This window comes from Pseudomonas sp. SMN5, assembly GCF_052041925.1.
Lineage (GTDB): Bacteria > Pseudomonadota > Gammaproteobacteria > Pseudomonadales > Pseudomonadaceae > Aquipseudomonas.
Genome location: NZ_JBKGGX010000026.1, coordinates 1 through 56,459, shown reverse-complemented (window position 1 = coordinate 56,459; position 56,459 = coordinate 1). Strand labels below are relative to the sequence as shown.

Sequence of the window (56,459 nt, the reverse complement as noted above, 5' to 3'; positions counted from 1 at the left end):
GTGTTGGTGTTCTGCTGTTCACTGGCCTGGGCAATGAGCTGGGCCAGCTCCTTGTCCAGGTCGGCGGACGGGCCGAACGTGGCTTGCTGCAGTTTGTATTGCTCCTGCAGCTTGCTGTCGAATTGCCGGGCCTGTTCCTGCAGCCGGGTGTCCAACTGTTTGACCTGCAATTTCAACGCTTCACTGTCACTCATGACATTGGACTGCCCGGCCACTACCTTGCCGGAAATGTCCTGCAAGCGCCCCGCCGCGTCTTCACTGATCCGGGCGAAGCTTTCCTGGGTTGCCACCAGTTGCTGCTCCATCAACGAAATCTGCTGGAAGCTCCACCAGGCCAGGAAGCCGAACGCGCACAGCAGGGCGCCAACCAATGCCCACAGTGGCCCAGTGCTAGGGCCCTTGACCCGCGCCGCCGCAATGGGCGCAGGGCGCGCCTGTACGTGGGGCGCACGGTTGGGCAGGAAATCATCGTCATCGGGAATGTCGGCGCGCATCCGCAGGCTCGGTACATCGTCGAAGTCGTCGTTGGCATCGTTACGCGTGGGCATGGGGTTCAACCTTTGGGAAACCGGTGTTGGCTTGATGCGGCGAGTATAACCCCCTCGTCCGCCGCACCGATTGACCTCGAACCCGGGGGTCGGTTCATGACGGGCCGATCAGTGGCCGTCCTGGGCTTTCCACCAGGCACAAAACTCATCGAGGGCGGTCCACAGACTGACCTGCGGATCGTAATCGAGATGATGCCGGGCGCGGCTGATGTCCAGGGTGAAGTTCTTGTTCATGACCTGCATGCCCAGGCGCGACAGCGTCGGTTCGGGGCGGCCCGGCCATAGCTTGCACAAGCCTTCGTTCAAGGCGGCGACGCTGTAAGCCAGGCCGTAGGACCGATAACGCCTGACCTGTGGGACGTCCATCTGGCGCATCACATAATTGACCACGTCCCACAGCGGAACCGGCGCGCCATTGCTGATGTTGTAGGCCTTGCCCAAGGCCGAATCGGTGGCCAGCAGGCTGCAGAGCAGCGCTTCGTTGAGGTTCTGCACGCTGGTGAAATCCACCTTGTTCAAGCCATTGCCGACTATCGACAAACGGCCCTTGCGCTGCATTTTCAGTAACCGGGGGAAGATGCTCATGTCACCGGCACCAATGACGAAACGCGGGCGCAGGGCCAACACTTCGAGACCGAACTCCTGGGCGCCGAAGACTTTCTGCTCGGCCAGGTACTTGGTCGCGGCGTAAGGGTGCTTGAAGCGCTTGGGCACTTGTTCTTCCTTCAGCCCGAGGTGGTCGCGACCATCGAAGTAGATCGACGGCGACGACAGGTGCACCAGGCGCCGGACCTTCTGCTTCAGGCAAGCCTCGACGACGTTTTCCGTAACCTGGACATTGCCCTGGTGAAAATCCTGATAGCGCCCCCAGAGCCCGACGGCTCCAGCGCAATGCACCACCGCTTCGACATCCAGGCACAGATCGCGGGCCAGCAACGGATCGTTCAGGTCCCCCTGGACAAATTGCGCACCGCGCCGCACCAGGTGCTCAACGCTCTCGGCCCGGCGACCGGTGACCCGTACGTCCAGGCCTTGCTCCAGGGCGAAACGCGCGAAGCGCCCGCCAATGAAGCCGCTCGCGCCGGTGACCAGAATTTTCATGCATGCTCCTGAGTGACTACCTGCCAATTGTTTCGTGTGCCGCTTTGACTTGCAGCTTGACGTCTATTGCGGCGTCCAAGGCACCAACCACTGCCGGGACGAACGGATCAATTGCTCGGTCAATAAACCCAGCAACTGGCCGCCATTGCGCCAATGATGCCAGTACAGCGGTACATCGATCGGTTTATCTGCCAGCAATTCCACCAATGCGCCTCGCTCCAGGTGCTCGCGCACTTGCAGCTCCGGCACCAATCCCCAGCCAAGCCCGACTTCGGTGAGGCGGATGAAGCCTTCGGACGAGGGGCACAGGTGGTGCTCGAATCCGCCTTCGACGCCCAGGGAAGCAAGGTAACGGTGTTGCAGGAAATCATCCGGGCCGAACACCAGCGCCGGCGTACGCGCCAGTTGTTCGGCATGTACACCATCGGGAAAGTGCCGGGCAATGAAGGCCGGACTGGCCAGCGCACGGTAACGCATGGCCCCCAGCAACACACTGCGGGCACCGGCCACCGGACGTTCGTTGGCGCAGACGCAGGCCGCCACCTCGCCGGCGCGCATGCGCTTGAGGCCGACGGTCTGGTCCTCCACCACCAGATCGAGCAGCAAATGGTGCTCGGCGCAGAAATCCCCCACCGCAACGGCCCACCACGTCGCCAGGCTGTCGGCATTCAACGCGATGCGCAGGCGCTCGGGCAGGCCCTCCTCATCAAGCGCCGGCACCAGGTTTTGCAGATCACGTTCGAGCAGCCGGACCTGTTGCACGTGGTTGAGCAGTCGACGGCCGATTTCAGTGGGTCCGGGTGGCATCGCCCGTATCAGCACGGGCTGACCCACCCGCGCCTCCAGCAGCTTGATGCGTTGGGAAATGGCCGATTGCGACAGACCCAGCACCTGCGCGGCACGTTCGAATCCGGCCTGCTCGACCACCGCCGCCAGCGCGGAGAGTAGTTTGTAATCGAACATCAATTTTCCTAATGGGCAATCAGTAGTATTGGTTTTTCTTATACAGCCTTCCGATTGAGAATAGCCAGCATTCAGACACTGATCGGAAGACAACTTATGTGGCAAAGCTATGTGAACGGGCTACTGGTGGCCCTCGGGCTGATCATGGCCATCGGCGCCCAGAACGCCTTCGTACTGGCCCAGAGCCTGCGCCGCGAGCACCACTTGCCAGTGGCGGCGCTTTGCGTCACAGCGGATGCGCTGCTGGTGGCCGCCGGCGTTTTCGGCCTGGCGACACTGCTGGCGCAAAGTCCGTTGTTGCTGTCGATTGCTCGCTGGGGCGGCGCGGCGTTCCTGCTCTGGTATGGCAGCCTGGCGTTGCGCCGGGCCTTTTCCAGGCAGAGCCTGCAACAAGGTGAGCATCAGGCCGTGCGATCGTTGCGCGCCGTGTTGCTCAGCGCCTTGGCGGTGACGCTGCTCAACCCCCACGTCTATCTCGATACCGTCCTGCTGATCGGCTCCCTCGGTGCCCAACAGAGCGTGCCCGGTGCCTATGTCGTGGGCGCGGCGAGCGCCTCGCTGCTGTGGTTCTTCACCCTGGCGTTCGGCGCTGCGTGGCTGGCGCCCTGGCTCGCCCGCCCGAGTACCTGGCGGATTCTCGACCTGTTAGTGGCGACAATGATGTTCGCCGTGGCGATGCAATTGATTGTCAGCGGCTGATTATTGCCAACCGCTCTGGAACCTCTATTCCACACAGTTGTTGCGTGGTTATGCCGCACCCCCGGTGCTATGATCCGAGTCTTGCGCCGCAAGGAGTACAAACTCCCGGCGCTAGTCTGGCCGCCCGTGATCGGCCTTGCGCTCACCGCAACTGACCTGATTAGGAGAATCACCATGGCTTTCGAATTGCCGCCGCTGCCTTACCCACACGATGCACTGCAGCCGCACATCTCCAAAGAGACTCTGGAATACCACCACGACAAACACCACAACACCTATGTCGTGAACCTGAACAACCTGGTGCCTGGCACCGAGTTCGAAGGCAAGACCCTGGAAGAAATCGTCAAGACTTCCTCGGGCGGTATCTTCAACAACGCCGCTCAGGTCTGGAACCACACCTTCTACTGGAACTGCCTGGCGCCAAACGCTGGCGGTCAACCAACCGGCGCACTGGCCGAAGCCATCAACAAGGCCTTCGGTTCGTTCGACAAGTTCAAGGAAGAGTTCAGCAAAACCTCCATCGGCACCTTCGGTTCCGGCTGGGGCTGGCTGGTCAAGAAAGCTGACGGCTCCCTGGCCCTGGCCAGCACCATCGGCGCCGGCAACCCACTGACCAGTGGCGATACCCCACTGCTGACCTGCGACGTGTGGGAGCACGCCTACTACATCGACTACCGCAACCTTCGTCCGAAATACGTCGAAGCGTTCTGGAACCTGGTCAACTGGAAATTCGTGGCCGAGCAGTTCGAAGGCAAGCCTTTCACTGCCTGAGCCGGATGGCCAGACGAAAAACCCGGCGCCTTGCCGGGTTTTTTTTGCGCGCCAGAAGTAACCGGTCATCGACTCGAGGGCGCATTACCACACGTCCTGGATCCAAGAAAAAAACACCGAGGCCCTCAAGTTGCGGCGCCTCTCAACCGACACAATGGTCGTAGAGCAATCACTCTGAAAGAACCCTATATCCGCCATGCTCCAGGCCAAATCCCTTGTGTTGGATTGTCCCTTTGACTGACATCACAGGATTGCCAATACTCATGGCAACTTGACGCTACCCGCACGGAACAAGGAACCACTCTTTGAAGCTGGAACTCAAGAACAGCTTGTCTGTGAAGTTGCTCCGGGTCGTGCTCCTCTCGGCATTGGTCGTTGGCGTGCTGTTGAGCTGCGCCCAGATCGTGTTCGATGCCTACAAGACCAACCAGGCTGTGGCCAGCGACGCCCAGCGCATCCTCGACATGTTCCGAGATCCGTCGACCCAGGCCGTCTATAGCCTGGATAAGGAAATGGGCATGCAGGTGATCGAAGGCCTGTTCCAGGACCGCGCCGTCCGCATGGCCTCCATCGGCCACCCTCACGAAACCATGCTCGCCGAAAAAAGCCGGCCCTTGCAGCAATCCGAAAGCCGCTGGCTGACCGACCTGATCCTGGGCAAGGAACGGACTTTCACCACCCAACTGGTAGGTCGCGGACCCTACAGTGAATATTACGGCGACCTGAGCATCACCCTCGACACCGCGACCTATGGCGAGGGTTTCATTGTCAGCTCGGTGATCATTTTCATCTCCGGCATGCTGCGCGCCCTGGCCATGGGCCTGGTGCTGTACCTGGTCTATCACTGGCTGCTGACCAAACCGCTGTCGCGCATCATCGAGCACCTGACCGAGATCAACCCCGACCGCCCCAGCGCCCACAAGATCCCGCAATTGCCGGGGCACGAGCAAAACGAGCTGGGCCTGTGGATCAATACCGCCAACCAACTGCTCGAATCCATTGAACGCAATACCCATCTTCGCCACGAAGCGGAAAACAGCCTGCTACGCATGGCCCAGTACGATTTTCTAACCGGCCTGCCCAATCGCCAGCAGTTGCAGGAGCAACTGGACAAGATCCTGGTGGACGCCGGGCGTCTGCAACGTAGGGTCGCGGTGCTGTGCGTGGGGCTGGACGACTTCAAGGGCATCAACGAACAGTTCAGCTACCAGACCGGCGACCAATTGCTGCTGGCCCTGGCGGACCGCTTGCGCGCCCACAGTGGTCGTCTTGGCGCCCTGGCGCGGCTGGGAGGCGACCAGTTCGCCCTGGTCCAGGCCGACATCGAGCAGCCGTATGAAGCGGCCGAACTGGCCCAGAGCATCCTCGATGACCTGGAGGCGCCGTTCGGCATCGAGGACCAGCAGATCCGCCTGCGCGCGACCATCGGTATCACGCTCTTCCCGGAGGACGGGGACAGCACCGAGAAGCTGCTGCAGAAAGCCGAGCAGACCATGACCTTGGCCAAGAGCCGCTCGCGCAACCGCTACCAGTTCTACATTGCCAGCGTCGACAGTGAAATGCGCCGCCGCCGCGAACTGGAAAAAGACCTGCGCGAAGCCCTGATCCGCGAACAGTTCACCCTGGTGTACCAGCCGCAGATCAGCTACCGCGACCTCCGGGTTGTGGGCACCGAAGCCCTGATCCGCTGGCATCACCCTGAGCATGGCCTGGTGCCGCCGGACCTGTTCATCCCCCTGGCCGAGCAGAACGGCACCATCATCGCCATCGGCGAATGGGTGCTGGACCAGGCCTGTCGGCAATTGCGCGAATGGCACGATCAGGGTTTCGTCGACATGCGCATGGCCGTCAACCTGTCGACCGTGCAACTGCACCACGCGGAGTTGCCACGGGTGGTGAACAACTTCCTGCAGATGTACCGACTGCCTCCTCGCAGCCTGGAGCTGGAAGTCACCGAAACCGGCCTGATGGAAGACATCACCACCGCCGCCCAGCACCTGCTGAGCCTGCGCCGCTCCGGCGCGTTGATTGCCATTGATGACTTCGGGACTGGCTATTCGTCCCTGAGTTATCTCAAGAGCCTGCCGCTGGACAAGATCAAGATCGACAAGAGCTTCGTCCAGGACCTACTCGACGATGAAGACGACGCCACCATCGTCCGGGCCATCATCCAACTGGGCAAGAGCCTGGGGATGCAGGTCATCGCCGAGGGCGTCGAGACGGTCGAACAGGAAGCCTACATCATCGCCGAGGGCTGCCACGAGGGTCAGGGGTACTACTACAGCAAGCCCTTGCCGGCGCGGGAATTGAGCACCTATCTGAAACAGGCTGAGCGCAGCAAGGCCTTCATCCTCTGATTGCCTGGCAGATCGTAACCCTGGGCGGCATCGCCGAGAGGGTGCCAAAGGTCACGATCGGCAATCATTAAACAAGAAATATTTCCAACCGCGACCCTTTACACATAATGCAAATCTTTCGCATTATGTCGCAGTTTTTGCGCACACTCGCGCCTGTCCCATTCATTTCCGAAGCAGGATGTTCGCCATGATTCGTATGCCTCTGGCTACCGCCAGTCTGCTGGCCATCGCTATTTCCCTCGCCGGTTGCGGCGAAGGCAAAGACAAGGCCGCCGCGCCGCAAGCGCCTACGCCTGCTGCCAGCACCGCGGCACCGGTCGCCCCTGCTGCTGCCGGCAAGGTCGACGAAGCCGCTGCCAAGGCTGTTGTCGCGCACTACGCCGACATCGTCTTCGCTGTCTACAGCGATGCCGAATCCACCGCGAAAGCCCTGCAAACCGCCGTCGACGCGTTCCTGGCCAAGCCGAACGCCGAAACCCTGAAAGCCGCCCGCCAAGCCTGGATCGCCGCCCGTGTGCCATACCTGCAGAGCGAAGTGTTCCGCTTCGGCAACACCATCATTGACGACTGGGAAGGCCAGGTGAACGCCTGGCCCCTGGACGAAGGCCTGATCGACTACGTCGACAAGTCCTACGAGCACGCCCTGGGCAACCCGGGCGCCACCGCCAACATCATCGCCAACACTGAAGTCCAGGTCGGCGAAGACAAGGTCGACGTGAAGGACATCACCCCGGAAAAACTCGCCAGCCTCAATGAACTGGGCGGTTCCGAGGCCAACGTCGCCACCGGCTACCACGCCATCGAATTCCTGCTGTGGGGCCAGGACCTCAACGGCACCGGCCCAGGCGCGGGCAACCGCCCGGCTTCCGACTATCTGCAAGGCGCTGGCGCCACTGGCGGCCACAACGACCGTCGTCGTGCTTACCTCAAGTCGGTGACCCAGTTGCTGGTCAGCGACCTGGAAGAAATGGTCGGCAACTGGAAGCCGAACGTGGCCGACAACTACCGCGCCACCCTGGAAGCGGAACCGGCTGAAAGCGGCCTGCGCAAGATGCTGTTCGGCATGGGCAGCCTGTCCCTGGGCGAACTGGCGGGCGAGCGCATGAAAGTGTCCCTGGAGGCCAACTCGCCAGAAGACGAGCAGGACTGCTTCAGCGACAACACCCACAACTCGCACTTCTACGACGCCAAGGGCGTGCGTAACGTGTACCTGGGCGAATACACCCGTGTCGACGGTACCAAGATGACCGGCGCCAGCCTGTCGTCCCTGGTCGCCAAGGCCGACCCGGCGGCGGACACCGCTCTCAAGGCGGACCTGGCCGACACCGAAGCCAAGATCCAGGTCATGGTCGACCACGCCAACAAAGGCGAGCACTACGACCAGCTGATCGCCGCCGGCAACACCGCCGGCAACCAGATCGTGCGCGACGCCATCGCCGCACTGGTCAAGCAGACCGGTTCGATCGAACAGGCCGCTGGCAAACTGGGCATCAGCGACCTGAATCCGGACAACGCTGATCACGAGTTCTGATCAACGCCCGGCAGACTGAAAAAAGGCGACCTTCGGGTCGCCTTTTTTTGCCTGAAGGAACCGCAACAACTGTTGTGGGAGCGGGCGTGCCCGCGATGGCGGCGGTACATCCAACCTCTCTGCAAGCTGATCCACCGCTATCGCGAGCAGGCTCGCTCCCACTGGGGATCTGTGCCGAACATCAAATCCGGGCACACCTGGGATTACTGTGGGAGTTGGCCTGCCCGCGATGGCGGCGGTACATCCAGCCTCTCTGCAAGCTGATGCACCGCTATCGCGAGCAGGCTCGCTCCCACAGGGGATCTGTGTCACGGGTATTTCGTCACTGCAGCCCGGCCAGTCGCCCTTCGATAAACCGCCGCTCCGGCAATTGTTGCGTCAGCTCCAGCGCACGGAGATACGCGGCCTTGGCTTCGTCGTTTCGTCCCAATTGGCGACAGAACTCCGCCCGCGCCGAGTGGGCGAGGTGGTAGTCCAGCAGCTCGCCACGATCCAGGATCCCATCGATCAAGCGCAATCCCGCCAGCGGCCCGTCGCGATTGGCCAGGGCGGCGGCTCGGTTGAGTTCGATCACCGGCGATGGCACGGCGCGCAGCAATATGTCATACAGACCGACGATCTGCGGCCAGTCGGTATCCCGGGCCGTCGGCGCTTCGGCGTGCACCGCTGCAATCGCGGCTTGCAGGCAATACGGCCCGAACCGACGGGTACTCAGCGCCGCCCCCACCAAGGCGCAACCTTCGGCGATCAGCCCGGCGTCCCATAAGGATCGGTCCTGCTCGTCCAGCAGGACCAACTCACCGGAGGCAGACGTTCGCGCCGGGCGTCGGGATTCGTGCAGGAGCATCAACGCCAGCAATCCCATGACCTCGGCTTCGGGTAGCAGCTCCAGGAGCAGGCGACCCAGGCGAATCGCTTCGCGAGTCAGGTCTTCACGGGTCAGCTCGGCGCCCATCGAGGCCGAATAGCCTTCGTTGAACACCAGGTAGATCACGCGCAGGACACTGTCCAGGCGTTCGGGCAGTTCCGATCGGGAGGGCACCTGATACGGAATTTTCGCATCGCGGATTTTTGCCTTGGCCCGCACGATACGCTGGGCGATGGCCGCCGGAGCGGCAAGGAACGCCCGGGCGATTTCCTCGGTGGTCAGGTCACAGACTTCCCGCAGCGTCAGCGGCACTTGGGCGTCCGCCGCCAGGGCTGGGTGGCAACAGGTGAAAATCAGTCGCAAGCGATCATCTTCCACGTCTTCGTCACTCCAGTCGGCCTGCTCCAGCTCTTCGAGCTGGGCAATCAGCATCGGCTGGGACGCGGCAAAGCGGGCGCGCCGGCGCAACACATCAATGGCCTTGAAGCGCCCGGTCGAGACCAGCCAGGCGCGCGGATTGTCCGGCACACCATCGCGGTGCCAACGTTCGACCGCAATGAAGAAGGCCTCGTGCAAGGCCTCTTCGGCAAGGTCGAAATCCCCCAACAGACGGATCAGCGTCGCCAGGATCCGTCTCGAATCTTGCCGGTAGACCTGCTCGACCCGCGCCTTGACCGTTTCAACCGACATCAGTCCGGCATACCTTGGGTGACGAGGGTTTCCAATCGCTCCAGGCTCTGGCCCCAGCCGTCATGAAACCCCATGGCTTCGTGAGCCTGGCGGTCCTCTTCGCTCCAGTGCAGTGCCCGAGCGGTGTAGCGGGTCTTTTCGCCGAGCTCTTCAAGCAGCACTTCTGCGGTCATGAACGCTTTGCCCGACGGTATCCAGCCGGGCAAAAACGCATCGGTGAACACCAGCCGCTGCGGGGCGATGATTTCCAGGAACACGCCCATGGTCGGGTACTCGCTGCCATCCGGCGCACGCATCAGGGTGCGGAACCGGCCCCCGACCCACAAGTCCATTTCGCACTCCGGCGTGGTCATACCGTGGGGCCCCCACCACTGAACGAGCAAGGTCGGCTCGGTCCAGGCGCGGAAGATCTTCTGGCGCGGGGCGTCGATGATGCGGCTGATGGAAAGCGTGTGGGCAGCAGGCGTGGGGTTCATGGGCGAAATCCTGTTTGTGGTTGTTGTTCAGGGGTTCAGTTGGCGGACCGGTCGCACTTCGACACAGCCGACCCGGGCCGCCGGAATATGGCCGGCGACCTGGATGGCTTCGTTCAGGTCCTTGGCGTCGATCAGGTAGAAGCCGGCCAGTTGCTCCTTGGTTTCAGCGAACGGCCCATCGGTGATCGACAGCTTGCCAGCGCGCATGCGCACCGTGGTGGCGGTCTGTACTGATTCCAGGGCCTCGGCGGCGAGCATTCGCCCGCTGCCCTGGACCGATTCGGCATAGGCCATGCACTCGGCGTCCTCCGGGCTGTCGGGGGAGTCGTGCAGCACCTGTTCGTTGCTATACACCAGGCATAAGTACTTCATGGAAAACTCCGTGATCGAACTGATCAACTATGGACGGTCGAGGGGCAACGGGCGAAAAAACCGACGATCAGGGTTGCAGGTCGAAAATCGTCGTTCCGGTCATTGGATCGAACGGAGCCGACCAATGTTCGTGGACGATCTTCCACTGCCCCGCCACCCGCCGGTAGCAGGCCGTGACGCGCATCCAGCAGGCTTGCTCCTCGCCCTTGTCGTTGGTGCCGCCGCAATAGGCCAGCCAGTGGGCGAAGGCGATGTTCTCGGCGGGAGTGATGGTGACTTGATGGAAATCGAACTTGTGCGGACCGGGGCACATTTCCATGCAGGCCTGCCAATGGGCCCGGTAGGCGGCCTTGCCTTTGAATTGCAGGGCCTGGATGGCATCGAACGAGACGATGGCCTCGTCGTACAGCGCCATGACCTTCTCGACGTCCTTGCTCATCACGGCCTGACGATAAGTGTCGATCAGCGCCTGGATTTCACGTTCGGTGGCTTGGGCATTCATGATGATTCTCCGCAGGTTTTTTGTTGTAGACACCCTTTGTCGTCTGGAGAAACGGCGAATCGACAGCTCGAACAAAAATAACCCGAATAAAGAAATTCGCTAGAATCCAGGCCCATCTGCCCGCAGACAACGGACGTTTTTGTGACTGCCCGACTCATCGCCTACCAAGCCCTGACCCCGCTCCAGCGGGAACAGCTGCAAGCCATCGAAATCCACCCGGAACAGGTGAAATTCTCCGGAGATATCCACGGTGCGCTGCATACCCTGCTCTCCCGGCCCGGACCGGGGGTCAAGGGCTTCGCTCTGCTGGCCGATGATGTACCGGTGGCCTTCCTGCTGCTTAAACGCCCACCGGTACTGCCGGACTGGGCCAATGAACACAGCGCGACCCTGCACGCCTTGCAGGTCGACCGCCGGGCCCAGGGCAAGGGCTACGGCAAAGCCTGCCTGCAAGCGTTACCGGCCGTGGCTCGGGAGGCCTGGCCGGAGATCAGAGGACTGGAGCTCTCGGTGGACGCCGATAACGCCTCGGCCATTGGCCTTTACACCCGATTGGGTTGGGTGGACAGTGGCGAGGCTTATAAGGGCCGGATCGGTTATGAGCGACGGATGGGGTTGGTGTTCAGCAGCGACTGATGATGAGCACCCCTCCATTACTGTGGCGAGGGGAATGACCGTCCTTGATCAACTGGGCTTCAACGGCACCCAGATCTCCAGGCTACCTTCCCCTGTCCGCGGATTGAAATCTTCGCTATAGCGCTCGAATTCCGGTTCATCCGCCGCTTCGTGGCCGGATTGCGGCAGCCATTGCTTCCAGATGTACTGGAAGGTCTGCGGGAGGGTCTTCAATGGTCCCCTGTGCTCGAACACCGCATAGCGCGCAGGCTGCAATTCGATCCAGCGGTACTGCTGCGGCAACTCATCGAGCCGGCTGATTTCCACCCCGGCGATGTACTCGAACCCGCCCTTCCCGTCCGGGTTGCAACACACGCCATAGGTCACGTCGTCTTTCTGCCCTGGCACATCACCGAGCCAGGGCAAAAACTTTTCCCAGAGCAAGGGGATGTCCTGGGCCGTGTCCGGGGTAAAACGCGCGCCAAAGCCGGCAATCAGCAGAAAACGTCCCTGCTCGAAGCGAGGTTCGGCTGTGTAATCGCGCTTGTGCTTTTCCATGCGTCAACACTCCGCAAACGTGAAGTCGGGCTTTGCAGTATAGAAGCCAAACCATGATTGCCAGGGCCGTTTCGTTTCTCAGAAGCCGGGCGCGCCACCCTGAACGGTTTTCAAGACGAACTCGTTATACCCTGAAACGATCACGTAGACCGCGAAATAGCAGAAGATCGCCGCCGATGCCCAATACGAATAACGCAACAATTTATCCCCCAGCAACTTGCCGCCCTGGGTCGCCGCCAGGCACAGCGCCGCAGACCACAGCAACCCGGCACTGAGAAACCCACTGAGGAACAGCGCCGAACTGAGCAGTGTCCCACCGCCTGACCGGGCGATCAGCGTGCCGCCTACCGCCGCGAACCAGAGAATCGCGCTAGGCGAAGACATCGCCAGAAATATCCCGCGGAAAAACTCCTGGCGCGAAGAACCACCCCGCCCTTCATCCGCCTGCGCCAGTACCGCGCTGTGATAAATCGCCGAATGAATCATCTTTGCGGCGAAATACAACAGCAGCATCGAACCGCCGATCCACAGCACCCAGCGCACCGCTTCGTATTGCAGCAACACGGTCATGCCGGCCAGGGCCAGGATGGCGTAGACCAGGTCGCCGACGCAGGTGCCCAGCCCCAGGGCGAAGCCTCGAAAATAGCCTCGCTGCATCGCCAGGGTGATCATCGCGATATTGGCCACGCCGATGTCCAGGCACAGCGAAAGGCTCAGCAGGAAGCCGCTGGAAAATTCCATCATTCAATCCATTCGATCAGGTTTGACACACGGGGGCCGGGCCCTACGGTCTTTGTCGACCGAGGGAGGAGCCCGACAGTGTCGTCGAAAATAGTTCCTGGCCGCTACTGGACAACTGCCTGTCGGCGCCTTTATCTTGCGCCCAGGCTACCGCAGTGGCCAACGTCGCTCGGACGGTTCCGGGCGCTCACGTATCTCGAGGCAACAATGGCCGAACAAGGTTCGCCGCGCCGCTTTGCGCGCATCGATCGACTCCCCCCCTATGTTTTCAATATCACTGCCGAGCTGAAGATGGCTGCGCGTCGGCGCGGCGAAGACATCATCGACTTGAGCATGGGTAACCCCGACGGCGCCACGCCCCCGCACATCGTGGAGAAACTGGTCACCGTCGCCCAGCGTGAAGACACCCACGGCTACTCCACGTCCAAAGGCATTCCGCGCCTGCGCCGCGCCATTTCGCGTTGGTACAAGGACCGCTATGAAGTGGACATCGATCCGGAAAGCGAGGCCATCGTCACCATCGGTTCCAAGGAAGGCCTGGCGCACCTGATGCTGGCAACCCTGGACCAGGGCGACACGGTACTGGTGCCCAACCCCAGCTATCCGATCCACATCTATGGCGCAGTGATCGCCGGTGCCCAGGTACGCTCGGTGCCGCTGGTGCCGGGTGTGGATTTCTTCGACGAACTGGAGCGGGCCATCCGCGGCTCGATTCCCAAGCCGAAGATGATGATCCTGGGCTTTCCGTCCAACCCCACCGCGCAGTGCGTGGAGCTGGATTTCTTCGAACGGGTCATCGCCCTGGCCAAACAGTACGACGTTCTGGTGATTCACGACCTGGCCTACGCCGACATCGTCTACGACGGCTGGAAAGCCCCGTCGATCATGCAGGTGCCGGGCGCGAAGGATATAGCGGTGGAGTTCTTCACCCTGTCAAAGAGCTACAACATGGCCGGCTGGCGCATCGGCTTCATGGTGGGCAATCCGGAACTGGTCAGCGCCCTGGCGCGGATCAAGAGTTACCACGACTACGGCACGTTCACTCCGTTGCAGGTAGCCGCCATCGCCGCACTGGAAGGCGACCAGCAATGTGTGCGCGACATCGCCGAGCAGTACCGCCAACGCCGCAACGTATTGGTCAAGGGTCTGCATGAGCTGGGCTGGATGGTGGAGAATCCCAAGGCGTCGATGTACGTCTGGGCCAGGATTCCCGAGGCCTACGCGCACTTGGGTTCGCTGGAGTTTGCCAAGAAGCTGCTGGCCGAGGCCAAGGTCTGCGTTTCGCCGGGAGTAGGGTTCGGGGAATACGGGGATGATCACGTGCGCTTTGCGCTGATCGAGAACCAGGACCGGATCCGCCAGGCGGTGCGCGGGATTCGGGCGATGTTCCGGGCGGATGGGTTGGTACAAAAGCCCAACGCCTGACGCAAAACCCACTGTGGGAGCGAGCCTGCTCGCGATGGCGGTGCAACACTCAACAGAGAGGTTGAATGTTATACCGCTATCGCGAGCAGGCTCGCTCCCACACTTGTTATGTGCCCGACCTTTAGACCACCAGCGACAGCAGCAGGATAAAGATCAACCCCACCACGGACAGGATGGTTTCCATTGCGGTCCAGGTCTTGAAGGTTTCGGCCACGGTCATGTTGAAGTACTGCTTGACCAGCCAGAAACCCGCGTCGTTGACATGGGACAGGATCAACGATCCGGCACCGGTCGCCAGCACCAGCAACTCACGGTTCACACCGGGGATCATCCCCACCACCGGCACCACGATCCCGGCACCGGTAATGGTCGCCACCGTCGCCGAACCCGTGGCGATGCGAATCACCGCCGCCACCAGCCAGGCCAGCAGGATCGGGGAAATCTGTGCGCTCACCGCCATGTTGCCGATCACCGTACCCACGCCGCTGGTCACCAGCATCTGCTTGAAGCCACCACCGGCACCGATGATCAGGATGATCGCAGCGGTCGGCGCAAGGCTCGCGTCCAGCCACTTGAGCATCTGATTGGAGCCAATGCCTTGCTTGTAGCCGAAGGTATACAACGACAGCAGCAACGCCAGCAGCAGTGCGGAGATCGGGTGACCGATCAGGTCCATGAACGTACGGAACAGATTGCCCTCGGGCAGTGCCACGTCGGCGAAGGTCTTGAGCAGCATCAGGAACACCGGCGACAGCACGGTGATCAGGGTGATGCTGAAGCTCGGCAGATCATTGGAATTGGTTTCACGCGCCAGTTGGTCCACCAACTCCTGGTTCGGATGGCCGGGGATGTGCTTGGCAATGAACGTACCGAAGATCGGCCCGGCAATAATGGCCGTTGGCAGCGCCACGATCAGGCCATAGAGGATGGTCTTGCCGATGTCGGCACCGAACACGCCAATCGCCAGCAGCGGGCCCGGGTGCGGCGGCACCAGGCCGTGGACGGCGGAAAGGCCGGCAAGCAGCGGAATGCCGATCTTGATGATCGAGACGCCGGTGCGGCGCGCAACGATGAACACCAGCGGAATCAGCAACACGAAGCCGATCTCGAAGAACAGCGGAATGCCCACCAGGAACGCGGCGAACATCATCGCCCACTGCACCTTGTCCTTGCCGAAAGCGCGGATCAAGGTCTGGGCGATCTGATCGGCCCCGCCCGACTCGGCCATCATCTTGCCGAGCATCGTGCCCAGCGCCAGGATGATCCCGACAAAGCCCAACACGCCACCGAAGCCGTCCTGGAACGCCTTGATGATGGTGCCGACGGGCATGCCGGAGGTCAGGCCGAGGAACGCTGCCGCGATGGTCAAGGCGATGAAGGGGTGGATCTTGAACTGGGTGATGAGGACGATAAGTCCGATCACCGTGACCACTGCATCGAGCAGCAGAAAGGTTTCGTGGGACATGCCGAACATGGGGGGTGTCTCCTGATTTGTTGTTGTTATTGAAGCAGTTAGGGATAAGTGGTCGGGATAGCGCTATCTTTCTGACGCAAAAATTTTCAAGGCTCAGCTGGCCAGCTTCAATCCGTGGTCCAGCCACCAGACGTACGCCTGCCGGGCCAACTCATCGACACTGTGGCTGGACGCGTCCAGGGCCAGGGTCAGGGGCTCACCGACAGGGGATTGCAGGGTGGCAAACTGGCTGTCGATCAAGGTCGACGGCATGAAATGGCCAGGACGGTGGGACACGCGGTCGGCGGCCACTTCCGGGGTCAGTTCCAGGAACACGAAGCCCAGGCCCGGCAAGGCGCTGCGCAGGCGTTCGCGATAACTGTGCTTGAGGGCCGAGCAGGTCAGCACCGGGCGCTCGCCCTGAGCGTCCACACGGCGCAACTCGTCGCACAGGCTATCGAGCCAGCCGGCACGGTCGTCGTCGTTCAGGGGGATACCGGCGCTCATCTTCTGGATGTTGGCCGCAGGGTGAAAAGTATCGCCTTCGATGGCGGTAGCGCCGCTCAACTGGCACAGGGCCTGGCTGACGCAAGTTTTGCCGCAACCGGCAACGCCCATGATGACCAGGGCGGTGATGGGATTGTTCATGTAACACCTCAGCGCGCAGACAGCGCTACCTTTGCCAGTTATGACACCAATGCAAAAGCAGAAGTTGCCGACGCCTTCTTGTCATTTTTGTGGTTGCAGCATGTTCGTTCACGACACTCGCGCACGGGGGAATCAGGCAAACCCCGCTCGCGCATTTGCAGCCGCGTCGAGACAGCGCTACCTTAGTGCCTTGATTTTTGTTTGGCAAGCCACCCTGATGACCGCCCCTAAAAACGATAAGAACACGCGCACCACCGGTCGCCCCACGCTCAATGAAGTCGCACGCCTGGCCGGGGTCAGCCCCATCACTGCCTCCCGTGCCCTGCGCGGAGTCAGCACCGTCGCCACCGACCTGGTGGAAAAAGTCCGCCAGGCCGCCCTGGAGCTCAACTACGTGGTCAACCCCGCCGCCCGCGCCCTGGCTTCGGCCCAGAGCCACTCGGTGGTGGTCTTGGTCCCTTCCTTGTCCAACCTGTTGTTCATCGACACCCTGGAAGCCATCCATCGCGTGCTGCGTCCCAAGGGCTTCGAAGTGGTGATCGGCAACTACCACTATTCACGGGACGAAGAAGAAGATCTGCTGCGCAATTACATGGCCTATCAGCCTCGCGGCTTGCTGTTGACCGGTTTCGACCGCACCGAAAGCGCCCGGCGGATGATCGAGGCCAGCAACATCCCTTGCGTGTACATGATGGAGTTGGACCCTGGTGCAGGTCTCAATTGCGTTGGTTTTTCTCAGCTCAAGGCCGGCGAGACGGCGGCCGGCCACCTGATTTCCAAGGGCCGTAAACGCCTGGCCTATATCGGCGCCCAATTGGACCAACGTACCCTGGCCCGTGGCGAAGGCTTTCGCAGGGCCTTGCAGCAGGCCGGTCTCTACGACCCGGACCTGGAGCTGCTGACGCCGCGTCCATCCTCGGTGGGCCTGGGTGGCGAATTGTTCCTGCAACTGCTCGAAAGCCATCCGGATGTCGATGGGATTTTCTTCGGCAACGATGACCTGGCCCACGGCGCGTTGTTCGAAGCGCTGCGCTGTGGCATCAGGATCCCGGAGCAGATCTCGGTCCTGGGCTTCAACGACCTGCCCGCCTCGGCCCACATGGTGCCGCGCCTGAGCAGCATCAGCACCCCACGCGAAGCTATCGGCCAGCGCGCCGCCGAACAGTTGCTGACATTGCTGGCCGGCAATCGCATCGCCCAGCCGGTGGTGGACATGGGTTTTGAACTCAAGGTACGTGAGAGCACCTGACACCGCGCTGCCGGTCGATCAATGCCGCCCGGCGGCAAGGGTTGGCCGCACATTGCTCCGCCCCTGATGCCGTCAGCCCTTGAAAAACACGGTTCCCGACGAGCGGCACGGGATTTGCTCTGACCCATCGCTCAGCCATTACCTACAGGTATCCATCATGTTGGTCAGTGCAAAACAGCAAGCAATGAACTTGCCGCTCAAACGCCCCGGCGAGGACCCCGTCGCCGATGCCGCCAGCGGTCTGCAAAGCGCCGCGTTGCAGGCGTTGCGTGACAACGTCCAGGCCCAGGCCAGCCAAGGCAGCGTCCAGGTCCAGGTCCAGGAGTCCATGACCCGACGGGCCACGCAACAGGTCAACGCGGCCAGCACCATCAGCGACAACGTCGACGAGGCGTTCGCCAAGACCCGCGTGCAATTGCAGAGCGTGCCCGCGTCGCCGTCCAAAGACAATGCCGCTGCCGGCAGCTCCGCAATGGAGGCCTTCAAGGAATACATGAGCAAGACGCCGGAGCAACGCCTGCGCGACAGCATTCTTGCGGAACTGGGCATCACCGAAGAAGAGTTCCAGGCGATGCCGCCCGAGAAGCAAGCAGCCGTCAGCCAGGAGATCGCGCAACGCATGCAAGACAAATCAGCGATAGCCAAGGTTGAAAAGGCCCAGGAAAACCGTGCCGATGGCAAAGCCCCCTTGGCTGATGCGTTCCTCGCCTCTCTCTGAACTTGATGATGCGTGAGTTTGATGATGCGCCGGGGTGGCCAGCTATACTGGCCGCCCCGGATCTTCTCCCTCGCCCCTGCCAATGCCTGAAATCCACTACACGCTGCTCGACGAACCGCTATGGCCGCTGATGAACAAGTTCTATCGCGCCCACCAATCCTCGATGAAGGCGGTGCGTGACGCACAGCTGTGGGTAGCGCGCCGGGAGGAGATCGTCGCTGCCCTGTGCCTGCGTCCGGTGTCGGGTGGGCATTGGCTGACCGGATTGTTTGTCGACCCCGCCCACCGCGGCCAAGGCATTGCGGCGCGGTTGATCGCCGAGGCGGTAAAGACCGTGCAAGCGCCGGTGTGGTTGTTCTGCCATCCGGACTTGCGTGGGTTTTATGAGCGGCGCGGGTTCAGCTTCGACCCGGCCCTGCCCTATGCGATGGCCGAGCGATTGAGCCGGTATGCGCGCAGCAAGCCGATGATTGCGATGGGGTTGGAGCCACCCTCCTGAAGGCAATGCAGGCCAATGTGGGAGCGAGCTTGCTCGCGATGGCGTCAGGTTAGTGGCATTGAAGCTGACGGATGCACCGCCATCGCGAGCAAGCTCGCTCCCACAGTTTTCTGTATTCGGCCTATCAATCGTCGGCGGCAGGATCCAGGTCCGGAAACATCACCTCGGTAAACCCGAACTGGCTGAAGTCGGTGATGCGCGAAGGGTAAAGGCGCCCGATCAGGTGATCGCACTCATGCTGCACCACCCGCGCATGGAAACCCGACGCCACGCGGACGATCGGTTCACCCTTGGGATCGAAGCCTTCGTAGCGAATCTGCCGGTAACGCTGTACCGCGCCGCGCAGGCCGGGTACCGACAGGCAACCTTCGAAACCCTCTTCCGTCTCTGGCCCCAGCGGGGTAATGAGCGGGTTGATCAGGATCGTCTGGGGCACCGCTTCGGCATCCGGGTAACGCTCGCTGTGCTCGAAACCGAAGATCACCAATTGCAGGTCCACGCCGATCTGCGGCGCCGCCAGGCCAACGCCGCCGACGCTTTCCATGGTCTGGAACATGTCGTCGATCAACTGCCACAACTCGGGGCTGTCGAACATCTCGGGCGGCACTGGCGGGGCGATGCGCAGCAGGCGTTCATCGCCCATCTTCAGGATTTCACGAATCATGGTCAGGCTTCGTCAGGGTGACTGTGGTGGATGGAATGGTCGCGCCCCAGGCCCGACACATGTTGCTTTTCATGCTGGCCCGGATGCTTTTCGCCAGCGTCCTTGCCCTCGGCGGACATGTGCTCGATCACCGCGTTCATCTCCGCGCCGAGCAACAGCACCGCCGAGGAAATATAGAAATACAGCAACAACACAATGATCGCGCCGATACTGCCATACATGGCGTTGTAGTTGGCGAAGGTCTTTACGTAGAACGCGAAGCCCAGTGAAGCGATAATCCAGACCACCACCGCCAGTACCGAACCCGGAGTGATGAAGCGAAACTCCTGTTTGACGTCCGGCATTACGTAATAGATCAGCGCCACCGCCACCATCAGCAGGATCACGATCACCGGCCAGCGCACGATGGTCCAGAGCGTGACGATGAACTCCTCCAGCCCGACCTGGGCCGCGATCCATTCCATCACCTGCGGCCCGAGCACCATCAACGCTGCCGCGATGAGCAGCATGCCGGCGATACCGACTGTGTAGATGATCGACAGAGGGAAGCGCTTCCAGGCCGGACGGCCCTCGACCACGTCGTACGCAGCATTCATCGCGCTCATCATCAATCGCACACCGGCCGAAGCAGTCCACAACGCGATGACGATACCCACCGACAACAATCCACCCTTGGACTGCTGCAACTGGTCGATCACCGGGTTGACCTGCTCCAGCGCCTGGGGCGGCAAGACCAGTTCCGATTGCAGGCGCAGCCAGGAGAAGAAGTCCGGCAGATGCAAGAACCCGATCAGAGCGATCAAAAAGAGAATGAAGGGGAACAACGAGAATAGCATCTGATACGCCAATGCCGAGGCGTAGGTCGACATCTCGTCGTCGAGAAACTCGGTTACGGTGCGCATCATCACACGATGCAGGGGTAAGCCCTTCAAGGCCGGGAACACCATGTGCGTCTCCTTTCGCCGCAAAAAGGGGGGCCGTTATCTATAACAAAGTAACCTGTTTGGCGAGTTCGGGACAATTTTGCCGTACAACTGATGCCAACATGAAAACGGCCACCCGCAGATGGCCGTTCCGGACGGTGCCCGATGAGTCGCTACGCCTTGTCGCCGCCGTTTTTGACAGCATCCTTGACCTTACCTACGGTTTGCTGCGCCTCACCTTTTTTCTCTTGCACGACGCCTTCGGCACGCAGCCGGTCATTGTCGGTCGCCTTGCCAACGCCTTGCTTGATATTGCCGACGGCTTCGTTGGCCACGCCTTTCACTTTATCGCCAGTGCTGCTCATGATGTCTCTCCTTTGAACAATTGCCGGGAAAAGTCATTTACATAAGATTGACCGGGCGGGTTCGCTGGGAGTTTCATTTCTTTTCAGCGGCACATTGGACCAGCGGGTGCAAGTTGGGCTTTATGTTTGTCAGCCAACCCCTGAGAATGCGCCACGTATTCAGGCGCAGGCCTGAAGCTCCAATCCCGTAGGAACGTTATGAAACTCGACAAGAAACAGGCCATCGCCCGCCGAAACCAGGAACTGGGCGGTGCCGTGCTGGGCGTCAACAATTGCCACTTCAGCGAACTGAACCGTAACCGCAACATCTTCTGGTTCAACATTCCCGTGACGCGCCTGGCCATCGGGCAATACGAATGGATTCACCTGTTGCTACACACCCCGGCCACCGACGAGTTGCTGCACCTGAAAGTGCCGACGGTGTTCCTGCGCGAGAAAATGGAAGGCCTGGAAGTCCGCAACCAGGGCAAGCGCAAGGCCGCCCTGAGCCTGGAGTTGAGCGCGGACAAGGATTCGTATCTGCAGGACATGCGGCCGGGAGGCACCAACTTGGACTTTGCGCAGTTCAGGTTGTAACTCGGATCACCCCGTAGCGAGGGAACTTGCTCCCGCTGGGCTGTGCAACCGTCCCTTTTTTGTGGGCGCTACGCATCCAAGCGGGAGCAAGCTCCCTCGCCACGAAAAGCTTTTCGGCTTCAGAAGCTGCTGCAATAAAAAGCCCCGCTTCGGCGGGGCTTTTTCTGGTTACTTCTTCACACCCAGCTTGCGCAATTCCTCATCACGCAACTCGCGGCGCAGGATTTTACCGACATTGGTAGTCGGCAGTGCATCGCGGAACTCTACCGACTTGGGGACCTTGTAGCCGGTGACGTTGGCGCGCATGTGCTCCATCACCTGTTCCTTGGTCAACGTGACACCCGGGCGCGCGACGATGAAGATCTTGATCGCCTCGCCGGATTTCTCGTCCGGCACGCCAATGGCTGCACATTGCAGCACACCAGGCAGGGTCGCCAGCACGTCTTCCAGTTCGTTGGGGTACACGTTGAAACCGGAGATCAGGATCATGTCTTTCTTGCGATCGACGATGCGCATGTAGCCATCGGGCTGGATCACCGCGATGTCGCCGGTCTTGAGCCAGCCTTCGCTGTCAAGAATCTCGTCAGTGGCCTCCTGGCGCTGCCAGTAGCCTTTCATGACCTGTGGCCCCTTCACGCACAGCTCGCCGATTTCGCCCAGTGGCTGTTCGACGCCCGCGTCGTTGATCACCTTGCACAAGGTCGACGGAACCGGGATGCCGATGGTGCCGACCTGGATGTTCTGGATCGGGTTGACGGTTGCCACCGGGCTGGTTTCGGTCATGCCGTAGCCTTCGCAGATCGGGCAACCGGTGACCGCTTTCCAGCGCTCGGCCGCCGCCAGTTGCAAGGCCATGCCACCGGACAAGGTGACTTTCAGCGCCGAGAAGTCCAGCTTGCGGAAACCCTCGTTGTTGCACAGGGCCACGAACAAGGTGTTCAAGCCGACGAAACCGCTGAACTTCCACTTCGACAGCTCCTTGACCATCGCCGAAAGGTCGCGCGGGTTGCTGATCAGGATGTTGTGGTTGCCGATCAGCATCATCGCCATGCAATGGAAGGTAAAGGCGTAGATGTGGTACAGCGGCAGCGGTGTGATCAGCACCTCACAACCTTCATTGAGGTTGGAGCCCATCAGCGCCTTGCACTGCAGCATGTTCGCCACCAGGTTGCGATGAGTCAGCATCGCGCCCTTGGCCACACCGGTGGTGCCCCCGGTGTACTGCAACACGGCCACCTCGTCGCTGGTGGGGTTGGCTTCGCTCACCGGCTGGCCGTGGCCCTTGCTCAGCACGTCGTTGAACTTGATGGCCTTGGGCAGGTGATAAGCCGGCACCATCTTCTTGACGTACTTGATCACGCTGTTGACCAAGAGGCGCTTGAGCGGCGGCAACAGGTCGGCCACTTCGGTGACGATGACGTGCTTGACGCTGGTCTTGGGCACCACGGCCTCGGCCAGGTGCGCCATGTTCGCCAGGCACACCAGTGCCTTGGCGCCCGAGTCGTTGAACTGGTGTTCCATTTCCCGCGCGGTGTACAACGGGTTGGTGTTGACCACGATCAGCCCGGCGCGAATCGCACCGAATACCGCCACCGGATATTGCAAGACGTTGGGCAATTGCACGGCGATTCGATCACCGGGCTGCAAATCGGTATGCTGTTGCAGGTACGCGGCAAAAGCACCGGACAATTCGTAGAGTTCACCGTAGGTGAGCGTCTTGCCGAGGTTGCTGAACGCCGGCTTGTTGGCGAAGCGCTGGCAGGACTGCTTCAATACCGCCTGAATATTCGGATACTCGTCTGGATTGATGTCGGCAGCAATTCCAGCTGGGTACTTATCCTTCCAAAAGTCTTCAATCATGGAAGCCCACTCCTCAGCAACGCGAATTCTCAGCGCATTCGATGCGATTATTATTGGTGTGTTCGATGGTGAATCTGGCTTGTATAAAGGCCGAGAAGTCACAAAAGCGCGCCGAGAGTAGCAGCTTTGCCGAGGGTCGCCTAGAGCCAAAATAGGCTCTACAGTCACGAAAATGACTCAAGAATATTTTATGGTCATTTTTAGAGTAAAAATTCTAAGCCCCGTAAAATGGGTTTGAAAGAGCGCTGATTCATGCAACCTCAAAAACTCCTGTGGGAGCCAGCCTGCTCGCGATAACGGTGGATCAGCGCCACAACAATTGGCTGACGGACCGCTATCGCGAGCAGGCTCGCTCCCACAGAGTGTCTCGTTGGGCTTGCGTCAGGCGATATCCCGCAATTCCCGCCGCAGGATCTTGCCCACCGGTGTCATGGGCAACGACTCACGTAGCACGATGTGCTTGGGAATCTTGTAGCCGGTGAAGTTCTCCTTGCAGTAGGCCTTGAGTTCTTCAAGGCTCACCCCTGCCTCACGGGCCACCACGAACAGTTTGACCGCCTCTCCGGAACGCTCGTCCGGGACGCCGATGACCGCGCAGTTGGCGACCTTGGGGTGGGCCATGACCACGTCTTCGATCTCGTTGGGGTACACGTTGAAACCCGAGACGATGATCATGTCTTTCTTGCGGTCCACGATGCGCACGAAACCGTCCGGGTCGATCACCGCGATGTCGCCGGATTTGAACCAGCCTTCGCTGTCCAGCACTTCGGCGGTGGCCTCCGGTTTGTTCCAGTAACCCTTCATGATCTGTGGCCCCTTGATGCACAGCTCGCCGCGCTCGCCCAAGGGCTGCTCGACGCCGTCGTCGTCGATCACTTTCATCAGCGTGCCCGGCACCGGCAGCCCCACCGTCCCCAACCGGGTCTTGTTGCCGTAGGGATTGGCGCTCGCCACCGGCGAGGTTTCGGTCAGGCCGTAGCCTTCGGTGATGCCGCAACCGGTGAGCTGCTTCCAGCGTTCGGCAGTGGCCTTGACCAGTGCGGTACCGCCGGAGTTGGTGACCTTGAGGTGGGAAAAATCCAGGGTCTTGAAGTCCGGATGGTCCATCAGTGCGACGAACAGAGTGTTCAGGCCCAGCAACAGCGAGAACCGCCAGTTCTTCAGTTCCTTGATGAAGCCGCCGATGTCGCGCGGGTTTGTAATCAGCACGTTGTGGTTGCCGGTGACCATCATGCACATGCAGTTCGCGGTGAAGGCATAGATGTGGTACAGCGGCAGCGGCGCAATCATCACCTCCTGGCCTTCGCGCAACAGCGGCTGGCCGTCGTCACCGAGCTGACCCAGGCACGCCCGGGCCTGTTGCATGTTGGCAACCAGGTTACCGTGGGTCAGCATCGCCCCTTTCGCCAGCCCGGTGGTGCCACCGGTGTACTGCAGCACGGCGATGTCGTCGAGGCTGACCTTCAGCGGTCGGATGGCCTGGCCACGCCCGAGACGCAGGGTGCTCTTGAAGGAAATGGCCTGGGGCAGCGAATAATCCGGAACCATTTTCTTGACCTTGCGCACCAGGGTGTTGACCAACCAGCCCTTGGCGGTGGGCATCAGGTCGCCCATTTTCGCCTCGATCAGGTATTGCAGGTCGGTATCGGGCAGCACTTCCTGGACTTTCTGGCCGAACAGATTCATGTACACCAGCGCCCGAGCACCGGAATCCTTGAACTGATGACGCATTTCCCGCGGGGTATACAGCGGGTTGGTGTTGACCACGATCAGCCCGGCGCGCAGGGCACCGAAAACCGCGATGGGGTATTGCAGGACGTTGGGCATCTGCACCGCGATACGATCACCGGGCGCCAGGTCGGTGTGGGCTTGCAGATAACCGGCGAAGGCTGCGCTATGGCGTTCGAGTTCGGCGTAAGTGAGGGTCACCCCCATGTTGCTGAACGCCGGACGGTCGGCGAATTTCTTGCAGGAACGCTCGAACACCTCGATGACCGACTTGTAGGCCGCCGGGTCGATATCCAGCGGCACGCCGGCCGGGCGTTTGTCATTCCAGAAATCAGGCTGCATTGTTTTTATCCTCTTACCTGAGCGTATCCGGGCCGCTTCTGTGACGCTTGCACAGGCGGCGTTCCTGGGACACTAGCAGCTATGGCCAATCAGGCAAATATGGCAGGCGGCGTCATAGATCGTGTGAATCTTCCTGCCTCGGCGTAGCCTGATCAGGCGAGACGCAGCGGATGGGCTATACAATGCAGCGAGATTACGTAGGACGTTGTGTACGCCTCTGTGTATGCCTTCGGAAAGGGAACCGCCATGATCCACCAAACGTGCATGCTGACCGCGACCGACCACAGCCGTCTGTACGTCAACCAGTGGTTGCCGGACACCGCGCCGTCTGCGGTGGTCATGTTGGCCCACGGCATGGCCGAACACAGTGGCCGCTATGAACGCCTGGCCCAGGCATTGTGCGAAGAAGGCTACGGCGTCTACGCCCCGGACCTACGCGGCCACGGGCACACTGTCGACAACGCGATCCTCGGGCACTACGCCGACCAGGACGGCTGGGCCAAAGTCGTGGGCGACCTGGCGAGCCTCAATCATCACATCCGCCAGCAACATCCCGAAACACCAATAGTGCTGCTGGGCCATAGCATGGGCAGTTATATCGCCCAGGGTTACCTGCTGCACCACAGCGCCAGCCTGCACGGGGCGATCCTCAGCGGCTCGAACTTTCAACCGGTGGCGCTCTATCGCGCCGCCCGCCTGATCGCCCGCTTCGAACGTCGACGCCAGGGTGCCACGGGACGCAGCGCCTTGATCGAGTGGCTGTCGTTCGGCAGTTTCAACAAAAAATTCAAACCTGCGCGCACGCCCTTCGACTGGCTCAGCCGTGATCCGGCGGAAGTCGACAAATACGTCCACGATCCGCTGTGCGGATTTCGCTGTACCAATCAGTTGTGGATCGACCTGCTCGGCGGGTTGCAGCAAATCAGCAAAGCGTCCAATCTCGCTCAGATCGATCCGGACCTGCCTTTGCTGGTGATGGGCGGTGAATGTGATCCGGTGAGCGAAGGCAAGCGTCTGAAGGATCTGGCGGACGCTTTGCGCGCCGCCGGCAGCCGGCACCTGCAATTGACTATCTACCCGCAGGCCCGCCACGAATTGTTCAATGAAACCAACCGCGCCGAAGTGACCGCCGATGTGCTGGCCTGGATGGCCCGGGCCCTGAACCACAATCGGCCGCCACGAAGCGAGTAGGTTGGCCGCGTTTACCTTTACCGACACAGGATTTGAGACAGATGACCCAGGTTACCAACATCCCTTACGAAGCCCTCGAAATCGGCCAGACCGCCAGCTACAGCAAGACCGTCGAAGAGCGCGACATCCAGCTGTTCGCCGCGATGTCGGGCGACCACAACCCGGTGCACCTGGACGCCGAGTTCGCCGCCGCCAGCATGTTCAAGGAGCGCATCGCCCATGGGATGTTCAGTGGCGCACTGATCAGTGCGGCAGTGGCTTGCGAGCTGCCTGGGCCGGGCACCATCTACATCGGTCAGCAGATGAGCTTCCAGAAGCCGGTGAAAATCGGCGACACCCTGACCGTGCGCCTGGAAATTCTCGAGAAGCTGCCGAAATTCCGCGTGCGCATCGCCACCCGCGTCTTCAACCAGCGCGATGAATTGGTGGTGGACGGCGAAGCCGAAATCCTCGCACCTCGCAAGCAGCAGACCGTGACCCTGCCGACATTGCCGCCGATCAGCATTGGTTGATCGAGCACAATCCCTGTGGCGAGGGAGCTTGCTCCCGCTCGACTGCGAAGCAGTCGCCATACGCACTGCGTCTGATCAGACAGAAATGCCGGGCGCACCTGGGGGCGCTGCGCGCCCAGCGGGAGCAAGCTCCCTCGCCACGGGTTGTTCAATAGTTCCAGCTATTGGGCACCGTCCTGCACCTGCACACTCGCCGTCATCCCGGCACTCAGGTTGACCCCTTCCGGCACCTTGTCCAGCTTGATCCGCACGGGAATCCGCTGGGCCAGGCGCACCCAGCTGAAGGTCGGCTCGACTTCCGCCAGCAACTGCGCATCGGGGTTGGTGTTGCGGTCGGTGATGCCGCGGCTGACGCTTTCGATATGCCCCTGCAAGGCATGATCGGTGCTCATCAGCCAGACCTTGACCGGATCGCCCACGTGGATCCGCGGCAGCTTGGTCTCTTCGAAATAGGCCTGTACGTAGAAGGTCGAATCGTCGATCAGTGCCATGACCGGTTGCCCGGCGTTCACGTAGTTACCCTCGGCCAGGCGCAGGTTGGTGATATGACCGCTGCGTGGCGCCAGGACCTGGCTGCGGGCCAGGTTGAGTTCGGCGACCTTGGCCTCGGCCTGGGCTTCGCGCAGTTCGCCCCGCGCGATGCCGGCGTTGATCTGGGCGTTTTCCCGTAACTCGGCGCTGATGGCCTGTGGGCCCAGGGCCGCGCGACGGCTGGCTTCATGTTCGCGCAGGCTCAGTTGTTGCTGACGGGTCTGAACCACTGCCCGCGCCTTTTCCACCGCCGCTTCAAAGCGCTCGCGGTCGATGCTCAGCAACAGATCCCCGGCTTTAACCTGCTGGTTATCCACCGCCTTGAGTTCGCGCACCCACCCCGACACGTCGGGCGCAATCACCACCACGTCGGCCCGGATCCGCGCATCGCGGGTCCAGGGCGTGAGCATGTAGTACTGCCACAGATGAAACCCGGCGAAGATCGCCACGGCCACCACGCACAGCGTGACGGCGACACGTACGGAGGTACGCATGTTCAACTCCTATAGCGGTCCGAGGACCACGGTAATGACAGTCAAGACGCAGACATACAAGGCGCAATCGAACAAGGCCTCATGCCAGATCCAGCGCCCGACCGGCGCCAGGCTCAGCAACAGGCGCAGCGCCCCGCTCACCACCAAGGCCAGCACCACATAAATCAGGAACGGGCTGAGCAACACTCCGCCAATCGACCATTCACGCAAGCCCATGGCTGTGCTCCTGTCGTTCAGGTTCGTGCTGGCGGCACCAGGCGCGCCAGCTGTTCTGCAATTGAACCACCGCGCCCTGGGCCAGCTTCAGGGCGTCGCTGGCAGGCTGGGCCGACAACACGTCCAGGAACTCGGCGCTCGCCGATGCCAACGCATCGGCTCGCTCGCCTGCCGGACCGCGCTCGAGCACCTGCTCCAGTGCCTGGAAGTAACGGCGTTGCGCGCGGTTATCGGCCACTTGGGCGACAGCCAGGCTCAAGCGCAGGTGCAGCAGCTCATCGCCGATGTCCAGGCCGAGCAAGCCATCGTCCCAACGACTGCGTGCCTGCACCGGCAACTCTGGGTAATGCCGCGCCAATTGCAGCAAGCGATCAGCCATGCGCCCGCCAAACCAGCTTTCGGCGCCCCGCAGGTTACGATGGGTCAGGCGCACCAGATCGTCGAGGGTCGCCGCCAGCAGCCGACGACTGTGCCAGGCCGGATTACGCAGAATCAGCAGGTTGAACGCCAGCACCGCCGCGCCGACACCGATCACCATCGCCTGGGCATTGTTGAAAAACGCGGCGACGTCGTACTTCATAAGGTTCAGCGGCGACACCAGGACAATGAAATGCAGGCAGAACGAAGTGGCCGTGGCGAAAATCGGCGGTTTGGCCATTCCCAATGCACCCAAGAACAACGGCACGCCCATCGCCAGGCAAAGCATTGCGAAACTGCTCCACTGCGGCAGCACGATCTCGCCGATCACAAATGCGGTCGGCACGGCCAATAGGATGCCGCGCATGAAACTCATGCCAATCTGCGCGCCGTTCTCGCGGCTGGCGAACAGGCTGCACACCACGCAAGTGAGCACCAGCGCGCCTGATGCCGCAGGCCAGGCGGTGGCCAGCCAGAAGCACGATACCGCCAGGAATGCCAGGGCGCTGCGGGCGCCGAAGACCATGGCCAGCGACAGGTCGCGGTGGGGCGTCAGCGTCCGGGGTGGGTCCGCCGCTTCCCTGCCCTCCTGCACCGCCGCCAGTGCAGCGCAGGCAGCCAGGGCGGTGTCGAGCAGCAAGGCAAACCGTGCCAGGCAATAACTTTGCGCCGGGCTGATATTGGGGTCGTGGGAAGCGTCCAGCACCCGTGGCCGCAGGGCTTGCAGGGTCGCGCCGTCGGCGTCGAGGGCCTGCTGCACTTCGCTCATCCACGGTTGCAAGGCCTGGGCCTCTTCGGGCTGGAGTTGTTTCCATTGCCGGCGCACCGAGCGGGAGATACGCAGCAGCATCAACAGTTTCTGACTCAAGCCGCTGATGGCCCGGGCACGCTGACGGCCCAGGCGTCCTTCGAACCAGGCGTGCTCACGCTGGGCATCTACCGCGACAATCTTGCCGAGGATTTCCAACAGGCCCTTGCGCGCCTGCGCATCGCCGGCCAACGTGGCGCGCGCCGCCTGCATGCCACTGTCCCAGGCCGCACGGGCCTGGCCAGCCAATTGCCGCTCGACCCGTAGCGGCCAGAGCAAGGCACTGGTCGCCGTGGCGCAGACAATCCCCAGGCTGATCTCGGTGCAGCGTGCGACCGCCTGCTCGAACACCCCCAGCGGATGGGAAATGGCCGGCAAGGCGATGATTGCCACTGTGTACCCGGCAAGCACGAACGAGTAGGACCAGGCGCTGCGCAACAGCGTCGAACAGGCCGTGCAAACACCCAGCCATAGCGCCAGCGCCAACAGGAACAACCACGGGGCCTGAGCGAATAGGGCCATGAACACCACGGACATGATCGTGCCCACCAGGGTGCCGAGCAATCGCGCCAGCCCTTTCTGCACCACCATCCCGGACAGCGGTTGCGCCACGATGAACGCCGTCATCAACGCCCACGATGGCTGTTCCAGCCCCCAGCGCAAGGCCAGCCACAACGCCAGTCCACCGCCGAGCACGGTCTTGATGGCGAACTGCAAAGCGAGGCGGTCGGGGGCAAACAAGGCCTGCAGGGTAATGGGCACGCGTATGACTCGTATGGGGTTGCGCTAACAATAGTTGGATATAGAGGCGGTCGACAGGTGCAATTATTAGCTGGCTAACTATTACAGTCCAGAGGTGATTAACGATGGATTTGACAACACACTTTTACTGAATGGCTCTGACGTGGCGAGGGCGCTTGCTCCCGCTGGGTCGGTTCGACGCCTCGGCTTAGCGACCCTCGATTTTCTGGGGCTGCTGCGCAGCCCAGCGGGAGCAAGCTCCCCCGCCACAACTCTGTCCATCCAGTTTAAGGCACCCACAAAAAACGCCAGGCGAGCTGGCGTTTTTTTGTACCGACGCGCGGTTAAGAGTTGGCGCGCGCCTGGTTACGCAGGGCCTTGACCTGGTCGTGGTTGCGCTGCACGCCATGGTACTGACGCTCAACCAGATCACGAATGCCTACCAGGTTGTGCTTGTTGATTTTATCGATCGCCTCGCGATAAGCCTTGAGGGCGTGGTCTTCACCGCGCTCGGCTTCGTTGAGCACCGCTTCTTCGTCCTTACCGGTGAACATCGACTTCACGTCCACCCAGCGGCGGTGCAGGTCCCCGGCGACACTGGTGGAGGTCTCCGGGTCGCCACCCAGGGAACGCACGGCCGCTTGCAGTTCGGCGGCAGCGGTGGCGCAGTCGGTGGCACGTTTCACGAACAGCGCCTTGAGTTCCGGATGCTTGATGTCTTCAGCGCAGGTCTTGAACCCTTCCTGGCCATCCTTGCTGGTCTCGATCAGGTCGTTCAAGACGGAGATGGATTCTTTAGTGATGTCGGTCATTTTTCAGTTCCTTTGCTGGTGAATAAAACCTGCAAGGAATATTGCATCGGCCATGCCAGCCCCGAATCAAAATAAAAATCCTTATAAATCAACAAAATAGCCGATCAGTAGAAATCTGTATCCGCGTTATTTGCATGATCTGTCAATTGGCCTGCATGCAGAATGCCTGTATTTTCAAACCTGGTTGAATCAAGACGTCCACCATGAATCCGGAAAAGCTCGAACTGCTGGTCACGCGCCAGATGCCCTTCGGTAAATACAAGGGGCGAATCCTCGCCGACCTGCCTGGTCCATACCTGAACTGGTTCGCTCGTGAAGGTTTTCCCCACGGAGAACTGGGCGGTTTGCTGGCGCTGATGCAGGAAATTGACCACAACGGGCTGTCAGACCTGCTCGATCCATTGCGCGCCAAGCACGGCAAGCCCAAACCACGTCACTGACCGAGTCTTCCCATGCCTGAAAACACGCTACGCGCCCACGATGAAGCCTTCTGGCAAACCTTCGTCGGTCGCTACGATGTCGATCCCAACGGACCGCTGAATCTGGAGAATGGCTATTTCGGTCGCATGTCGCGCACCGTGGTGGAGGAATACCAGCGCAATATCGAGTTCATCAATCGTGGTAACTCGGTGTACGTGCGCCAGCAGTTCGACCGCGAACATGGCGAAGCGATTCGCCGGCAGGTGGCACAGCTGATCCACGCCTCACCCGACAGCGTGGCGATGGCGAACAGCGCGGTAGACGCCTTGCAGGCGCTGATCCGTAATTACAACGGCCTCAAGCCAGGCGATCAGGTGCTGATCTGCGACCTGGAGTACGAGTCGGTCAAGAGCGCGATGCGCTGGCTGGCACGCCAGCGGGGCGCGGAGGTGATCGAACTGATCCACCAGCATCCCGCCAGCTACGACAGTCTGGTCAGCACCTACCGCGAAGCATTCATTCGTTACCCACGCCTCAAGCTGATGGCGCTGACCTACGTCAACCACCTCACTGGGTTGGTGATGCCGGTACGGGCCATTGCAGAGACCGCACGGGCGTTTGACGTCGATATCATTCTCGACGGCGCCCATGCCCTGGGGCAGATTCACTTTGACCTGAAGAAACTCGGCATCGAGTTCGCCGGGTTCAACCTGCAGAAGTGGATCGGCGGCCCTCTGGCCCTGGGCTTCATGTACATCGCCCCACATCGGCTGGCCGACATCGACCCGGACATGGACGAAGGGCATTACCCGGCCACCGACGTTCGTTCGCGCACGCCCCACAGCACCCCCAACATTCCTGCCCTGCTGACCCTGCCGCTGGTGTTCGAAGAACACCGCGCCCTGGGCGGTGCATTGGCCAAAGGGCCACGGCTCAATTATCTGCGGGACATGTGGGTCAGTGCGGTGCGCGATGTACCGGGTATCGAAGTCATGACGCCGGACGATCCGCGCCTCTACTGCGGCATCACCGCCATGCGCTTCACTGACCACGCGGACCAACAGGCAATGGCCGACCGGTTGCTCAACGAATACGGGATTTTCACAGTAGTGCGCCAGACCAGCGTCGGGCCGTGCATTCGGATTACGCCGGGGTTGATTACGTTGGCGAGCGATATCAAGCGGTTGACCCAGGCGCTGATCGAGCTGAGCCGAACATAGGCTCCTGTGGCAAGGGAGCTTGCTCCCGCTGGGTTGCGAAGCAACCCCAAACCCAGACACCGCAGTGTTTCAGACCTGTCTGAGTCAACTTACCAAGGGGCTGCTGCGCAGCCCAGCGGGAGCAAGCTCCCTCGCCACGATGAAGGGGTGATCCTATAGGCATTTATTCCAGACAAAAAAAACGGTGCGCCGACCAAGCGCACCGTAAAACCGTAGAACACCCAACGAGGTTCGGTAAACCAATCAGTCCAGCAGCGCCAGAGCCTCGGCGGTGCATTCCTGAATGCGGGCCCAGTCGCCGTTCTTGATCCACTCCGGATCAAGCATCCAGCTACCGCCCACGCACATCACATTTTTCAACGCCATGTAGCTCTTGATATTGGCCGGGCCGACGCCGCCGGTCGGGCAGAATTTCACTTCGCCAAACGGACCGCCCAGGGCCTTGATGGCCGCGACGCCGCCGCTGACTTCCGCCGGGAACAGCTTGAAGCGGCGATAGCCCAGGCCATAGCCTTCCATGATGCCCGAGGCGTTGCTGATACCTGGCAGCAGCGGGATTGAGCTGTAGACGCTGGCTTCGAGCAGGTCGCGGGTGATGCCCGGGGTGACGATGAACTGCGAACCCGCAGCCTCGGCGGCCGCCAGCATGTGGCGGTCGAGCACCGTACCGGCGCCGGTTACCAGCTCCGGACGCTGCTCGCGCAACACCTGGATCGCCTTGAGGCCGTACTGGGAACGCAAGGTCACTTCCAGCGCCGTCAGACCGCCTGCTGCCAGGGCATCGGCCAGCGGTAGGATGTCCTGTTCGCGGGCGATGGTGATCACCGGCAGGATCCGCGCCTTGGCGCAGAGGCTGTCGATCAGAGTAACTTTGTCCGCCATGGAAACGGTCGGGGATGGGTTTGTCATAGCGGCTGATCCTTGGTTCATGGGCACCAGTAAATCTCTAACGTAGGTTGCAAAAACGCGCGGATCGGCATCTCGGCGACATTGTCACCGGCCACCGCAGCGTTCAGTGTGGTCAATTTCGACTGGCCGGAAATCGACAGCACTTTGTGTTTTGCAGAGGCCAGCAAGGCGCGACTCATGGTCAGGCGCTGGTGCGGCACGGTCGGCGCCAGCATCGGCCAGCAACGGCGTTCACCATTGGCGTCCAGGGCCTGGGCCAGGTTCGGGCTATCAGGGAACAGCGAGGCGGTGTGTCCGTCGTCGCCCATGCCCAGGATCAGCACGTCGATCGGTGGCAATTCGGCCAGCAGACGATCCGCCTGCTCCGCAGCAGCCTCCAGGTTGGCACTGGCGCTGTAGAGGCTGAGGAACTGCGCCTTGGCCGCCGGGCCTTGCAGGAGGTAACGCTTGAGCAGGCCGGCATTGCTGTCGGCGTGTTCAACCGGCACCCAGCGTTCGTCGGCGAGACTCACCACGACTTTCGACCAGTCCAGCGCCTGCTTGGCCAGGCTCTGGAAAAACGCCACCGGGCTGCGACCGCCAGACACCACCAACACCGCCGTGCCGCGCGCATCAATCGCCTCGCGCAGTTGTTCGGCCACTTTCAATGCCAGCCCTTCGGCCAACAACACCGGGCTCTTGAATTCCAGGGCGCTGACACCCTGGGGCAGTTTCAATTCAGATATCGCCATACCACGACCTCCCATCCCGCGTGATCAGTGCAATGGAGCTCATCGGCCCCCAGGACCCGGCCGCGTACGGCTTGGGCGCATCGCCGGATTTCTTCCAACCGGCGATCAACTGGTCACACCACGTCCACGCGGCTTCGATTTCATCTTTACGGACAAACAGGTTCTGATTGCCGTTCATGACTTCCAGCAACAGCCGCTCATACGCATCGGGAATCCGTGCGCTGCGCCAGGTGTCGGAAAAGTTCAGTTGCAAAGGACCGCTGCGCAACTGCATGCCCTTGTCCAGGCCTTGCTCCTTGGTCATCACGCGCAAGGAAATGCCCTCGTCCGGTTGCAGGCGGATGATCAGCTTGTTGCTGATCTGCAAGCGTTGCTCCGGCGCGAAGATGTAGTGGGACGGTTCCTTGAAGTGAATGACGATCTGCGACAGCTTCTGCGGCATGCGCTTGCCGGTACGCAGGTAGAACGGCACCCCGGCCCAGCGCCAGTTACGGATGTCGGCGCGCAGGGCAACGAAAGTCTCGGTGTCGCTCTGTGTATTGGAATTGGGCTCTTCCAGGTAGCCCGGCACCGCCTTGCCTTCGCTGTGGCCGGCGATGTATTGGCCGCGCACCACCTGGGTGGTAAGGCCTTCCGGGCTGATGGGCGCCAGGGCCTTGAGCACCTTGACCTTCTCGTCACGGATACTGTCGGCAGAAAGGTCCGCCGGCGGGTCCATGGCAATCAGGCAGAGCAACTGCAGCAGGTGGTTCTGGATCATGTCCCGCAGTTGGCCGGCCTTGTCGAAGTAACCCCAGCGGCCTTCGATGCCGACCTTCTCGGCCACGGTGATTTCCACGTGGGAGATGTAGTTCTGGTTCCACTGGGTTTCGAACAGGCTGTTGGCGAACCGCAGCGCAATCAGGTTCTGAACGGTTTCCTTGCCCAGGTAGTGGTCGATGCGATAGGTGCGGTTTTCCGGGAAAAACTGCGCCACCGCGTCGTTGACCTTGCGCGACGACTCCAGGTCCGAGCCGATGGGTTTTTCCAGCACGACGCGGGTGTTTTCGCTCAGGCCAACCTTCGCCAGGTTCTCGCAGATCGCCCCGTAGACCGCCGCCGGGGTGGCGAAATAGGCGATGACTTGCGGGGCCGAGCCGGCCAGCTCGGCCAGGGCGACGTAATCGTCGGCCTTGAGGAAGTCCACATGCAGGTAGGTCAGTCGGCCCAGGAAGCGTTCGAGTACGGCCTCGTCCAGGTCCTTGTCGCCCACGTAGCGGCGCAATTCAGTGGCGATGAACGTCAGGTGCTGCTGCTCGCTACCGGGCTCACGGGCCAGCGCGATGATCCGCGTCTGCTCATGCAGAAGGCCGGCGCCGTCAAGTTGATAAAGGGCGGGAAACAGCTTGCGCAAGGCCAGGTCGCCCAAGGCGCCGAACAAGGCAAAGGTGCACGGCTCAACCGTAATCGAATGCATGATGTTTGTTCTTTTATCAAGTTAAGCTACAAATACCTTTTTTCAAGGTATCACTCAAGGAAAAATGTAGTAATAACCACAACATTTTCCGAAAATACCGATTCCGAGTGGTGGTCCGCCGGAGCCAACAGTAGGATAGGCCACCGCAAAGGGTCGTATCAAAGACCCGTCTTTCTAGGAATCTTGTATGGACCGCGTGCGAAATTTACTGGAGCAGATCCAGAGTCGCCTTGAAGACCTGAACAAGGCCGAACGCAAGGTGGCCGAGGTGATCCTGCTCAACCCACAGCAGGCCACCCGTTTCAGCATTGCCGCCCTCGCCCAGGCCGCGTCGGTCAGCGAACCCACGGTCAACCGTTTCTGCCGCTCGTTCGGCGTCAGCGGTTACCCGGAACTGAAGTTGCAACTGGCCCAGAGCCTGGCCAGTGGCGCCGCTTATGTGAGCCGTGCGGTAGAAGCCGACGACAACCCGCAGGCCTACACCCAGAAAATCTTTGGCAGTGCCATTGCTTCGTTGGACAGCGCCTGCCAGGCCCTTGATCCAAATTTGATCAGCCGTGCCGTCGATCTGCTGATCCAGGCGCGGCAGATCCACTTCTTCGGCCTCGGCGCCTCGGCTCCGGTGGCGCTGGATGCCCAGCACAAGTTTTTCCGCTTCAACCTGGCGGTGACCGCCCACGCCGACGTGCTGATGCAACGGATGATCGCGTCGGTGGCCCATACGGGTGAGCTATTCGTGATCATTTCCTACACCGGGCGCACCCGCGAACTGGTGGAAGTGGCGCGCATCGCCCGGGAAAACGGCGCTTCGGTACTGGGCCTGACCGCCGAAAACTCGCCGCTGGCCAAGGCCAGCACCCTGAGCCTGAACATTCCGCTGCCCGAGGACACCGACATCTACATGCCGATGACCTCGCGGATCATCCAGCTCACCGTGCTGGATGTGCTCGCAACCGGCATGACCCTGCGCCGGGGCGTGGACTTCCAGCCGCACCTGCGCAAGATCAAGGAAAGCCTGAACGCCAGCCGGTATCCGGTGGGGGATGAGTTCAATTGATTCGACGTGAGGGCTTTATGGCCTGACAAGCCGTCATCGCGAGCAAGCTCGCTCCCACACTGGGTCTTTGGCGTTCACAACCCCCTGTGGGAGCGAGCTTGCTCGCGATGGGGCCGGCAGCCTCACCCACCCTCCAGAGCTAAACCCCCGCCCACGCCTGCAAACTCAGGTGCGCCCGCTCCCCCGGCGCCAGGCACAGGCTGTCCGTGCCGCCACTGGCCGCCTCGACACACACGAACTCATTGACCTCATCCCAACTCACCCCCAGCAACGGCCGGGCGCCGGGATGCCACACCACGGTGTCGGCGCTGTCGCCGGTGTCGATGCACAATTGGCGCTGCCAGGCGTGGTCCTTGAGCTGCAACTCTCCTTCGTGCTGGAACACCCGCTGACAACCCCCGTCGACCCGCAACTCACCTTCCTGCTGGCAAACCGCACGGTTCAGATGGTCATAACCCTGCGCGCCTTCGAGCCCAGACAGCGCTACCTCACCGACGTCACCAATACGCCAATAGGCATGCAACGCCTGGCTCAACTGGCAAGGCAGGCTGTCCTGATGCTCGGTGCTCAGGCGCAGTTCCATGCGTTCACCCAGGTCCGCATGCAGGTCCACCTGCCAATCGCACAACTGCAATTGCCAGTGCAGGTGCACGCCGTCGTCGTCGCTGCGACTGTCGAGCAGCTTCCAGTCGATCAAGCGCGCCCAGCCGTGGGAAGGCCAGGCATTCTCGCTGGGATGACGCCCATACCACGGCCAGCACACCGGCACCCCGCCACGTATCGCGCCGACCTGCGGCCATTTGGCGGCGCACCACAACCAAGGCTTCTGGCCGCGCGGCTGAAAGTGCAGCAACTGCGCACCCTGGCGACTGAACACCGCCTGGCACAGCGGATGATCGATCACCAGCACATCGCGCTGCCGATAGCGCTCCCACGCAAACACCGGGCGCTCGCGCAAGGATTTGAAAAAGCGTTGTAGCGGATGCTCATGCATGGGCCACGGTCCTGGAAATCATTGAATAGCTCATCTGTTCGCGACGCGCTCTTTTGTGGCGAGGGAGCTTGCTCCCGCTCGACTGCGAAGCAGTCGTAAACGAGGCAAATGCGGTCTGGCTGACGCACCGCAGTGAATGGTTTCGGGGTCGCTTCGCAACCCAGCGGGAGCAAGCTCCCTCGCCACAGCGCTCGGTGTCCGACCAAACTATTGAATGCTCCCCAAAAAAAAGCGGACAGCCTTGGCTGTCCGCAAATATGCGCACATAGAGAGGAGCTTATCGCAACAGCGTTAGAACACCGACTGAATTTTCAGGCCGGCCACCAGCGCGTTGTCGACTTCATCCACACCACCTGGGTGAGTGATGTATTGCAGGTTAGGCCGTACGGTCAGCCAGTCGGTCACGTGGACCCCATAGTTGAGCTCGTAGTTGTACTCGGTGTCGCGCAACGGAGCGAACAGCGGGTTCTCATAGTCAGCCACACCGTTGGCGGCGTTGGTCAGCTCAGCGTTTTTCTTCACGTCATCGTTGACATGAATGCGCGCGAAACCGATGCCGATGTCATCTTTTGGACGCGCGTCGAACGGCCCTTTGTACACGAACATCAACGACTGGTAGTTGTCGACGACGTTGGTGTCCTTGTCGTGGAAGGTCGCGTTGGCAGCGATGTTCAGACCGCGGGACGCATCACCGTTGTGGGTGGTGAGTTGTTGTTGCGCCACGAACCAGTAGCCGTGCTTGCTGTTGTGGCTGCGGTAGGCGTTACCGGTGGTCGCGGCGTCGTCGCCGTTGTCATCTTCGCGCACGTCATTGGCATCGGCCGTGCTCTTGTAGTAACCGACGCGGTATTCGCCCGGCAGGCTGTTGACCTTCGGCGACCAGACCAGCTCGACCGGGATCACGGTGCCCTTGGTACCGCTGCCGCTGAGCTTGAAGCCGTTGCCGTGTTCCAGCTGCGAAGGGTTCTGGTTGTAGGCACCGATCTGCGCATAGAACTCAGGCGTGAGGTTGTACTTCACGCGGATCGCGGCCTGGCTGACTGGCCAGTTGTACCAGATGTTGGTCGCCCAGTTACCCACCTGGGAGCCGCAGAACGCCAGGTTCTGGAATTCGCACGGGAAGGTGTTGAAGTCTTCGCCTTCACCGAAGTAACCGGCCTTGACGTCCAGCTTGCCGTCGAGGAACTGGTGCTTGATCCACAACTGGGTCAGACGGACCATGTGACCACGGCCGTAGACTTCCTGGGAAGAGCTCAAGGTGCCGGCACGTGGATCACCAACGCGGTCGTTGGAGATGTTCTGGCCGTTACGATTGGTCAGTTGGATCTTGGCCTGGGTGTTATCCCAGCCCCACAATTTTTGCAGATCCAGCGCTACACCCAGACCGAACTGGTCGGAATAACGCGCAGTCTTGTCGTTGTTGTAGCCACCGTGCAGGTTGCCGCCCACTTCCCCGACGTAGTCGGCCTTGATGTCGATACCCTGCTCGATCAGCTTGGTCCGCTCGCCACCCCAATCGCCCGTCATCCATTTCGAATTGGAGCTGAACGCGTCGTCAGCCTGTGCGCTACCCACCAGCATCATCGCCGCAACGGCTGACAACTGGCAGATGAGCTGGGCGTTGTTTCTCTTCTTCATCCCTACATCCTCGTCTTTATTGTTATGAACTGTTTTTATTTTTTCTAACGCGGTTTACAACGATTGCGGTGGATGGTCCCCCACCCGCCGCATACTTCTTTTTGTGGGAGCGAGCCTGCTCTCGATAGCGGTATGCCATTCACCCGCACGACGGCAGGCATACCGTCATCGCGAGCAGGCCCACACCCACATTTTTTCTTCACCGGCCTTTGAACTGCGCCACGTTCGGCGCTCGCTCCTGGGCTTGCGTCTGACCCGCCACACCCAGGCGCTCACCCGTTTGCGCATCAAATAGTAATACTTTTTTAGGGTCGAACTGAAGCGTCAGATTTTCCCCTGCTTGCGGGGCAACGTCCGGCGCCAGGCGGCAGCAAACCTTGGTGTCATTTAGACTGACAAATACCAGGGTGTCCGGCCCGGTCGGCTCGGTGACCTGGACTTCAGCGCGGATGGTCGGCAAGCCGTTGGGCTCGCTGCCGGCCAGCACGATCTGTTCCGGACGCAAGCCGAGAATCACTTCACGGTCTTCAAGGCCGGCGTCCTGCATGCCCAGCGGCAACTCGCAACGGGCCTGGCCGCTGTCGAGCAGCGCCAGCAGGCGACCGTCCTTGCGTTGCAGGCGCAACGGGATGAAGTTCATCGGCGGCGAACCGATGAAGCTCGCCACGAACAGGTTGGCCGGGTTGTTGTAGATGTCCTTCGGCGTACCGAACTGCTGGATGATCCCGTCCTTCATCACCGCCACTTTGTCGCCCAGGGTCATGGCTTCGATCTGGTCGTGGGTGACGTAGACCGTGGTGGTTTTCAGACGCTGGTGCATCAATTTCATTTCGGTGCGCATCTCGACCCGCAGCTTGGCGTCGAGGTTGGACAGCGGTTCGTCGAACAGATAAATCTTCGGCCGCCGCGCCAGTGCCCGGCCCATGGCCACGCGCTGTTGCTGACCGCCGGACAGTTGGCCGGGCTTGCGGTTGAGCAGGTGTTCGATCTGCAACAGCTTGGCCACGCGGGTGACTTCTTCGTCAATTGCCGACTGGCTCATCTTGCGGATCTTCAAGCCGAACTCGATGTTCTCGCGCACGCTCATGGTCGGGTACAGCGCGTAGGACTGGAACACCATCGCGATGTCGCGATCCTTGGGGCTCATGCCGCTGACGTCCTGGTCGCCGATCATGATCGCGCCGCCGGTGATGGTTTCCAGACCGGCGATGCAGTTCATCAGTGTCGACTTGCCGCAACCGGAAGGACCGACCAGGATCAGGAACTCACCGTCCTTGATCGACAACTCGATGTTCTTCAGGGTATCCGGCAGGCCGGCACCATAAGTCTTGTTTACATTGCGAAGTTCGAGCGTTGCCATGATTACCCCTTGACTGCGCCGGCCGTCAGGCCGCGCACGAAATACTTGCCTGCCACTACATAGACCAGCAGGGTCGGCAGCCCGGCGATCATCGCCGCCGCCATATCAACGTTGTATTCCTTGGCCCCGGTGCTGGTGTTGACCAGGTTGTTCAACGCCACCGTGATCGGCTGGGAATCGCCGCTGGAGAACACCACGCCGAACAGGAAGTCGTTCCAGATCTGGGTGAACTGCCAGATCAGGCAGACCATGATGATCGGTGTCGACATCGGCAGGATGATCCGCCGGAAGATGGTGAAGAACCCCGCACCGTCCAGGCGTGCAGCCTTGACCAGCGCATCGGGAATGCTCACGTAGTAGTTACGGAAGAACAGTGTGGTGAACGCCAGGCCGTAGACCACGTGCACGAACACCAGGCCGGTGGTGGTACTGGCCAGGCCCATCTTGCCGAGGGTGAACGACGCCGGCAGCAGCACGGTCTGGAACGGCAGGAAGCAGCCGAACAGCAGCAGCCCGAAGAACAACTGCGAACCGCGGAAGCGCCACATCGACAACACGTAGCCGTTCAACGCACCGATGGCGGTGGAGATCAGCACCGCCGGGACGGTAATCTTGATCGAGTTCCAGAAGTAGCCGTCCACCGTGGCCCAGGCCTTGACCCAGCCAATGCCACTGACCACGGTCGGCCAGCTCAACAGGTTGCCGGTACTGATGTCTTCCGGGGTCTTGAAGCTGGTCAACAGCATGACCACCAACGGCACCAGGTACAGCAACACGGCGAGGATCAGCACCGCGTAGATCGCGATGCGACTCAGGCTGATGGAAGGTTTGGCGGCGAGACTAGTCATGACGCTTGGTCCTCAGCTCGGAGTACAGGTAAGGCACGATGATCGCGAGAATCGCACCGAGCATCAGGATTGCGCTGGCCGAGCCCATGCCCATCTGGCCACGACTGAACGTGAAGGAGTACATGAACATCGCCGGCAGGTCGGAGGAATAACCCGGGCCACCGGCAGTCATTGCCGCCACCAGGTCGAAACTCTTGATCGCGATGTGCGCCAGGATCATCACGGCGCTGAAGAACACCGGACGCAGGCTGGGCAGCACCACCTTGAGGTAGATGCGCGGCATGCTCGCGCCGTCGATTTGTGCGGCGCGGATGATCGATTGATCGACACCCCGCAGGCCGGCCAAAAACATCGCCATGATGAAGCCCGACGCTTGCCACACCGCCGCGATCACCAGGCAGTACACCACGCGGTCCGGGTCGATCAGCCAGTCCAGGCGGAAGCCTTCCCAACCCCAGTCACGCAGCAATTTGTCCAGGCCCATGCCCGGGTTGAGCAGCCATTTCCAAGCAGTACCGGTGACGATCATCGAGAGCGCCATCGGGTACAGGTAAATGGTGCGGATGAAGCCTTCGCGGCGGATGCGCTGGTCGAGGAACACCGCCAGCAACACGCCGATCACCAGGGTGATGCCAATGAACATGCCGCCGAACACGGCGAGGTTCTTGCTCGCCACCCACCAGCGATCGTTGTCCAGCAGACGCGCATATTGCGCCAGGCCAGCCCATTTGTAGTTCGGCAAGAAGGTCGAGGTGGTGAACGACAGCACGAACGTCCACAAGATATAGCCATAGAAGCCCACCAGCACGATGAACATGCTCGGCGCCAGCACCAGTTTTGGCAGCCAGCGTTGCAGCGCATCGAACGGCGAGGCCTTGCTGAACACAGCAACAGAACTCATGGGAAGATCCAGTACAAAGATAGATTAGGGGCAGCTACAAGCCCCGAGCTGCAAGCTGCAAGCTCAAACACACCTTGCAGCTTGCAGCTTGTAGCTTGCAGCTGCTCTTATTTGGCCGACTGAACCGCCGCACCGAGTTTCTTGGCGGCATCGGCCGGGTCGGCTTTCGGGTCGTTGATGTAGTTGGTCACCACGTCAAAGAACGCACCCTGCACCGCCAGCGTGGTCGCCATGTTGTGCGCCATGCTCGGTTGCAGGCCACCGGACTTGGCGTCCGCCAGGAAGTCCTTGGCCGCGGTCTGGGCGCAGGAATCGAACCCATACTTGGCCATGTCGGCCAGCATGTCGTTGCGCACCGGAATCGAGCCTTTGTTGATGCTGAAGACTTTCTGGAAGTTCTCACCCAGCACAACCTTGGCAATGTCCTGCTGACCGGCCGAGGTGCCCTTGTCCTTCTGCTTGAATACCGCCAGGGAGTCGATGTTGTAGGTGAAGGCCTTGTCGGTGCCCGGGAAGGCGACGCACTCGTAATCCTTGCCGGCAACTTTCTTGGCCGCGGTCCATTCGCTCTTGGCCCAGTCGCCCATGATCTGCATGCCGGCCTTGCCGTTGATGACCTTGGCCGCCTCCAGGTTCCAGTCCTGGCCCTTGCCGTCGTCGTCCATGTAGGTCGCGACTTTCTTCAGCTCGGTCAGCGCCTTGACCATTTCCGGACCGGTCAGGGCCTTGTTGTCCAAATCGACCAGGGCTTTCTTGTAGCCCTCGGCGCCCATCACCGAAAGCACCACCGCTTCGAACACGGTGCTGTCCTGCCAAGGCTGACCACCATGGGCGAGCGCAATGAAGCCCGCCGCCTTCAGTTTGTCGCCAGCGGCATAGAACTCTTCGAGGGTGGTCGGGTTTTTCGTGATGCCGGCTTTCTTGAAGACTTCCGGGTTGATCCACAGCCAGTTGACGCGGTGGATGTTCACCGGCACGGCCACGTAGTCACCGTCGTACTTCACGGTGTCGGAGACTTTCTTGTCGAGCAGGCTGTCCCACTTCTCTTCCTTGGCAACGTCTTTGAGGACGTCACTGTCGAGCAGCCCGGTGGACGCCCATTCCTGGATGTCCGGGCCTTTGATCTGGGCGACGCCCGGTGGGTTGCCGGCTACGGCACGGCTCTTGAGCACGGTCATGGCAGTGGAACCGCCACCCCCTGCGACAGCACCGTCCTTCCAGGTAAAGCCATCTTTTTCTACCTGGGCCTTGAGCACATCGACCGCGGCTTTTTCGCCACCCGACGTCCACCAGTGGACGACTTCCACGGAACCTTTGGATTCGGCGGCCAGGGTGCTGACAGGGAATGCTGCGACGGGAAGCAAGGAAGCAAGAGAAATGACAGTAGCGAGGCGAGAAATCGCATTCATCTGGAATTACCTTTCTTGTTGTTATGCATGCAAGCCTGGAGCTTGCGCTGCATGGATTCTAATCAGGGGGAATCCCTTCGCAGGTAACGAAGGGACGTGCAAATGTCACGACACGGTTACACAGCTAAAGTGCCGGATAACTGCGCCAGGGCCGACGCCATGCTCGGTGCCAGGGGCAAGCGTGGAATCAGCACAGCCTGCCAGGCGTGATACAGGTCCGGCTTGCCCGGCCAGATATCGGCGCTGGGGCGGTTCTGCGGATCGAGTTCGTGTCGCCAACTGCCGTTGCAGCGATCAATGAAATACGACTCACAAAATTCCCAGAATTGCCGGTACCAGGCTTCGTAACTGGCCTCGCCGGTGCGCTTGAGCAAGGCACTGGCGGCCGCTGCGGCCTCGGCGTGGACCCAATGCAGGCGGTGGCGGACCACGGCGCGATTATCCCAGTCCAGGGTATAGACAATGCCGGGCGCACCATCGACATCCCAGCCGTGGCGGCAGTTTTGCTCGAAGAGTTTCTGCGCGTCCTGGACCAGCCAGCCCGGCGTCAGCATGCCGGCCTGGACCCGCGCCGCTTCGAGGTGCAGCAACAGCCGCGCCCATTCGAAACCGTGGCCGGGGGTGGTGCCATAGGGGCGGAAGCCGTCGGCCGGATTGTCGTGGTTGTACTCGCGCAATGGTTGCCAATGGCGGTCGAAATGCTCTACCACCAAGTAGTCGTTGGCGGCGGCGTGACCATGAATCACCCGTTCGACGATGCGCAGGGCGCGAACCAGCCAGCGCGGGTCATTGGTGGCGTCGGCCAGGGCCAGGAACGCTTCGGTGGCGTGCATGTTGCTGTTGGCGCCGCGATAGGCCTCCTCATCGCTCCAGTCGCGTGCGAAGGACTCGCGCAGTGCGCCTTCTTCTTCGCTCCAGAAATACCTGTCGATGATCCGCACCGCTTCATCCAGCAAGGCCTGGGCGCCGGGGCGCCGGGCGATGACTGCCGAGCTGGCGGCCAGGGCGACGAAGGCGTGCAGGTAGGCGGCTTTGCCGTCACCATCCTCGTGGCGCCGCGCCGTGGCAAACCAGCCGCCATGCTCGGCGTCGCGCAACGCGCCGCCGAGGGCCTGGACACCATGGTCCACCAATGCGGCAAAACCAGGCAGGCCCTGGATGTGCGCCATGGCAAAACTGTGGGTCATGCGCGCGGTGTTCATGGTCTCGGCCCGGGCATCGGGCGGCAGGCGACCCTGGTCGTCGAGGTTGCCAAAGCCGTCCGGCAGTTTCGACGCCTTGGCAAACGACAGCAATCGCAAACCTTCGGCAGCGAGCCATTGCTGGTGGGCCGGAGCGTTCAGCCAGCTGCTGAACGCCGGTTGGAAGGTGTTCATCGGGGAAGACCTTTTTGTTGTTTTGACGCGAGGGAGTCTAAACAAGGGTGGGTGGGTGGCAGGTAACGAAAGGGGCGAGTTATGTCACAAGCTTGTGACATTTGGCCCAGGAATGGTGGTGAAGCTGCTGACGCCATCGCGAGCAGGCTCGCCCCCACAGGGTTCGATGGCACGCACAAAATCTGCGAACAACTCAATCAACTGTGGGAGCGAGCCTGCTCGCGATAAACGATAACGCGGCCTGACTAATCAGCACTACGAGGCAGTTGCAGGGTCACCCGCAACCCACCCTCTCGCAGGTTCTGCAGGCTCACTTCGCCGCCATGGCTGTGAGCGATGTTGCGGGCGATGCCCAGTCCCAAGCCATACCCCTGTTGTTGCCCGGCCAGGCGAAAGTGCGGTTCGAAGACTTGCTCCAGACGCTGTTCCGGTACGCCCGGGCCTTCGTCGTCGACGTGCAGGACGAACGCGGTTTCATCGTCATCGATGTGCAGGTGAGCGTTCTGCCCGTACTTCAAGGCGTTGTCGATCAGGTTGCCGATGCAGCGCTTGAGGGCCAGCGGCTTGCCGGGATACGGCGCCAGCGCCCTACCATCCAGCGTCACCCGGCCGTTGCCGTTGGGCGCCAGGTACGGTTCGATCAGGCATTCGAGTACATGGTTGAGGTCTACCGGCTCGATGTTTTCATGGATGTCGGTGTCCTTGACGCATTGCAGCGCGCCCTTGACCAACAGTTCCAGCTCGTCCAGGTCGCGGCCGAACTTGGCCTGCAGGTTCTCATCCTCCAACAGCTCGACGCGCAACCGCAGCCGCGTGATCGGCGTGCGCAAATCATGGGAAATCGCACTGAACAACTGGCTGCGTTCAGTCAGGTAGCGGCTGATGCGTTCGCGCATGGCATTGAACGCTCGCCCCACTTCCACCACTTCACTGCCGCCGCCCTCGGCCACCGGTTCGACTTCGGCGCCCAGGGACATATCCCGCGCCACGCGGGCCAGACGTTTGAGAGGCCGGCTCTGCCAATGCACCAGCAAACCGATGAACAGCAACAGCAGGCTACTGGTGAGTACGATGAAGCCGACCTGCTGCTTGGGCAGGTCCTGTTCTTCAAGACTGGTGTAGGGCTCGGGCAGCAACGAGGCGATGTACAGCCATTCGCCGGGCGCCATCTGGATCTGCGTCACCAACACCGGCGGGTTCACCGGTTCCAGCGTCAAGGCGTAGTGCGCCCAGGAACGCGGCAGTTCGTCGAGCTTCAGCCCGCCGTTGAAGATCCGCAGGTCCTCGGGACTGACGAACTTCACCGAGATGTCGGCGTTGTTGCCCAGGGAGCGGCGCAACACCTCGTCCACCGCCTGGAGCACGGCCAGCTTGCGCGGCGTCACCGGCAACACGTCCATGCCCAGGGGTTTGTCGTTGAGGGTGACGACAAATCGCGTGCCGCCCATGCTGCGCAATTGATCCAGCACCAGCGGCCGATACGCCACCGGCAACGAACGCAGGTAACTGACGCTGGCCGTCATCGAATGGGCCAGGCTACGGGCGGCGGTAACCAGGCCTTCGAGCTGGGTGGCGCGCAGTTGCGAGACCCAGATCACGCTGGACAGGGTCTGGGCGAAAAGCACCACCAGCAAGGTCAGCAACAGCATCCGTCCGAGCAGCGAGCGCGGCACCGGGACCCGCCGTGCTATTTTCCTGATCCAGTCAGCGCCCATTGCTGGCAACCACGGTGGCCGCCAGTTGATAACCGCTGCCGCGCACAGTGCGAATCAGCCGCGGTGGCTTCTCAGTGTCGCGCAGACGCTGGCGCAGGCGACTCACTGCCATGTCGACGATCCGGTCCAGGGGCATCAGTTCACGACCGCGGGTGGCGTTGCCGATGGTGTCGCGGTCAAGGATTTCCTGGGGATGATCGAGGAACAGCTTGAGCAAGGCAAAGTCTGCGCCGGAGAGAATCACCTCCTCACCGTCGGCGTGAAACAGTCGATGGCTGACCATGTCCAGGCGCCATTCGTCAAAGGCCAGGACTTCACCGCCGGAGCGTTCCTGGCCGAATTGCGCCCGACGCAGCAAGGCCTTGATCCGCGCTTGCAGCTCACGCGGGCTGAAAGGCTTGCCCAGGTAATCATCGGCCCCCAGCTCCAGGCCGATCACTCGGTCGGCTTCGTCGGAACTGGCGGTGAGCATGATGATCGGCACATGGGCCTGGCGCGGGTGCTGGCGAACCCAGCGACACAGGCTGAAGCCATCCTCGTCCGGCAGCATCACATCGAGAATCACCAGGTCGCTCGGCGCATCGTTCAGCGCCTGGCGAAACCCGGCGCCATCCGGCGTAGTGCGCACTTGGAAACCCGCGCGACTGAGGTAGGTGTCCAGCAGCTCGCGAATCTCCTGATCGTCGTCGACCAACAAAATCGATTTGTTCACTGAACTCACGGGGCCTCGTCCTTGCTGGTTTGGATTGGCGGATTATGCCTGATGGACGGGATCTATAAACACACCACAAACCCTGTGGGAGCGAGCCTGCTCGCGATAGCGGCGTAACAGTCAACCTCAATGGCGACTGATACTCCGTCATCGCGAGCAGGCTCGCTCCCACAGGGCGACTACTTTCAACCTTCAAACGGCGGACGACTGCTCCAACGCCACCCCAGCCCCCATCAAGCCTGAGTAGGGCGCCGTTACCAACCACACCGGAATGCCCTTGAAATAATCGCTCATGCAGCCTTTGTCAGCGAAGCACCGGGCAAAACCGCTCTCGAGGAAAAAATCAGCGAAACGCGGGATCACCCCACCGACGATGTAGACACCGCCGCGCCCGCCCACCGTCAGCACGTTATTGCCGGCCACGCGGCCCAGCCAGCGGCAGAACTGTTCGAGCACTTCCAGGGCGATCGGGTCGCCGGCGAGGCCCGCAGCGGTGATCGATTCCGGCGTGTCGAGCACGGGTTCATGGCCGTCCACCGCGCAAATCGCCCGGTACACTCGTGGCAAACCGCTGCCGCTCAAGGCGGTCTCGGCGCTGACATGGCCGATCTCGTTGTAGATGTGTTGCCAGAGCTGGGTTTCACGCGGGCTGCTCATCGGCAGGTCGACGTGGCCGCCCTCCCCCGGCAGCGCGGCGAACCGGCCTTCGCCCAGATCCAGCAGTGTACCGACGCCGAGCCCTGTGCCAGGGCCGATTACCACCGCCGGGCGCATCGGCTCCGGGGTGCCCTCGCATACGACCCGGTATTCATCGGGACGCAAACGGGTCATGCCCAGGGCCATCGCCGAGAAGTCGTTGACCAGCAACAGCTTCTCCACCTGCAAGGTCTCGCAGAACGCCAGGTTGCTCAGGCGCCAGTGATTATTGGTGAAGCGGAACACATCGCCACCCACCGGACCGGCCACCGACAGGCACACCGAACCGATCGCGCCCGGCCCCATGCCCATGCCGCTCAAGTACACCTTGATGGCATCTTCGGGACAGGCGTAATCCGCCGTCGCCAGCACCTGGATGTTTTCCAGGTTGTGATTCTTCCACAGCGCGAAGCGTGCGTTGGTCCCACCGATGTCACCGACCAAAGCCAGTTTCAATTAAGCGTCTCCAGGGCAGAAGTGAAGGCGCTGGCGCCCTGCTCCGCCGAGCTGAAAGCCATGCGCATGAAACCGAACAGCTCGCGACCGGTGCCGATGTTGTTACCCAACAGGCCCCTGGCCGGCTCGCGCGCGGCGAATTCTTCGGCGTCCACCTTCAGTTCCAGGGTGCCTTTGACGCCGTCGACGCGGATGATATCGCCCTCCTGCACCCGGGCCAACGCACCACCGACATAAGCTTCTGGGCTGACGTGGATCGCCGCCGGGATTTTCCCCGACGCGCCGGACATGCGCCCGTCGGTCACCAGCGCCACTTTGAAGCCGCGATCCTGCAACGAGCCGAGGAACGGCGTCATCTTGTGCAGCTCCGGCATGCCGTTGGAGCGCGGCCCCTGGAAGCGCATCACCGCAACGAAATCCTTCTCCAACAGGCCAGCCTTGAACGCATCGGCCAGGTCCTGTTGGTCCTGGAACACCATGGCCGGCGCTTCGACGATCTGGTTTTCCAGAGCGACCGCGGAGACTTTCATCACGCCGCGCCCCAGGTTGCCTTCCATCACCCGCAGCCCGCCTTCCGGCGAAAACGCCCGGGCCACCGGACGCAGGATGTTCTCGTCGAGGCTTTCGATCGGGCCGTCGCGCCACACCAGCTTGCCATCTTCCAGGAACGGCTCCTGGGTGTAGCGGCTCAGGCCGTGACCGAGCACGGTGTTGACGTTCTCGTGGAGCAGGCCGGCTTCCAGCAGTTCGCGGATCAGGAACGACATGCCACCCGCCGCCTGGAAGTGGTTAATGTCGGCCTTGCCGTTCGGGTAGACGTGGCTCAGGGTCGGCACCACCTCGGAGAGGTCGGCCATGTCCTGCCAGGTCAGCTGGATACCGGCCGCCATGGCGATGGCCGGCATGTGCAAGGTGTGGTTGGTGGAGCCGCCGGTGGCGTGCAGCGCGACGATGGAATTGACCAGCGCACGCTCGTCGACGATTTCGCCGATGGGCATGAAGTTGCCGCTCTGCTTGGTCATGCGCGTGACCTGGAACGCCGCTTCGCGGGTCAGGGCATCGCGCAGCGGGGTGTTCGGATTGACGAACGAGGCGCCCGGCAAATGCAGGCCCATCACTTCCATCAGCAGCTGGTTGGTGTTGGCGGTGCCGTAGAAGGTACAGGTACCGGGGCTGTGGTAGGACTTCATCTCCGATTCCAGCAGCTCCTCGCGGGTCGCCTTGCCTTCGGCATAGCGCTGGCGCACATCGGCTTTTTCCTTGTTGGAAATACCCGAGACCATCGGCCCGCCGGGCACGAAGATCGTCGGCAAGTGACCGAAGCGCAGCGCGCCCATCATCAGGCCCGGGACGATCTTGTCGCAGATGCCGAGCATCAGCGCGCCGTCGAACATGTTGTGCGACAGCGCCACCGCCGTGGACATCGCGATCACTTCGCGGCTCGGCAGGCTCAGTTCCATCCCCGCCTCGCCCTGGGTCACGCCATCGCACATGGCCGGCGTGCCACCGGCGAACTGGCCGACCGAGCCGATCTCGCGCAGGGCTTTCTTGATCTGTTCCGGAAAGGTTTCGTAGGGCTGGTGGGCCGAGAGCATGTCGTTATAGGACGAAACGATGGCGATGTTGGCGGCGTTCATCATCCGCAGATGATGCTTGTCTTCCGTGCCGCAACCGGCCACGCCATGGGCAAAGTTGGCGCACTGCAATTTGCCGCGCATCGGCCCGTCGCTGGCTGCACCGCGAATCAATGCAAGGTAAGCCTGACGCGTGGCGCGGCTGCGGGCGATAAGCCGTTCGGTGACCTCAAGTACGCGGGGATGCATGTGTAGAACTCCAGGCTAACGGGTGTGGCGACCTGATTGTCTATGCTGGTCAAAAGCCCCCGGCGCCTCAGGCGACGGACGGTTTTTGACCACTCGGACCAGTTGATTCAGGTCACTCGTTGTAGATAAAACAAAATATTGCCATCAAAAAGGCTTGTTTTCTATTTTTATGCGAATAATCTTGTAATTCCAACAACAAATCGATGGCGGCGCAGTTAATGACTCTTCGAATCGCAATCAATGGTTTTGGCCGCATCGGCCGCAACGTCCTCCGCGCACTGTATACCCAAGGCTATCGTCGCGACTTGCAGATCGTCGCCATCAACGACCTGGGCGACAGTGCAATCAACGCTCACCTGCTCAAGTTCGACACCGTCCACGGCACTTTTGATGCAGATGTGCAGCACGATCACGAAAGCTTGACGGTCAATGGCGACCGCATTTCGGTCAGCGCCATCCGCAATCCGGCCGAGCTGCCCTGGGCTGCGGAAAAAATCGACGTGGTGTTCGAATGCACCGGTCTGTTCACCGACCGGGCCAAGGCCGCCGCTCACATCAGTGCCGGCGCGCGCAAAGTCATCATCTCGGCCCCGGCCAAGGGCGCCGATGCCACCGTGGTGTACGGCGTGAACCACGACATCCTGCGCCAGTCCCACCAGATCATTTCCAACGCCTCGTGCACCACCAACTGCCTGGCCCCGGTGGCCCAGGTGCTGCACCGCGAGCTGGGCATCGAAAGCGGCCTGATGACCACTATCCATGCCTACACCAACGACCAGAACCTGACCGACGTCTACCACAGCGACCCGTACCGCGCCCGCTCGGCAACGCAGAACATGATCCCGAGCAAGACCGGCGCCGCCGAAGCGGTGGGCCTGGTGCTCCCCGAACTGGCGGGCAAGCTGACCGGCATGGCCGTACGCGTGCCGGTGATCAACGTGTCGCTGGTCGACCTCACTGTGCAACTCAAGCGCGAGGCGTCGGCCGAGGAAGTCAACGAACTGCTGCGCCATGCCAGCCAGCATTCGAAGATCCTCGGCTACAACACGCTGCCGCTGGTCTCCAGCGACTTCAACCACAACCCGCTGTCGTCGATCTTCGACGCCAACCACACCAAGTCCAGCGGCAAGCTGCTCAAGGTGTTGGCCTGGTATGACAACGAGTGGGGCTTCTCCAACCGCATGCTGGATAACTGCCTGGCGTTGTGTAACGCCGAGTGACCCGACACGGTTGTTGAGCCCTCATTGTGGGAGCGAGCCTGCTCGCGATTACGCCTGATCAGTCAGCCCAAGGTTGACTGCCACGCTGCAATCGCGAGCAGGCTCGCTCCCACAGGTTGATTTTTAGCGCTTACAAATCCAGGCTTGACCCATTCAGCAGATGACAATCATTATCATCTACTCGAACCGGACCAGGCCCTACCGTGAGTCAATCGCGCTTTCACCACGTCTTCCTCGCCCAGCGCACGCCCCTGCTGCGCACCCTTGAGCAGATGGTCAACAACCGCAGCACCGCCGAAGACCTGCTCCAGGAAACCTACCTGCGCGTAAGCCGCGCTTTGGGTGAAAGACCCGTCGAGCATCTCGAACCATTTGTCTTCCAGACCGCCCGCAACCTGGCGCGCGATCATTTGCGCGCGCGGCGTATCCAATCCCGGACGTTGCTGGAGGATGTGCCCCAGGAAGTGGTCCACAACGTGGCCGTCTCCCAGAGCAGCGCCGAGGATGCGGTCCATGCCGGGCAATTGCTCGAACGCCTGAATGTCAGCCTGCAAACGCTGAGTGCGCGCCAGCAGCAGATTTTCATCCTCAATCGCTTGCACGGTCACGGTTACCAGGCCATCGCCGAACGCCTGGGCGTGTCGTTGAGTACCGTGCAAAAGGAACTGAAGCTGATCATGGCGATCTGTGTGGGCGTGGCCCAAGGCCTCGAAGGTGACTGAACCCACGGGATTGCTCCCGCCAATTGCGTTGACGGGTGACCCTGCTAATCTTGGTCGCCCTCGAGCCTGATTCGAAACAGCCGTGCACAGACACAGCGAGGAACCACTGTGACGGACAACCACCACGCCCCCGGGCCGACGCCGGACGCCGCCCACGCTATGGAGCAGGCACTGGACTGGCTGATCCTGCTGGAAAGCCCCAGCGGGGAGCAGACCCGGCAATTTGAAGCCTGGCTGGCGGCCGATCCGCGCCATGGCGAAGCCTTCGCCCGCGCCCAGGCGATCTGGAACGGTCCGCAGGTGCTGGAAAGCGCCCGCCAGCTGGAGGCCAGGCCCAAGGTCACCGCGTGGTCACGCTTGCGGTCCCACTGGAAACCTCTGGCAACGGCAGCGGTATTGCTGTTGGGCCTGTTCAATTTCAGCGACCTGCCGCTGCAATTGCGGGCCGACCACTTGACCATCGTCGGTGAACGCCAGCGCCTGCAACTGGAAGACGGTTCCAGGGTCCTGCTCAACACCGACTCGGCGTTCTCCAGTACCTTCAACGAACGGCGCCACGTGGCCCGCCTTTACAGGGGCGAAGCATTTTTCGAAGTGCCGGCCAGCCGTAGCCTGCCTCTGGAAATCGACGCCGGCCCGGTCACGGCCAGCGTCAGCGATACCACGTTTGCCATGCGTTACCTCGACGGCGTGACCCAGGTCCAGGTCCAGCGTGGCGATGTGGACCTGCGCGCCACCCGCAACGACAGCCATGTGCGCCTGTCCGCCGGCGAAAGCATCCGCATCGGCCCCAACGGCTTCGATCGTCCGACCCACCTGGACGCCGCCACTGAGCTGGCCTGGGTGCAGGGCCGGCTGGTATTCGAGAACCAGCCGCTGGGCAGGGTGCTGGCCGAGCTGCGGCGCTATTACCCCGGCTGGATCATCAACAACAACCCACAACTGGCCAGCGTCGCGGTGACCGGTAACTATCGCCTCGACCAACCCTTGGATGCAGTCCGATCCCTGGCCCACATCACTCGCGCGCGGCTTCAGGAATTCCCGGCGCTGGTGATTTTGAACTAAATGAGAATTATTTTTACTCGATAGGCTTCGCTGGTTCGTCTCGTTATAGCCAATGCAATTGATTCTCATCCATTGATGAAAATCTGCACCTATAACAGATGCGACACGGAGCGCTATCGATGTCCTCTCGCCTTACCTGCCGGTTCCTTGCCCCGTCCTGCACGCTGTCCCTGCTGACAGCTGCGATTCTGCTGGCCGGCACGGCCCCTCATGTCCTTGCCGCCGACAACGCTCAGCCTGCTGCACGCAACATGGGCGACTACAACTTTTCCATCGCCCGGCAACCCCTGGTGTCGGCGCTCAACGCTTTCACGGTCGTCACCGGCTGGCAGGTCGGCCTGCCGGCGGAACTGGCCGAGGGCGTCGCGTCACCAGGGGTCAATGGCTCGCTGCCACCTGAGAAAGCCCTGGAACGCCTGTTGGTGGGGACTGACCTGAGCTACCGCAAGCTGGGCGGCAATAGCGTCGTCCTGGAAAAGCGCAGCTCCGCCGGTGTGATGAGCCTGCCACAAACGACCATCAGCGCCACCCGCCAGGCCCAGGACATCACCGAAGTACCGAGCACCGTCACGGTCCATGAGCGCCAGGCACTGGACCGCAACAACGTCAACACCCTCAAGGACCTGGTGCGCTATGAGCCCGGCGTCTCGGTGGGGGGCGCCGGCCAGCGCGGCGGCATCAGCGGCTATAACATCCGCGGCATCGACGGTAACCGGATCCTCACCCAGATCGATGGCGTGGAAGTACCGGGTGGATTCTTCAACGGCCCCTACGCCAAAACCCAGCGCAACTACGTCGACCCGGAAATCATCAAGCGCGTGGAAATCCTTCGCGGCCCGGCCTCGGTGTTGTACGGCAGCAACGCCATCGGCGGCGCGGTCAGCTACTTCACCCTGGATCCGGACGACATCATCAAGCCGGGCCAGGACGTCGGCGCCCGCCTGAAGAGCGGCTACAGCTCAGCCGATGAGAGCTGGCTCAAGTCCGCCACCGTCGCCGGCCGCAGCGGGGCGCTGGACGGCCTGTTGCATTACAGCCAGCGCGACGGCCACGAAACCCAATCCTATGGCAGCCACAACGGCATCGGCCTGGACCGCACCGCCGCCAACCCTGAAGACGTGCGCGCCAACAACGTGCTGGCCAAACTGGGGTGGAACTACAGCGATGACGCGCGCCTGGGCCTGGTCTACGAAAAGTACAAGGACGACCGCGACGTCGATCTGAAAAGCGCCTATGGCGGCCCCTATGCCAACGGTCGCCCGACGATCCCCACCTCGGTGCTGCCCGGTGGCATGTATCAGTGGCGCACCGGCAACGACACCGTCACCCGCGAGCGTTTCGGCCTGGAGCACAGCTTCGCCCTCGACAGCCTGCTGGCCGATCACGTGAAATGGAGCCTCAATCATCAGGTCGCCAAGACCGACCAGAGCACCGCCGAGTTCTACTTCCCGATTACCCGCCGGGTCCTGCGCACCCGCGAGACGCTCTACGAAGAAAAACAGTGGGTCTTCGACGCGCAACTGGACAAGGCTTTCAGCATGGCCGGCACCGATCACGCGCTGACCTACGGCACCACGATCAAACAACAGAAAGTCACTGGCTCACGCAGCGGCAACGGCGTGTGCCTGGCGATTGGCCGCGGCTGTAGCGCTGTCGGCGCCATCAGCCCGACTGACGTGCTGGCCAAAGCCAGCGACTTCCCGGACCCGACCATCAATACCTACAGCCTGTTCGCCCAGGACCAGATCAGTTGGCAAAAATGGACCTTCATCCCGGGCCTGCGCTACGACTACACCCGCCTCAAGCCCCATCTGACCGAGGCATTCCTCAACACCGTCGACCCGACCCAGGCCGGTGAAGTCAGCGACCAGGACAAGACCTGGCATCGAGTCTCGCCCAAGTTCGGCCTGACCTACGCCCTGACCGATGAGTACACTTGGTACGGCCAGTACGCCGAAGGTTTCCGTACGCCGACCGCCAAGGCGCTCTACGGTCGTTTCGATAACCCTGGCACCGGCTACAGCGTGGAACCCAACCCCGATCTGGAACCGGAAAAAAGCAAAGGCTACGAGACCGGCCTGCGTGGCCGTTTCGATCATGGCTCGTTCGACATGGCGGTCTTCTACAACCAGTACCGCGACTTCATCAACGAAGACGCGATCACCCCCGGCGCCGATCAACTGACCTTCCAGAGCAACAACATCAAGCACGCCACCATCAAGGGCGCCGAGGTCCGGGGGCGTCTCGACCTGGACCTGTTCGGCGCGCCGCAGGGCCTGTACACCCAAGGCTCGGTGGCCTACGCCTACGGGCGCAACAACGACACCGGCGAACCACTCAACAGCGTCAACCCGCTGACCGGCGTGTTCGGCCTGGGCTACGACCAGGACGATTACGGCACCCTGCTCAGCTGGACCCTGGTCAAGAAAAAGGACCGTGTGGACGACAGCAACTTCAACTCGCCCGATGGCGTCAGCCGCCAGTTCAAGACCCCAGGCTTCGGCATTCTCGACCTGACCGGATTCTACAAAGTGACCAACGACATCACCGTCAGCGGCGGCCTCTACAACCTCACCGACAAGAAGTACTGGCGATGGGATGACGTGCGCGGCTACGACAGCGTGGGCGAAGCCGCCGTGATCAGCCCCGCCAACCTCGACCGCCTGACCGCGCCGGGGCGCAACTTCGCGGTCAATCTGGTTTGGGATATCTGAGGGACGCGCTCGTTAACTTTTGTGGGGGGGGGGGGTGTTCCCCCCCCCCCAAA

At 61.4% G+C, this 56,459-nt stretch carries 53 protein-coding genes (1 of these 53 running past the window's edge); 19 read left to right on the top strand and 34 right to left on the bottom strand.

The features are described from left to right. The 3 genes from ACLEJR_RS22420 to ACLEJR_RS22410 form a co-directional block, all read right to left on the bottom strand. Positions 1-548: the 5' portion of an ATPase gene (locus ACLEJR_RS22420; protein ID WP_440798098.1), read on the bottom strand. It extends 325 nt beyond the left edge of the window; only the first 548 of its 873 coding nucleotides appear in the window; its start codon is at positions 546-548; the stop codon falls past the left edge of the window. Between the two features lie 108 nt (positions 549-656). Further along, positions 657-1,649 carry an NAD-dependent epimerase/dehydratase family protein gene (locus ACLEJR_RS22415; protein ID WP_440816574.1) on the bottom strand — a complete coding sequence of 331 codons (993 nt, stop codon included), beginning with the start codon at positions 1,647-1,649 and terminating at the stop codon, positions 657-659. Positions 1,650-1,712: 63 nt separating this feature from the next. Next, positions 1,713-2,612, bottom strand: coding sequence for a LysR family transcriptional regulator ArgP (locus ACLEJR_RS22410; RefSeq protein WP_440816572.1), 900 nt, complete (start codon positions 2,610-2,612; stop codon positions 1,713-1,715). A gap of 96 nt (positions 2,613-2,708) precedes the next feature. Here ACLEJR_RS22410 and ACLEJR_RS22405 point away from each other — a divergent pair, with 96 nt between their 5' ends. The 4 genes from ACLEJR_RS22405 to ACLEJR_RS22390 all read left to right on the top strand — a co-directional run bounded on the left by ACLEJR_RS22405 (position 2,709) and on the right by ACLEJR_RS22390 (position 7,970). Continuing rightward, positions 2,709-3,311, top strand: a complete 603-nt coding sequence (locus tag ACLEJR_RS22405; RefSeq protein ID WP_440816571.1) for a LysE/ArgO family amino acid transporter — start codon at positions 2,709-2,711, stop codon at positions 3,309-3,311. 174 nt (positions 3,312-3,485) lie between these two features. After that, entirely contained in the window at positions 3,486-4,082 is a 597-nt protein-coding gene (locus tag ACLEJR_RS22400; RefSeq protein WP_440798091.1) for a superoxide dismutase, read from the top strand. 305 nt (positions 4,083-4,387) lie between these two features. Next, on the top strand, positions 4,388-6,439 hold the full coding sequence (locus tag ACLEJR_RS22395) for a putative bifunctional diguanylate cyclase/phosphodiesterase (RefSeq protein WP_440798089.1): 2,052 nt from the start codon (positions 4,388-4,390) through the stop codon (positions 6,437-6,439). 187 nt (positions 6,440-6,626) lie between these two features. Next, positions 6,627-7,970 (top strand): imelysin family protein, encoded by a 1,344-nt coding sequence (locus ACLEJR_RS22390; protein WP_440816568.1) that lies wholly within the window; start codon positions 6,627-6,629, stop codon positions 7,968-7,970. A 322-nt stretch (positions 7,971-8,292) separates the two neighbouring features. On the opposite strand, the gene ACLEJR_RS22385 is transcribed toward ACLEJR_RS22390, so the two are convergent. The 4 genes from ACLEJR_RS22385 to ACLEJR_RS22370 all read right to left on the bottom strand — a co-directional run bounded on the left by ACLEJR_RS22385 (position 8,293) and on the right by ACLEJR_RS22370 (position 10,878). After that, on the bottom strand, positions 8,293-9,528 hold the full coding sequence (locus tag ACLEJR_RS22385) for an RNA polymerase sigma factor (RefSeq protein ID WP_440816566.1): 1,236 nt from the start codon (positions 9,526-9,528) through the stop codon (positions 8,293-8,295). Then, complete coding sequence (locus tag ACLEJR_RS22380) at positions 9,528-10,004, bottom strand: SRPBCC family protein (protein WP_440816563.1); 477 nt, start codon at positions 10,002-10,004, stop codon at positions 9,528-9,530. Before ACLEJR_RS22380 ends, ACLEJR_RS22385 begins: the two co-directional genes overlap by 1 nt. A gap of 27 nt (positions 10,005-10,031) precedes the next feature. Then, entirely contained in the window at positions 10,032-10,376 is a 345-nt protein-coding gene (locus ACLEJR_RS22375; protein ID WP_245140864.1) for a YciI family protein, read from the bottom strand. A 67-nt stretch (positions 10,377-10,443) separates the two neighbouring features. Continuing rightward, positions 10,444-10,878 (bottom strand): YybH family protein, encoded by a 435-nt coding sequence (locus ACLEJR_RS22370; protein WP_440798080.1) that lies wholly within the window; start codon positions 10,876-10,878, stop codon positions 10,444-10,446. Positions 10,879-11,019: 141 nt separating this feature from the next. Between ACLEJR_RS22370 and ACLEJR_RS22365 the strand changes: the two genes are divergently transcribed. Further along, positions 11,020-11,514, top strand: coding sequence for a GNAT family N-acetyltransferase (locus tag ACLEJR_RS22365; protein WP_440798078.1), 495 nt, complete (start codon positions 11,020-11,022; stop codon positions 11,512-11,514). A gap of 48 nt (positions 11,515-11,562) precedes the next feature. On the opposite strand, the gene ACLEJR_RS22360 is transcribed toward ACLEJR_RS22365, so the two are convergent. Both ACLEJR_RS22360 and ACLEJR_RS22355 read right to left on the bottom strand, forming a co-directional pair. Further along, a complete protein-coding gene (locus ACLEJR_RS22360; RefSeq protein ID WP_440798076.1) occupies positions 11,563-12,051 on the bottom strand; it encodes a GyrI-like domain-containing protein in 489 nt (162 codons plus the stop codon). A gap of 78 nt (positions 12,052-12,129) precedes the next feature. Further along, positions 12,130-12,792, bottom strand: coding sequence for a LysE family translocator (locus tag ACLEJR_RS22355; RefSeq protein WP_440816560.1), 663 nt, complete (start codon positions 12,790-12,792; stop codon positions 12,130-12,132). Positions 12,793-12,999: 207 nt separating this feature from the next. Here ACLEJR_RS22355 and alaC point away from each other — a divergent pair, with 207 nt between their 5' ends. Next, positions 13,000-14,217: an alanine transaminase gene (gene alaC / locus ACLEJR_RS22350; RefSeq protein ID WP_440798072.1), complete on the top strand. Its 1,218-nt coding sequence runs from the start codon at positions 13,000-13,002 to the stop codon at positions 14,215-14,217. Between the two features lie 121 nt (positions 14,218-14,338). Here the strand turns inward: alaC and ACLEJR_RS22345 are convergent, their stop codons facing one another. Together ACLEJR_RS22345 and ACLEJR_RS22340 are read right to left on the bottom strand one after the other, a co-directional pair. Further along, on the bottom strand, positions 14,339-15,691 hold the full coding sequence (locus tag ACLEJR_RS22345; protein ID WP_440798070.1) for a GntP family permease: 1,353 nt from the start codon (positions 15,689-15,691) through the stop codon (positions 14,339-14,341). Positions 15,692-15,784: 93 nt separating this feature from the next. Further along, entirely contained in the window at positions 15,785-16,318 is a 534-nt protein-coding gene (locus tag ACLEJR_RS22340; protein ID WP_440798068.1) for a gluconokinase, read from the bottom strand. Between the two features lie 217 nt (positions 16,319-16,535). On the opposite strand from ACLEJR_RS22340, the gene ACLEJR_RS22335 reads away from it, so the two are divergent. The 3 genes from ACLEJR_RS22335 to ACLEJR_RS22325 all read left to right on the top strand — a co-directional run bounded on the left by ACLEJR_RS22335 (position 16,536) and on the right by ACLEJR_RS22325 (position 18,784). Next, positions 16,536-17,567, top strand: a complete 1,032-nt coding sequence (locus tag ACLEJR_RS22335; protein WP_440816557.1) for a LacI family DNA-binding transcriptional regulator — start codon at positions 16,536-16,538, stop codon at positions 17,565-17,567. Between the two features lie 157 nt (positions 17,568-17,724). Next, positions 17,725-18,285 carry a hypothetical protein gene (locus tag ACLEJR_RS22330; RefSeq protein WP_440816555.1) on the top strand — a complete coding sequence of 187 codons (561 nt, stop codon included), beginning with the start codon at positions 17,725-17,727 and terminating at the stop codon, positions 18,283-18,285. An 82-nt stretch (positions 18,286-18,367) separates the two neighbouring features. Beyond that, the gene (locus tag ACLEJR_RS22325; protein ID WP_440816552.1) at positions 18,368-18,784 is read left to right on the top strand and encodes a GNAT family N-acetyltransferase; all 417 of its coding nucleotides are present in this window, start codon (positions 18,368-18,370) and stop codon (positions 18,782-18,784) included. A gap of 124 nt (positions 18,785-18,908) precedes the next feature. On the opposite strand, the gene def is transcribed toward ACLEJR_RS22325, so the two are convergent. From def to ACLEJR_RS22310, 3 genes are all read right to left on the bottom strand, one after another. Further along, positions 18,909-19,448 carry a peptide deformylase gene (gene def / locus ACLEJR_RS22320; RefSeq protein WP_440798060.1) on the bottom strand — a complete coding sequence of 180 codons (540 nt, stop codon included), beginning with the start codon at positions 19,446-19,448 and terminating at the stop codon, positions 18,909-18,911. Between the two features lie 2 nt (positions 19,449-19,450). After that, positions 19,451-20,395: a YihY/virulence factor BrkB family protein gene (locus ACLEJR_RS22315; RefSeq protein ID WP_440798058.1), complete on the bottom strand. Its 945-nt coding sequence runs from the start codon at positions 20,393-20,395 to the stop codon at positions 19,451-19,453. A 149-nt stretch (positions 20,396-20,544) separates the two neighbouring features. Next, entirely contained in the window at positions 20,545-20,736 is a 192-nt protein-coding gene (locus ACLEJR_RS22310) for a CsbD family protein (protein WP_440798056.1), read from the bottom strand. A 198-nt stretch (positions 20,737-20,934) separates the two neighbouring features. On the opposite strand from ACLEJR_RS22310, the gene ACLEJR_RS22305 reads away from it, so the two are divergent. Further along, positions 20,935-21,312, top strand: a complete 378-nt coding sequence (locus ACLEJR_RS22305; RefSeq protein ID WP_440798055.1) for a hypothetical protein — start codon at positions 20,935-20,937, stop codon at positions 21,310-21,312. A 168-nt stretch (positions 21,313-21,480) separates the two neighbouring features. On the opposite strand, the gene fadD1 is transcribed toward ACLEJR_RS22305, so the two are convergent. Continuing rightward, on the bottom strand, positions 21,481-23,172 hold the full coding sequence (fadD1, locus tag ACLEJR_RS22300) for a long-chain-fatty-acid--CoA ligase FadD1 (RefSeq protein WP_440798053.1): 1,692 nt from the start codon (positions 23,170-23,172) through the stop codon (positions 21,481-21,483). A 381-nt stretch (positions 23,173-23,553) separates the two neighbouring features. Then, positions 23,554-25,242: a long-chain-fatty-acid--CoA ligase FadD2 gene (gene fadD2 / locus ACLEJR_RS22295; protein WP_440816549.1), complete on the bottom strand. Its 1,689-nt coding sequence runs from the start codon at positions 25,240-25,242 to the stop codon at positions 23,554-23,556. Between the two features lie 246 nt (positions 25,243-25,488). On the opposite strand from fadD2, the gene ACLEJR_RS22290 reads away from it, so the two are divergent. Together ACLEJR_RS22290 and ACLEJR_RS22285 are read left to right on the top strand one after the other, a co-directional pair. Continuing rightward, complete coding sequence (locus tag ACLEJR_RS22290; RefSeq protein ID WP_440816547.1) at positions 25,489-26,433, top strand: lysophospholipase; 945 nt, start codon at positions 25,489-25,491, stop codon at positions 26,431-26,433. 41 nt (positions 26,434-26,474) lie between these two features. Then, positions 26,475-26,945, top strand: coding sequence for a MaoC family dehydratase (locus ACLEJR_RS22285; RefSeq protein WP_440798047.1), 471 nt, complete (start codon positions 26,475-26,477; stop codon positions 26,943-26,945). 161 nt (positions 26,946-27,106) lie between these two features. Here ACLEJR_RS22285 and ACLEJR_RS22280 read toward each other — a convergent pair whose 3' ends face one another. From ACLEJR_RS22280 to ACLEJR_RS22265, 4 genes are all read right to left on the bottom strand, one after another. Next, complete coding sequence (locus ACLEJR_RS22280) at positions 27,107-27,970, bottom strand: efflux RND transporter periplasmic adaptor subunit (RefSeq protein WP_440816544.1); 864 nt, start codon at positions 27,968-27,970, stop codon at positions 27,107-27,109. Positions 27,971-27,979: 9 nt separating this feature from the next. Then, a complete protein-coding gene (locus ACLEJR_RS22275) occupies positions 27,980-28,186 on the bottom strand; it encodes a DUF1656 domain-containing protein (RefSeq protein WP_440816541.1) in 207 nt (68 codons plus the stop codon). Next, positions 28,173-30,173, bottom strand: a complete 2,001-nt coding sequence (locus ACLEJR_RS22270) for an FUSC family protein (protein WP_440816538.1) — start codon at positions 30,171-30,173, stop codon at positions 28,173-28,175. Before ACLEJR_RS22270 ends, ACLEJR_RS22275 begins: the two co-directional genes overlap by 14 nt. A gap of 323 nt (positions 30,174-30,496) precedes the next feature. Continuing rightward, a complete protein-coding gene (locus ACLEJR_RS22265) occupies positions 30,497-30,964 on the bottom strand; it encodes a ferritin-like domain-containing protein (protein WP_440798040.1) in 468 nt (155 codons plus the stop codon). A gap of 203 nt (positions 30,965-31,167) precedes the next feature. Between ACLEJR_RS22265 and ACLEJR_RS22260 the strand changes: the two genes are divergently transcribed. Both ACLEJR_RS22260 and ACLEJR_RS22255 read left to right on the top strand, forming a co-directional pair. Further along, positions 31,168-31,404 (top strand): DUF3820 family protein, encoded by a 237-nt coding sequence (locus ACLEJR_RS22260; RefSeq protein WP_245140906.1) that lies wholly within the window; start codon positions 31,168-31,170, stop codon positions 31,402-31,404. Positions 31,405-31,416: 12 nt separating this feature from the next. Beyond that, the gene (locus ACLEJR_RS22255) at positions 31,417-32,604 is read left to right on the top strand and encodes an aminotransferase class V-fold PLP-dependent enzyme (RefSeq protein ID WP_440798038.1); all 1,188 of its coding nucleotides are present in this window, start codon (positions 31,417-31,419) and stop codon (positions 32,602-32,604) included. Between the two features lie 243 nt (positions 32,605-32,847). Here the strand turns inward: ACLEJR_RS22255 and ACLEJR_RS22250 are convergent, their stop codons facing one another. Genes ACLEJR_RS22250 through zwf form a run of 3 tightly spaced genes read right to left on the bottom strand, consistent with a single transcriptional unit; the run spans position 32,848 to position 35,700 of the window. Further along, on the bottom strand, positions 32,848-33,513 hold the full coding sequence (locus tag ACLEJR_RS22250; protein WP_440798036.1) for a bifunctional 4-hydroxy-2-oxoglutarate aldolase/2-dehydro-3-deoxy-phosphogluconate aldolase: 666 nt from the start codon (positions 33,511-33,513) through the stop codon (positions 32,848-32,850). A gap of 17 nt (positions 33,514-33,530) precedes the next feature. Then, positions 33,531-34,244: a 6-phosphogluconolactonase gene (pgl, locus tag ACLEJR_RS22245; protein WP_440798034.1), complete on the bottom strand. Its 714-nt coding sequence runs from the start codon at positions 34,242-34,244 to the stop codon at positions 33,531-33,533. Beyond that, positions 34,231-35,700 (bottom strand): glucose-6-phosphate dehydrogenase, encoded by a 1,470-nt coding sequence (gene zwf / locus ACLEJR_RS22240; protein ID WP_440798032.1) that lies wholly within the window; start codon positions 35,698-35,700, stop codon positions 34,231-34,233. The genes pgl and zwf overlap by 14 nt, the downstream gene beginning before the upstream one ends. 196 nt (positions 35,701-35,896) lie before the next feature. Here zwf and ACLEJR_RS22235 point away from each other — a divergent pair, with 196 nt between their 5' ends. Continuing rightward, positions 35,897-36,757 carry a MurR/RpiR family transcriptional regulator gene (locus ACLEJR_RS22235; RefSeq protein ID WP_172679636.1) on the top strand — a complete coding sequence of 287 codons (861 nt, stop codon included), beginning with the start codon at positions 35,897-35,899 and terminating at the stop codon, positions 36,755-36,757. A 139-nt stretch (positions 36,758-36,896) separates the two neighbouring features. Here the strand turns inward: ACLEJR_RS22235 and ACLEJR_RS22230 are convergent, their stop codons facing one another. From ACLEJR_RS22230 to edd, 11 genes are all read right to left on the bottom strand, one after another. After that, complete coding sequence (locus ACLEJR_RS22230; RefSeq protein ID WP_440816535.1) at positions 36,897-37,751, bottom strand: D-hexose-6-phosphate mutarotase; 855 nt, start codon at positions 37,749-37,751, stop codon at positions 36,897-36,899. A 291-nt stretch (positions 37,752-38,042) separates the two neighbouring features. After that, positions 38,043-39,389: a carbohydrate porin gene (locus ACLEJR_RS22225; protein WP_440816532.1), complete on the bottom strand. Its 1,347-nt coding sequence runs from the start codon at positions 39,387-39,389 to the stop codon at positions 38,043-38,045. Between the two features lie 199 nt (positions 39,390-39,588). Continuing rightward, the gene (locus ACLEJR_RS22220; protein WP_440816529.1) at positions 39,589-40,749 is read right to left on the bottom strand and encodes an ABC transporter ATP-binding protein; all 1,161 of its coding nucleotides are present in this window, start codon (positions 40,747-40,749) and stop codon (positions 39,589-39,591) included. Between the two features lie 2 nt (positions 40,750-40,751). Then, the gene (locus ACLEJR_RS22215) at positions 40,752-41,597 is read right to left on the bottom strand and encodes a carbohydrate ABC transporter permease (RefSeq protein WP_003198539.1); all 846 of its coding nucleotides are present in this window, start codon (positions 41,595-41,597) and stop codon (positions 40,752-40,754) included. Further along, positions 41,590-42,498: a carbohydrate ABC transporter permease gene (locus ACLEJR_RS22210; protein ID WP_440798025.1), complete on the bottom strand. Its 909-nt coding sequence runs from the start codon at positions 42,496-42,498 to the stop codon at positions 41,590-41,592. The genes ACLEJR_RS22215 and ACLEJR_RS22210 overlap by 8 nt, the downstream gene beginning before the upstream one ends. Positions 42,499-42,605: 107 nt before the next feature. After that, entirely contained in the window at positions 42,606-43,907 is a 1,302-nt protein-coding gene (locus tag ACLEJR_RS22205; RefSeq protein WP_440798023.1) for an ABC transporter substrate-binding protein, read from the bottom strand. Between the two features lie 116 nt (positions 43,908-44,023). Continuing rightward, positions 44,024-45,283 (bottom strand): D-mannose isomerase, encoded by a 1,260-nt coding sequence (locus ACLEJR_RS22200; protein ID WP_440816526.1) that lies wholly within the window; start codon positions 45,281-45,283, stop codon positions 44,024-44,026. A 245-nt stretch (positions 45,284-45,528) separates the two neighbouring features. Then, positions 45,529-46,998 (bottom strand): ATP-binding protein, encoded by a 1,470-nt coding sequence (locus ACLEJR_RS22195; RefSeq protein ID WP_440816524.1) that lies wholly within the window; start codon positions 46,996-46,998, stop codon positions 45,529-45,531. Beyond that, positions 46,988-47,719, bottom strand: a complete 732-nt coding sequence (locus ACLEJR_RS22190) for a response regulator (RefSeq protein ID WP_440816522.1) — start codon at positions 47,717-47,719, stop codon at positions 46,988-46,990. Before ACLEJR_RS22190 ends, ACLEJR_RS22195 begins: the two co-directional genes overlap by 11 nt. Before the next feature lie 183 nt (positions 47,720-47,902). After that, on the bottom strand, positions 47,903-48,862 hold the full coding sequence (locus ACLEJR_RS22185) for a glucokinase (protein WP_440816519.1): 960 nt from the start codon (positions 48,860-48,862) through the stop codon (positions 47,903-47,905). Next, positions 48,859-50,685 carry a phosphogluconate dehydratase gene (edd, locus tag ACLEJR_RS22180; protein ID WP_440798014.1) on the bottom strand — a complete coding sequence of 609 codons (1,827 nt, stop codon included), beginning with the start codon at positions 50,683-50,685 and terminating at the stop codon, positions 48,859-48,861. Before edd ends, ACLEJR_RS22185 begins: the two co-directional genes overlap by 4 nt. A gap of 218 nt (positions 50,686-50,903) precedes the next feature. On the opposite strand from edd, the gene gap reads away from it, so the two are divergent. The 4 genes from gap to ACLEJR_RS22160 all read left to right on the top strand — a co-directional run bounded on the left by gap (position 50,904) and on the right by ACLEJR_RS22160 (position 56,406). Continuing rightward, positions 50,904-51,905, top strand: coding sequence for a type I glyceraldehyde-3-phosphate dehydrogenase (gene gap, locus ACLEJR_RS22175; protein ID WP_440798012.1), 1,002 nt, complete (start codon positions 50,904-50,906; stop codon positions 51,903-51,905). 203 nt (positions 51,906-52,108) lie between these two features. Continuing rightward, a complete protein-coding gene (locus tag ACLEJR_RS22170; protein ID WP_440816517.1) occupies positions 52,109-52,627 on the top strand; it encodes an RNA polymerase sigma factor in 519 nt (172 codons plus the stop codon). A 108-nt stretch (positions 52,628-52,735) separates the two neighbouring features. Then, on the top strand, positions 52,736-53,692 hold the full coding sequence (locus tag ACLEJR_RS22165) for a FecR family protein (RefSeq protein ID WP_440816515.1): 957 nt from the start codon (positions 52,736-52,738) through the stop codon (positions 53,690-53,692). Positions 53,693-53,811: 119 nt separating this feature from the next. Further along, positions 53,812-56,406 (top strand): TonB-dependent receptor, encoded by a 2,595-nt coding sequence (locus ACLEJR_RS22160; RefSeq protein WP_440816512.1) that lies wholly within the window; start codon positions 53,812-53,814, stop codon positions 56,404-56,406. Positions 56,407-56,459 lie beyond the last annotated feature (53 nt).

What these genes read in the sequence shown, in the direction of transcription:
- ACLEJR_RS22415 (WP_440816574.1), bottom strand. Translation starts at nt 1,649, where the DNA reads ATGAAAATTCTGGTCACCGGCGCGAGCGGCTTCATTGGCGGGCGCTTC.
- ACLEJR_RS22410 (WP_440816572.1), bottom strand. Translation starts at nt 2,612, where the DNA reads ATGTTCGATTACAAACTACTCTCCGCGCTGGCGGCGGTGGTCGAGCAG.
- ACLEJR_RS22405 (WP_440816571.1), top strand. Translation starts at nt 2,709, where the DNA reads ATGTGGCAAAGCTATGTGAACGGGCTACTGGTGGCCCTCGGGCTGATC.
- ACLEJR_RS22400 (WP_440798091.1), top strand. Translation starts at nt 3,486, where the DNA reads ATGGCTTTCGAATTGCCGCCGCTGCCTTACCCACACGATGCACTGCAG.
- ACLEJR_RS22390 (WP_440816568.1), top strand. Translation starts at nt 6,627, where the DNA reads ATGATTCGTATGCCTCTGGCTACCGCCAGTCTGCTGGCCATCGCTATT.
- ACLEJR_RS22385 (WP_440816566.1), bottom strand. Translation starts at nt 9,528, where the DNA reads ATGTCGGTTGAAACGGTCAAGGCGCGGGTCGAGCAGGTCTACCGGCAA.
- ACLEJR_RS22380 (WP_440816563.1), bottom strand. Translation starts at nt 10,004, where the DNA reads ATGAACCCCACGCCTGCTGCCCACACGCTTTCCATCAGCCGCATCATC.
- ACLEJR_RS22375 (WP_245140864.1), bottom strand. Translation starts at nt 10,376, where the DNA reads ATGAAGTACTTATGCCTGGTGTATAGCAACGAACAGGTGCTGCACGAC.
- ACLEJR_RS22370 (WP_440798080.1), bottom strand. Translation starts at nt 10,878, where the DNA reads ATGAATGCCCAAGCCACCGAACGTGAAATCCAGGCGCTGATCGACACT.
- ACLEJR_RS22360 (WP_440798076.1), bottom strand. Translation starts at nt 12,051, where the DNA reads ATGGAAAAGCACAAGCGCGATTACACAGCCGAACCTCGCTTCGAGCAG.
- ACLEJR_RS22355 (WP_440816560.1), bottom strand. Translation starts at nt 12,792, where the DNA reads ATGGAATTTTCCAGCGGCTTCCTGCTGAGCCTTTCGCTGTGCCTGGAC.
- alaC (WP_440798072.1), top strand. Translation starts at nt 13,000, where the DNA reads ATGGCCGAACAAGGTTCGCCGCGCCGCTTTGCGCGCATCGATCGACTC.
- ACLEJR_RS22345 (WP_440798070.1), bottom strand. Translation starts at nt 15,691, where the DNA reads ATGTTCGGCATGTCCCACGAAACCTTTCTGCTGCTCGATGCAGTGGTC.
- ACLEJR_RS22340 (WP_440798068.1), bottom strand. Translation starts at nt 16,318, where the DNA reads ATGAACAATCCCATCACCGCCCTGGTCATCATGGGCGTTGCCGGTTGC.
- ACLEJR_RS22335 (WP_440816557.1), top strand. Translation starts at nt 16,536, where the DNA reads ATGACCGCCCCTAAAAACGATAAGAACACGCGCACCACCGGTCGCCCC.
- ACLEJR_RS22330 (WP_440816555.1), top strand. Translation starts at nt 17,725, where the DNA reads ATGTTGGTCAGTGCAAAACAGCAAGCAATGAACTTGCCGCTCAAACGC.
- ACLEJR_RS22325 (WP_440816552.1), top strand. Translation starts at nt 18,368, where the DNA reads ATGCCTGAAATCCACTACACGCTGCTCGACGAACCGCTATGGCCGCTG.
- def (WP_440798060.1), bottom strand. Translation starts at nt 19,448, where the DNA reads ATGATTCGTGAAATCCTGAAGATGGGCGATGAACGCCTGCTGCGCATC.
- ACLEJR_RS22315 (WP_440798058.1), bottom strand. Translation starts at nt 20,395, where the DNA reads ATGGTGTTCCCGGCCTTGAAGGGCTTACCCCTGCATCGTGTGATGATG.
- ACLEJR_RS22310 (WP_440798056.1), bottom strand. Translation starts at nt 20,736, where the DNA reads ATGAGCAGCACTGGCGATAAAGTGAAAGGCGTGGCCAACGAAGCCGTC.
- ACLEJR_RS22305 (WP_440798055.1), top strand. Translation starts at nt 20,935, where the DNA reads ATGAAACTCGACAAGAAACAGGCCATCGCCCGCCGAAACCAGGAACTG.
- fadD1 (WP_440798053.1), bottom strand. Translation starts at nt 23,172, where the DNA reads ATGATTGAAGACTTTTGGAAGGATAAGTACCCAGCTGGAATTGCTGCC.
- fadD2 (WP_440816549.1), bottom strand. Translation starts at nt 25,242, where the DNA reads ATGCAGCCTGATTTCTGGAATGACAAACGCCCGGCCGGCGTGCCGCTG.
- ACLEJR_RS22290 (WP_440816547.1), top strand. Translation starts at nt 25,489, where the DNA reads ATGATCCACCAAACGTGCATGCTGACCGCGACCGACCACAGCCGTCTG.
- ACLEJR_RS22285 (WP_440798047.1), top strand. Translation starts at nt 26,475, where the DNA reads ATGACCCAGGTTACCAACATCCCTTACGAAGCCCTCGAAATCGGCCAG.
- ACLEJR_RS22280 (WP_440816544.1), bottom strand. Translation starts at nt 27,970, where the DNA reads ATGCGTACCTCCGTACGTGTCGCCGTCACGCTGTGCGTGGTGGCCGTG.
- ACLEJR_RS22275 (WP_440816541.1), bottom strand. Translation starts at nt 28,186, where the DNA reads ATGGGCTTGCGTGAATGGTCGATTGGCGGAGTGTTGCTCAGCCCGTTC.
- ACLEJR_RS22265 (WP_440798040.1), bottom strand. Translation starts at nt 30,964, where the DNA reads ATGACCGACATCACTAAAGAATCCATCTCCGTCTTGAACGACCTGATC.
- ACLEJR_RS22260 (WP_245140906.1), top strand. Translation starts at nt 31,168, where the DNA reads ATGAATCCGGAAAAGCTCGAACTGCTGGTCACGCGCCAGATGCCCTTC.
- ACLEJR_RS22255 (WP_440798038.1), top strand. Translation starts at nt 31,417, where the DNA reads ATGCCTGAAAACACGCTACGCGCCCACGATGAAGCCTTCTGGCAAACC.
- ACLEJR_RS22250 (WP_440798036.1), bottom strand. Translation starts at nt 33,513, where the DNA reads ATGACAAACCCATCCCCGACCGTTTCCATGGCGGACAAAGTTACTCTG.
- pgl (WP_440798034.1), bottom strand. Translation starts at nt 34,244, where the DNA reads ATGGCGATATCTGAATTGAAACTGCCCCAGGGTGTCAGCGCCCTGGAA.
- zwf (WP_440798032.1), bottom strand. Translation starts at nt 35,700, where the DNA reads ATGCATTCGATTACGGTTGAGCCGTGCACCTTTGCCTTGTTCGGCGCC.
- ACLEJR_RS22230 (WP_440816535.1), bottom strand. Translation starts at nt 37,751, where the DNA reads ATGCATGAGCATCCGCTACAACGCTTTTTCAAATCCTTGCGCGAGCGC.
- ACLEJR_RS22225 (WP_440816532.1), bottom strand. Translation starts at nt 39,389, where the DNA reads ATGAAGAAGAGAAACAACGCCCAGCTCATCTGCCAGTTGTCAGCCGTT.
- ACLEJR_RS22220 (WP_440816529.1), bottom strand. Translation starts at nt 40,749, where the DNA reads ATGGCAACGCTCGAACTTCGCAATGTAAACAAGACTTATGGTGCCGGC.
- ACLEJR_RS22215 (WP_003198539.1), bottom strand. Translation starts at nt 41,597, where the DNA reads ATGACTAGTCTCGCCGCCAAACCTTCCATCAGCCTGAGTCGCATCGCG.
- ACLEJR_RS22210 (WP_440798025.1), bottom strand. Translation starts at nt 42,498, where the DNA reads ATGAGTTCTGTTGCTGTGTTCAGCAAGGCCTCGCCGTTCGATGCGCTG.
- ACLEJR_RS22205 (WP_440798023.1), bottom strand. Translation starts at nt 43,907, where the DNA reads ATGAATGCGATTTCTCGCCTCGCTACTGTCATTTCTCTTGCTTCCTTG.
- ACLEJR_RS22200 (WP_440816526.1), bottom strand. Translation starts at nt 45,283, where the DNA reads ATGAACACCTTCCAACCGGCGTTCAGCAGCTGGCTGAACGCTCCGGCC.
- ACLEJR_RS22195 (WP_440816524.1), bottom strand. Translation starts at nt 46,998, where the DNA reads ATGGGCGCTGACTGGATCAGGAAAATAGCACGGCGGGTCCCGGTGCCG.
- edd (WP_440798014.1), bottom strand. Translation starts at nt 50,685, where the DNA reads ATGCATCCCCGCGTACTTGAGGTCACCGAACGGCTTATCGCCCGCAGC.
- gap (WP_440798012.1), top strand. Translation starts at nt 50,904, where the DNA reads ATGACTCTTCGAATCGCAATCAATGGTTTTGGCCGCATCGGCCGCAAC.
- ACLEJR_RS22160 (WP_440816512.1), top strand. Translation starts at nt 53,812, where the DNA reads ATGTCCTCTCGCCTTACCTGCCGGTTCCTTGCCCCGTCCTGCACGCTG.